Annotated in this window: 48 protein-coding genes and 1 pseudogene (2 of these 49 only partly in view); 25 read left to right on the top strand and 24 right to left on the bottom strand. The window is 65.7% G+C overall.

Features of this window, described 5'->3' with window-relative positions; genetic code table 11:
* A protein-coding gene (gene zapE / locus HB677_RS05440; RefSeq protein WP_213814670.1) for a cell division protein ZapE crosses the window boundary here: on the bottom strand, positions 1–170 show its beginning. The gene continues 856 nt to the left of window position 1, outside the view; the window shows 170 of its 1,026 coding nt (coding positions 1–170); its start codon is at positions 168–170; its stop codon lies beyond the left edge, outside the window.
* Positions 171–348: 178 nt separating this feature from the next.
* On the opposite strand from zapE, the gene HB677_RS05435 reads away from it, so the two are divergent.
* The 3 genes from HB677_RS05435 to HB677_RS05425 are packed head-to-tail and all read left to right on the top strand — an operon-like array spanning position 349 to position 2,437.
* Positions 349–1,251, top strand: a complete 903-nt coding sequence (locus HB677_RS05435; protein ID WP_213814669.1) for a sulfurtransferase — start codon at positions 349–351, stop codon at positions 1,249–1,251.
* A 29-nt stretch (positions 1,252–1,280) separates the two neighbouring features.
* A complete protein-coding gene (locus HB677_RS05430; RefSeq protein WP_213814668.1) occupies positions 1,281–1,718 on the top strand; it encodes a SufE family protein in 438 nt (145 codons plus the stop codon).
* Positions 1,715–2,437, top strand: a complete 723-nt coding sequence (locus HB677_RS05425; protein ID WP_213814667.1) for a dihydrofolate reductase family protein — start codon at positions 1,715–1,717, stop codon at positions 2,435–2,437. Before HB677_RS05430 ends, HB677_RS05425 begins: the two co-directional genes overlap by 4 nt.
* On the opposite strand, the gene HB677_RS05420 is transcribed toward HB677_RS05425, so the two are convergent.
* Positions 2,367–3,596: a S9 family peptidase gene (locus tag HB677_RS05420; RefSeq protein ID WP_213814666.1), complete on the bottom strand. Its 1,230-nt coding sequence runs from the start codon at positions 3,594–3,596 to the stop codon at positions 2,367–2,369. The genes HB677_RS05425 and HB677_RS05420 overlap by 71 nt on opposite strands.
* An 82-nt stretch (positions 3,597–3,678) precedes the next feature.
* Between HB677_RS05420 and HB677_RS05415 the strand changes: the two genes are divergently transcribed.
* The 4 genes from HB677_RS05415 (at position 3,679) to HB677_RS05400 (ending at position 8,915) form a co-directional block, all read left to right on the top strand.
* Positions 3,679–4,269, top strand: a complete 591-nt coding sequence (locus HB677_RS05415) for a DUF3000 domain-containing protein (RefSeq protein ID WP_213814665.1) — start codon at positions 3,679–3,681, stop codon at positions 4,267–4,269.
* A gap of 43 nt (positions 4,270–4,312) precedes the next feature.
* Complete coding sequence (locus HB677_RS05410) at positions 4,313–5,506, top strand: ribonuclease D (RefSeq protein WP_374193789.1); 1,194 nt, start codon at positions 4,313–4,315, stop codon at positions 5,504–5,506.
* Between the two features lie 74 nt (positions 5,507–5,580).
* The gene (locus HB677_RS05405) at positions 5,581–6,786 is read left to right on the top strand and encodes a thiolase family protein (RefSeq protein ID WP_213814663.1); all 1,206 of its coding nucleotides are present in this window, start codon (positions 5,581–5,583) and stop codon (positions 6,784–6,786) included.
* Positions 6,783–8,915 carry a 3-hydroxyacyl-CoA dehydrogenase NAD-binding domain-containing protein gene (locus HB677_RS05400; RefSeq protein WP_213814662.1) on the top strand — a complete coding sequence of 711 codons (2,133 nt, stop codon included), beginning with the start codon at positions 6,783–6,785 and terminating at the stop codon, positions 8,913–8,915. Before HB677_RS05405 ends, HB677_RS05400 begins: the two co-directional genes overlap by 4 nt.
* 150 nt (positions 8,916–9,065) lie before the next feature.
* Here the strand turns inward: HB677_RS05400 and HB677_RS05395 are convergent, their stop codons facing one another.
* The 7 genes from HB677_RS05395 to dut all read right to left on the bottom strand — a co-directional run bounded on the left by HB677_RS05395 (position 9,066) and on the right by dut (position 17,365).
* Positions 9,066–10,043, bottom strand: a complete 978-nt coding sequence (locus HB677_RS05395; protein ID WP_213814661.1) for an aldo/keto reductase — start codon at positions 10,041–10,043, stop codon at positions 9,066–9,068.
* Positions 10,040–10,279 carry a hypothetical protein gene (locus HB677_RS05390; RefSeq protein ID WP_213814660.1) on the bottom strand — a complete coding sequence of 80 codons (240 nt, stop codon included), beginning with the start codon at positions 10,277–10,279 and terminating at the stop codon, positions 10,040–10,042. The genes HB677_RS05395 and HB677_RS05390 overlap by 4 nt, the downstream gene beginning before the upstream one ends.
* A 111-nt stretch (positions 10,280–10,390) precedes the next feature.
* On the bottom strand, positions 10,391–12,358 hold the full coding sequence (dxs, locus tag HB677_RS05385) for a 1-deoxy-D-xylulose-5-phosphate synthase (protein ID WP_213814659.1): 1,968 nt from the start codon (positions 12,356–12,358) through the stop codon (positions 10,391–10,393).
* Positions 12,359–12,567: 209 nt separating this feature from the next.
* On the bottom strand, positions 12,568–15,387 hold the full coding sequence (locus HB677_RS05380; RefSeq protein WP_213814658.1) for an aconitate hydratase: 2,820 nt from the start codon (positions 15,385–15,387) through the stop codon (positions 12,568–12,570).
* A 176-nt stretch (positions 15,388–15,563) separates the two neighbouring features.
* Positions 15,564–16,277, bottom strand: coding sequence for a DUF3159 domain-containing protein (locus HB677_RS05375; protein WP_213814657.1), 714 nt, complete (start codon positions 16,275–16,277; stop codon positions 15,564–15,566).
* A gap of 3 nt (positions 16,278–16,280) precedes the next feature.
* Positions 16,281–16,910: a DUF3710 domain-containing protein gene (locus tag HB677_RS05370; RefSeq protein WP_307852489.1), complete on the bottom strand. Its 630-nt coding sequence runs from the start codon at positions 16,908–16,910 to the stop codon at positions 16,281–16,283.
* Positions 16,907–17,365, bottom strand: a complete 459-nt coding sequence (gene dut / locus HB677_RS05365) for a dUTP diphosphatase (RefSeq protein ID WP_213814656.1) — start codon at positions 17,363–17,365, stop codon at positions 16,907–16,909. Before dut ends, HB677_RS05370 begins: the two co-directional genes overlap by 4 nt.
* A gap of 38 nt (positions 17,366–17,403) precedes the next feature.
* Here dut and HB677_RS05360 point away from each other — a divergent pair, with 38 nt between their 5' ends.
* The gene (locus HB677_RS05360; RefSeq protein WP_213814655.1) at positions 17,404–17,850 is read left to right on the top strand and encodes a DUF3093 domain-containing protein; all 447 of its coding nucleotides are present in this window, start codon (positions 17,404–17,406) and stop codon (positions 17,848–17,850) included.
* A 121-nt stretch (positions 17,851–17,971) separates the two neighbouring features.
* Here HB677_RS05360 and HB677_RS05355 read toward each other — a convergent pair whose 3' ends face one another.
* Positions 17,972–18,265 carry a DUF4193 domain-containing protein gene (locus HB677_RS05355; RefSeq protein WP_213814654.1) on the bottom strand — a complete coding sequence of 98 codons (294 nt, stop codon included), beginning with the start codon at positions 18,263–18,265 and terminating at the stop codon, positions 17,972–17,974.
* A 204-nt stretch (positions 18,266–18,469) separates the two neighbouring features.
* Between HB677_RS05355 and sepH the strand changes: the two genes are divergently transcribed.
* The 4 genes and pseudogenes from sepH (at position 18,470) to HB677_RS18760 (ending at position 21,163) form a co-directional block, all read left to right on the top strand.
* A complete protein-coding gene (gene sepH, locus HB677_RS05350) occupies positions 18,470–19,534 on the top strand; it encodes a septation protein SepH (protein WP_213814653.1) in 1,065 nt (354 codons plus the stop codon).
* Between the two features lie 6 nt (positions 19,535–19,540).
* A complete protein-coding gene (locus HB677_RS18770) occupies positions 19,541–19,846 on the top strand; it encodes a DEAD/DEAH box helicase (RefSeq protein WP_307852488.1) in 306 nt (101 codons plus the stop codon).
* A gap of 18 nt (positions 19,847–19,864) precedes the next feature.
* A pseudogene (locus HB677_RS18765) lies at positions 19,865–20,557 on the top strand (RecQ family ATP-dependent DNA helicase); the annotation flags it as partial.
* Between the two features lie 33 nt (positions 20,558–20,590).
* Positions 20,591–21,163 carry a RecQ family zinc-binding domain-containing protein gene (locus HB677_RS18760; RefSeq protein WP_307852504.1) on the top strand — a complete coding sequence of 191 codons (573 nt, stop codon included), beginning with the start codon at positions 20,591–20,593 and terminating at the stop codon, positions 21,161–21,163.
* Between the two features lie 14 nt (positions 21,164–21,177).
* Here HB677_RS18760 and HB677_RS05340 read toward each other — a convergent pair whose 3' ends face one another.
* Positions 21,178–22,278 carry an alkaline phosphatase family protein gene (locus HB677_RS05340; protein WP_307852487.1) on the bottom strand — a complete coding sequence of 367 codons (1,101 nt, stop codon included), beginning with the start codon at positions 22,276–22,278 and terminating at the stop codon, positions 21,178–21,180.
* 54 nt (positions 22,279–22,332) lie between these two features.
* Here HB677_RS05340 and HB677_RS05335 point away from each other — a divergent pair, with 54 nt between their 5' ends.
* Together HB677_RS05335 and HB677_RS05330 are read left to right on the top strand one after the other, a co-directional pair.
* On the top strand, positions 22,333–24,843 hold the full coding sequence (locus HB677_RS05335; RefSeq protein WP_213814651.1) for a DNA topoisomerase (ATP-hydrolyzing) subunit A: 2,511 nt from the start codon (positions 22,333–22,335) through the stop codon (positions 24,841–24,843).
* Entirely contained in the window at positions 24,840–25,307 is a 468-nt protein-coding gene (locus HB677_RS05330) for a hypothetical protein (protein WP_213814650.1), read from the top strand. The genes HB677_RS05335 and HB677_RS05330 overlap by 4 nt, the downstream gene beginning before the upstream one ends.
* Before the next feature lie 34 nt (positions 25,308–25,341).
* On the opposite strand, the gene HB677_RS05325 is transcribed toward HB677_RS05330, so the two are convergent.
* A complete protein-coding gene (locus HB677_RS05325; RefSeq protein WP_213814649.1) occupies positions 25,342–27,423 on the bottom strand; it encodes a type IIA DNA topoisomerase subunit B in 2,082 nt (693 codons plus the stop codon).
* Between the two features lie 198 nt (positions 27,424–27,621).
* On the opposite strand from HB677_RS05325, the gene HB677_RS05320 reads away from it, so the two are divergent.
* Positions 27,622–27,849 (top strand): hypothetical protein, encoded by a 228-nt coding sequence (locus tag HB677_RS05320; protein WP_213814648.1) that lies wholly within the window; start codon positions 27,622–27,624, stop codon positions 27,847–27,849.
* Positions 27,850–27,883: 34 nt separating this feature from the next.
* On the opposite strand, the gene HB677_RS05315 is transcribed toward HB677_RS05320, so the two are convergent.
* The 5 genes from HB677_RS05315 to HB677_RS05295 form a co-directional block, all read right to left on the bottom strand.
* A complete protein-coding gene (locus HB677_RS05315) occupies positions 27,884–28,618 on the bottom strand; it encodes a type 1 glutamine amidotransferase (RefSeq protein ID WP_213814647.1) in 735 nt (244 codons plus the stop codon).
* Positions 28,615–29,877 carry a Mur ligase family protein gene (locus tag HB677_RS05310; RefSeq protein WP_213814646.1) on the bottom strand — a complete coding sequence of 421 codons (1,263 nt, stop codon included), beginning with the start codon at positions 29,875–29,877 and terminating at the stop codon, positions 28,615–28,617. Before HB677_RS05310 ends, HB677_RS05315 begins: the two co-directional genes overlap by 4 nt.
* 4 nt (positions 29,878–29,881) lie before the next feature.
* The gene (locus tag HB677_RS05305) at positions 29,882–31,390 is read right to left on the bottom strand and encodes an RNA polymerase sigma factor (protein ID WP_374193788.1); all 1,509 of its coding nucleotides are present in this window, start codon (positions 31,388–31,390) and stop codon (positions 29,882–29,884) included.
* Positions 31,391–31,432: 42 nt separating this feature from the next.
* Entirely contained in the window at positions 31,433–32,758 is a 1,326-nt protein-coding gene (locus tag HB677_RS05300) for a nitrate/nitrite transporter (RefSeq protein ID WP_213814644.1), read from the bottom strand.
* 86 nt (positions 32,759–32,844) lie between these two features.
* Entirely contained in the window at positions 32,845–33,765 is a 921-nt protein-coding gene (locus tag HB677_RS05295) for a proteasome assembly chaperone family protein (protein ID WP_213814643.1), read from the bottom strand.
* A 102-nt stretch (positions 33,766–33,867) separates the two neighbouring features.
* On the opposite strand from HB677_RS05295, the gene HB677_RS05290 reads away from it, so the two are divergent.
* The 3 genes from HB677_RS05290 (at position 33,868) to sucB (ending at position 38,376) form a co-directional block, all read left to right on the top strand.
* A complete protein-coding gene (locus HB677_RS05290; RefSeq protein ID WP_213814642.1) occupies positions 33,868–35,370 on the top strand; it encodes a leucyl aminopeptidase in 1,503 nt (500 codons plus the stop codon).
* A 91-nt stretch (positions 35,371–35,461) separates the two neighbouring features.
* Positions 35,462–36,835, top strand: a complete 1,374-nt coding sequence (gene lpdA / locus HB677_RS05285) for a dihydrolipoyl dehydrogenase (protein ID WP_213814641.1) — start codon at positions 35,462–35,464, stop codon at positions 36,833–36,835.
* Positions 36,836–36,903: 68 nt separating this feature from the next.
* Entirely contained in the window at positions 36,904–38,376 is a 1,473-nt protein-coding gene (gene sucB, locus HB677_RS05280) for a 2-oxoglutarate dehydrogenase, E2 component, dihydrolipoamide succinyltransferase (protein ID WP_213814640.1), read from the top strand.
* Here sucB and HB677_RS05275 read toward each other — a convergent pair.
* On the bottom strand, positions 38,373–39,986 hold the full coding sequence (locus HB677_RS05275) for a hypothetical protein (protein ID WP_213814639.1): 1,614 nt from the start codon (positions 39,984–39,986) through the stop codon (positions 38,373–38,375). The two genes, sucB and HB677_RS05275, sit on opposite strands and share 4 nt — an antisense overlap.
* A 133-nt stretch (positions 39,987–40,119) precedes the next feature.
* Here HB677_RS05275 and HB677_RS05270 point away from each other — a divergent pair, with 133 nt between their 5' ends.
* Positions 40,120–40,830, top strand: a complete 711-nt coding sequence (locus HB677_RS05270; protein WP_213814638.1) for a DUF4191 domain-containing protein — start codon at positions 40,120–40,122, stop codon at positions 40,828–40,830.
* A gap of 160 nt (positions 40,831–40,990) precedes the next feature.
* On the opposite strand, the gene HB677_RS05265 is transcribed toward HB677_RS05270, so the two are convergent.
* Positions 40,991–41,398 carry an RDD family protein gene (locus HB677_RS05265; RefSeq protein WP_213814637.1) on the bottom strand — a complete coding sequence of 136 codons (408 nt, stop codon included), beginning with the start codon at positions 41,396–41,398 and terminating at the stop codon, positions 40,991–40,993.
* A 138-nt stretch (positions 41,399–41,536) separates the two neighbouring features.
* Between HB677_RS05265 and glnA the strand changes: the two genes are divergently transcribed.
* Positions 41,537–42,961, top strand: coding sequence for a type I glutamate--ammonia ligase (glnA, locus tag HB677_RS05260; RefSeq protein WP_213814636.1), 1,425 nt, complete (start codon positions 41,537–41,539; stop codon positions 42,959–42,961).
* 600 nt (positions 42,962–43,561) lie between these two features.
* On the top strand, positions 43,562–43,993 hold the full coding sequence (locus tag HB677_RS05255) for a hypothetical protein (RefSeq protein WP_213814635.1): 432 nt from the start codon (positions 43,562–43,564) through the stop codon (positions 43,991–43,993).
* A gap of 354 nt (positions 43,994–44,347) precedes the next feature.
* Here the strand turns inward: HB677_RS05255 and HB677_RS05250 are convergent, their stop codons facing one another.
* From HB677_RS05250 to HB677_RS05230, 5 genes are all read right to left on the bottom strand, one after another.
* Positions 44,348–45,763, bottom strand: a complete 1,416-nt coding sequence (locus HB677_RS05250) for a UDP-glucose/GDP-mannose dehydrogenase family protein (RefSeq protein ID WP_213814634.1) — start codon at positions 45,761–45,763, stop codon at positions 44,348–44,350.
* 36 nt (positions 45,764–45,799) lie between these two features.
* A complete protein-coding gene (locus HB677_RS05245) occupies positions 45,800–47,344 on the bottom strand; it encodes a glycosyl hydrolase (RefSeq protein ID WP_213814633.1) in 1,545 nt (514 codons plus the stop codon).
* Entirely contained in the window at positions 47,337–48,881 is a 1,545-nt protein-coding gene (locus HB677_RS05240) for a glycosyltransferase family 2 protein (RefSeq protein WP_213814632.1), read from the bottom strand. The genes HB677_RS05245 and HB677_RS05240 overlap by 8 nt, the downstream gene beginning before the upstream one ends.
* A gap of 573 nt (positions 48,882–49,454) precedes the next feature.
* A complete protein-coding gene (locus HB677_RS05235) occupies positions 49,455–52,391 on the bottom strand; it encodes a bifunctional [glutamine synthetase] adenylyltransferase/[glutamine synthetase]-adenylyl-L-tyrosine phosphorylase (RefSeq protein ID WP_213814631.1) in 2,937 nt (978 codons plus the stop codon).
* 8 nt (positions 52,392–52,399) lie between these two features.
* Positions 52,400–53,737, bottom strand: coding sequence for a glutamine synthetase family protein (locus HB677_RS05230; protein WP_213814630.1), 1,338 nt, complete (start codon positions 53,735–53,737; stop codon positions 52,400–52,402).
* 61 nt (positions 53,738–53,798) lie between these two features.
* Between HB677_RS05230 and HB677_RS05225 the strand changes: the two genes are divergently transcribed.
* The 4 genes from HB677_RS05225 to panB form a co-directional block, all read left to right on the top strand.
* Positions 53,799–55,529 carry an NAD+ synthase gene (locus HB677_RS05225; RefSeq protein WP_213814629.1) on the top strand — a complete coding sequence of 577 codons (1,731 nt, stop codon included), beginning with the start codon at positions 53,799–53,801 and terminating at the stop codon, positions 55,527–55,529.
* Positions 55,530–55,608: 79 nt separating this feature from the next.
* Positions 55,609–56,181, top strand: coding sequence for a winged helix-turn-helix domain-containing protein (locus HB677_RS05220; protein WP_213814628.1), 573 nt, complete (start codon positions 55,609–55,611; stop codon positions 56,179–56,181).
* Positions 56,182–56,186: 5 nt separating this feature from the next.
* Positions 56,187–57,422, top strand: coding sequence for an MFS transporter (locus tag HB677_RS05215; RefSeq protein ID WP_213814627.1), 1,236 nt, complete (start codon positions 56,187–56,189; stop codon positions 57,420–57,422).
* Positions 57,423–57,432: 10 nt separating this feature from the next.
* Positions 57,433–57,671, top strand: partial view of a 3-methyl-2-oxobutanoate hydroxymethyltransferase gene (gene panB, locus HB677_RS05210; protein ID WP_213814626.1) — the beginning only. The gene runs 592 nt beyond the window's last position; the window shows 239 of its 831 coding nt (coding positions 1–239); it begins with the start codon at positions 57,433–57,435; its stop codon lies beyond the right edge, outside the window.

Genomic DNA, 57,671 nt, shown 5'->3' with positions numbered 1-57,671 from the left:
GCTGCGACCGCGGCCCCCTGCGAGGGATAGTCGCGGTCGGGACGGTAGGTGTCCAGACTCGCGGTCTCGAACTGGCGGGGAGGAACGAGATGCGCGACGATCTGCTCGCCCGACAGCGTCGGGTTCCGGTCGACGAGAGACGCGACAGCGGGGGTCGATTCAGTGGTCATCAGCGAGCCTGTCGATTGTGTCGAACTCTTACGGGTGACCGGCAGGGCACGGCTCAGTCTCGTAGATTTCAATGAACGGATCTGGCATAAAGCCTAGACCGATGGACTTGTCCCTAGAGCCGCAGCAATTTTCGTGCGGCGCGCGATACTCCCGATCCACGACAACGAAAGCACTCCCATGACTGTTGAGAACGATCCCTCCCCGCGTTTCGCCGGCTACGCCCACCCCGAGCGGTTGGTGTCGACCGAGTGGCTGCAGGCGCACCTTGGCACCGATGGACTAGTAGTTGTGGAATCGGACGAGGACGTCCTCCTCTACGAAACGGGCCACATCCCCGGCGCCGTGAAGATCGACTGGCACACCGACCTCAATGACCCGGTGGAGCGCGACTACATCAACGGTGAGCAGTTCGCCGCTCTCGTCGGCTCCAAGGGCATCACACGGGACACGACCGTCGTCATCTACGGCGACAAGAGCAACTGGTGGGCCTCCTACGCTCTGTGGGTCTTCACCCTCTTCGGGCACACTGACGTGCGCCTGCTCGACGGAGGCAGGGCGAAGTGGGAAGCGGAGGGCCGCGAGTACACGACCGACCGCGAGAGTGCACCCACCGTCGAGTACCCGGTCGTCGAGCGCAACGACGCTCCGATCCGTGCGTACCAGTCGGACGTGCTCGACCACTTCGGCAGCCCGCTGATCGACGTGCGATCCCCCGAGGAATTCAGTGGTGAGCGCACCACAGCCGCCGCGTATCCCGAGGAGGGCGCGCTGCGCGCCGGACACATCCCGAGCGCGAAGAACGTGCCGTGGGCGGAGGCGGCTGCCGACGACGGAACCTTCCGCCCCCTCGATGAACTCAACGCCGTGTACCGCGACGGCGCTGGCCTGACCGACGGTGATAGCGTGATTGCCTACTGCCGTATCGGCGAGCGTTCCAGCCACACGTGGTTTGTGCTGACGCATCTTCTCGGCTTTGAAGGAGTACGAAACTATGACGGTTCTTGGACCGAATGGGGCAGCGCTGTGCGTGTCCCGATCGTCAAGGGCTCGGAGCCGGGCGCCGTTCCTTCGCGCCGCTGACACCGGCCGCGCCGGGGAGGGGTTCGGCAATGTCTGAACCCCTCCCCGCCGCGCTGCAGCAGATCAAGGACGACTTCCGCGACCTCGAGGTGCGCGACAGGCTGCAGCTGCTCCTCGAGTTCTCGCAGGAACTGCCGGAACTTCCCGAACGCTACAGCGAGCACCCCGATCTGTTTGAACAGGTCGTTGAGTGCCAGTCCCCCGTCTTCATCTTTGTCGAGGTGGATGACTCGGACATCGTGCACCTCTACGCGACGGCTCCCCGCGAAGCCCCAACCACCCGTGGCTTTGCCTCGATCCTCGCCCAGGGTCTCGCCGGCCTCACGGTCGCCGAGGTACTGGCCGTCCCGGACGACTACCCGTCGGACCTGGGACTGACCGAGGCCGTCAGCCCGCTGCGTATCCGCGGAATGACGGCTCTGCTCGGTCGGGCAAAGCGGCAGATCCGAGAGAAAACGGCGGCGTGATCCTCACCAGGATCTTCCCGACGGGCGACGACCCAATCGACCTGGACGCGGACGAATCACAGTCCGCCCTGGTCGAGCTGTACCGAATCCCCCGGCCCGACTGGGTACGGCTGAACCTCATCGGGAGCGTCTCGGGCAGCGCCGGCGGAACCGACGGCACGAGCGAGACCCTCAGCAGTCCGATCGACCGGCGCATCCTCAAGATCATTCGCGACCACGGGGATGTTGTGCTCGTCGGCGCCGCGAGCGTGCGGGTCGAGGGCTACTACCTTCCCCGCACCGCCGCCCTCGCCGTCGTCACATCGTCCGGTGATCTGTCCGGACACCGGATCGTGACGACCGGCCAGCGCGGCGCGCTGCTCGTGCTGTGTCCGGGATCCGCGGCCGACACCGTGCGCCGCACCCTGGGCGACGCGGTCGCGGAAGTGTTCATCGTTCCCGACGTCGACGGCCGACTCGCCCCCGCCGACATCCTCAGCACCCTGCAGGGCGCCGGATACCGGTCAGTCGTGGCCGAGGGCGGCCCCAGCCTCGCCGGTCAGCTGATCGACGCGGGACTCGTCAACGAACTGTGCCTGTCGACAAGCCCGAACCTCGGCGGCACGGCCATCCCCCTCTTTGGAACGCAAGAGATGACGGAGAAGGCGCTTACTCTGTCGCAGCTGCTGGCCGACGACGCGAGCGGCCTGTACGCGCGCTGGACTGTGGCAAACGCCTGAGCCAGCCCTCCACGGCGGCGGTCCACCGCTCGGGGTCGTAGTTCCACAGCTTGATGTGCCGGGCGACGGTGAACTCGTGATATTCGACGACATCCGGACGCGCCTCGGCCAGCGCGCGCGACGCCGTGGCCGGAATGAACCCGTCATCGACGCTGTGCATGAGCAACACCGGAACCGTCAGTTCGCCCGACCGCGCAACGAGGTTAAGCCGCACCAGGTCGATGGGCTCCTGGAGCCCGGTGACGGCCCGACCCCAGGTACTGCTGATGATCGCCAGCGACAGTCGCTGCAACGGCTCGATGAGCTTCATGCTCGTGCCCTGGTAACGCAAGGCCGTGATCCAGTCGATCACCGGCGAATCGAGAACGAGTCCGCGAATCACGCCGGCATTTTCCGAGCGGATGGCTGTCTGCAGAACTGTCGCGCCACCCATCGAGTAGCCCAGCAGAACCACGTCGGTTGCGCCCTGGGCAATCGCGTAGCTGAGCGCGGCATCCACGTCCTGCCATTCGGTGTCCCCGAGCCCGTAGCGCCCGTCATCGCTCGACGGCGCGTCGCCGTCGTTACGGTACGAGACGAGAAGGATCGAGTAGCCCGCGCGTCGGAACACGTCGACCGCACGCAGGGTCTCGGCCCGCCGCACGCCCCGGCCGTGCACGCCGATCACCCAGCGCCCGGTGTCCTCGTCGGCCGGGATGAGCCACGCGGGGGCCGGTCCGACGGGAGTAGGAACGAGCACATTGCTGTACGGCACATCGAGTTCGCGGGGGCTGAGATAGAACCAGCCTCCGAAGCGACCCCGCCGCGCGACATCCAGTCGCCCAAAATCGACGGAGAGAAGCTCGCGCGTGACGGACACCGGTGTCGATGACAGGATCTCGCCCAGCTTGGCGTGACCGGAACTCGCGGTGAACCAGAAGCCATACCGCCCGGGCAGCCGGGTGTCGGCCGTGGACGAGAGCGTGATCGTGTCCTCGGTGACCGCGAGCACCCGCACGTCATCGGTGTGCCTGCCGGAGGGAACGACAATCAGCCTGGCGACGGCCACGGAGGTGACGGCGGCCGCCGCCGTGCCGAAGGCCACGAGGGCGCCCACCCCGATGGCGGAGGTACCGATGACACGACGCGCGGAGAAATGCCGGGGATGGCGGGGGTTCATCGTATGCACTCCAGATCACAGGGCTCCACATCAAACGGCGAGCCTCACGCCCCAAAATAGCAACAAAGCCTAATCTTCACTCGTGCCCGAGACACCAGCAGGACCACCGGCCGCCTTCGTGGCCGCCGTCGAAGCGGTCCGCCGCGCCGCGACACGTCCGGAGCTGACCGTCACCGAGATCAGCGCGCCCGAGAACCTCGCCCCCTACGCCCTCGCTCTGGCAGCGGATGTCACGCCCGCACGTCATGGCAACGACTCCCTGTTGGGAACGGGCCGGTTCATCCTGCTCCACGACCCGTCCGCGCCGGACGCCTGGGGCGGAACCTTCCGCATCGTCTGCTTCGCACAGGCACCGCTCGAGCCGGAGATCGGCATCGACCCGTTCCTCGCGGAGGTGACCTGGTCGTGGTTGGTGGACGCCCTCGATGCCCGCGGTGCCAAGTACACCTCCGCCAGCGGCACGGCGACGAAGATTCTCTCCACGGGATTCGGTGAGCTCGCCTCCCAGGGAGACGGCGCGCAGATCGAATTACGGGCCTCCTGGACCCCCACCGACGCCGAAGCCACCGCGCATGTGGAAGGCTGGACTGAATTGTTGTGCATGCTGGCCGGGTTACCTCCGGCCATTGAAGGAGTGAGCCTGTTGTCAGCGCACCGAGCCGGACGTGAATAGCCCCGACGTAGTACCACCGCCCGCGCCCGAACAGGCACCCCATGTGGCGGTGACGGTCATCGACACGCGCGAGGGGTACCTCGAAGCCGTGGAGGCGATCGCGGCCGGTCACGGTCCCATTGCCATCGACGCGGAACGCGCCTCAGGCTTCCGCTACTCGCAGCGCGCCTACCTCATCCAGATCTTCCGTCGCGGATCCGGCACCTTCCTCTTCGACCCGCCCGCGATCGGCTCCTTCTCCGAACTCAACGACGTGATTAAGGACGAGGAATGGCTGCTGCACGCCGCAAGCCAGGACCTCACCTGCCTGCGTGAGGTCGGTCTCGACCCGACACGCCTGTTCGATACAGAGCTGGGCGCCCGCATTGCGGGTCTCCCGCGCGTGGGACTCGGCACCGTCGTCGAGGAACTTCTCGGCATCCACCTCGCCAAGGAGCACTCCGCTGCCGACTGGTCCACCCGTCCGCTCCCCCAGGCCTGGCTCGTCTACGCCGCCCTCGACGTGGAACTTCTCGTCGACGTGCGGGACGTCATGGGAAAGATGCTGGATGACGCGGGCAAGGCCGACATCGCCGCGCAGGAGTTCTCCGCGGTGCTTGCCCGTGATCTCAAGCCCGTCCGCGAGCAGCCGTGGCGGCGCCTCAGCGGGTTGCACTCCATCCGTGGCATCCGGAACCTCGCCGTGGCGCGGGAACTGTGGGAAGCGCGGGACGCCTACGCCCGCGAGATCGACACCGCTCCCGGACGCCTCGTGCCCGACTCGGCGCTGGTTGCAGCTGCCCGGGTGCTCCCCGAGACGAAGCGCGACCTGTCGGCGCTCAAGGAATTCACCGGTCGCGCCAGTCGCTCGCAGATCGACCGATGGTGGGATGCCATCCAGGCGGGTCTGGCCACCTCCGACCTTCCCGTGCTGCGTCCCCCGGGCGAGAACATTCCGCCGCCCCGCGCGTGGTCGGACAAGAACCCCGAGGCCGACAAGCGTCTGAAGGCCGCACGCGCCGCCGTCACCGAGGTCTCGACCGAGCTGAACATCCCCGTCGAAAACCTGTTGACGCCCGAGCTGCTGCGCCGGGTCAGCTGGAATCCGCCGGCCAGCACCGACGCGACGTCCATCGAATCGGCGCTTCTCGACATGGGTGCACGGCAGTGGCAGGTTGACGCAACCGCACAGGCAATCAGTCAGGCCTTTGTGGAGGCTATCCAAACGACCGAAGCACCTGCGGAAGCAGATTCGTAGAAACAAGCAACGGATACTGAGGTAACTTTCGGTCAGCCTAGGATTCAACGCAGTACCTATGTGTTGGAGGCAAAGTGGCCGAGAAAACTGAAGTCGTGTTCGTGGATGGGGTCCGTACCCCGTTCGGTCGGGCAGGCGAAAAGGGAATGTTCTGGGATACCAGGGCTGACGACCTCGTCGTGAAAGCCATGATCGGGCTCCTCGAGAGAAACCCGTCGCTTCCCAAGGACCGGATCGACGAAGTGGCAATTGCCGCGACGACGCAGACCGGTGACCAGGGCCTGACGCTTGGGCGTACGGCAGCCCTCCTGGCCGGCCTTCCGAAGTCGGTTCCCGGTTACGCGATCGACCGCATGTGCGCGGGCGCCATGACCGCGGTAACGGCGATCGCGGGCGGCATCGCGTTTGGTGCGTATGACATCGGCATCGCCGGCGGTGTCGAGCATATGGGACGGCACCCCATGGGGTTTGGGGCAGACCCCAACCCCCGCTTCCTCGCCGAGAAGCTCGTCAGCGGTGAGGCCCTAAACATGGGCAACACCGCCGAGCGGATCCACGACCGTTTTCCCGGCCTCACCAAGGAGCGATCCGACCGCTACGCGATGCGCAGCCAGCAGAAGACCGCCGCTGCCTACGACGCGGGCAAGCTCCAGCCCGACCTCATCCCCATTGCCACTCGCTCGGGCGCGGGCTGGGGGCTCGCCACGCGAGACGAGGCACTGCGTCCCGAGACCACCATGGAAGGACTCGCGGGCCTCAAGACGCCGTTCCGCCCGCACGGTCGGGTGACCGCGGGCAACTCCTCTGGCCTCAACGACGGCGCGACCGCGAGCATCATCGCCAGCGCCGACGCCGCCAAGGAATTCGGTCTCCCGGTGAAAATGCGCATGGTCAGCTTCGCGTTCGCCGGCGTCGAACCCGAAATCATGGGCATCGGGCCGGTGCCGTCGACCGAAAAGGCGCTCCGCAAGGCGGGGCTGTCGATCACCGACATCGGACTGTTCGAACTCAACGAGGCATTCGCCGTCCAAGTGCTGTCGCTGCTTGACCACTTCGGTATCGATGACGAGGATCCCCGCGTGAACCCGTGGGGCGGCGCCATCGCGATCGGTCACCCGCTCGCGTCATCCGGTGTCCGTCTCATGATCCAGCTAGCCCGCCAGTTCGAGGAGCACCCCGAGGTGCGGTTCGGCCTGACGGCCATGTGTGTTGGTCTCGGGCAGGGCGGCTCCGTCATCTGGGAGAACCCGCACTTCACGGGGAAGAAGGGCAAGAAATGACCGACGTAACCACCCAGTTTGATGAGCTGCAGGCGCTGTCGACCGATGAGGTCATCACCCATTCGTACGTTCGGGATGTCCCGTTGTCGGGTGGCCGCAGCCTTGCTCTCATCACCCTCGACAACGACCGCGATCACACCCGACCCTCGACACTCGGGCCGGCAACGATGCTCGAGCTCGGCGGAGTGCTCGACGCGCAACGCGACCGCGCCGCGCGCGGGGAGATCGCGGCCGTCGCCATTACGGGCAAGCCGTTCATTCTTGCCGCCGGCGCCGACCTGTCCGAGGTCAGTGACATTCCGAGCCGCGCCGTTGCCAAGCAGATGGCCCAGCTGGGTCACCACGTGCTCGGCAAGCTCTCGGACCTGGGCGTGCCGTCGTTCGTGTTCATCAACGGCCTCGCGCTCGGCGGCGGCGTCGAAATCGGTCTCAACGCCGACTACCGCACGATCGACAGCTCGATCGCGGCCCTCGCCCTTCCCGAGGTGTTCCTCGGGATCATTCCCGGCTGGGGTGGCGCCTGGCTACTGCCCAACCTCATCGGCATCGAGAACGCCCTCAAGGTCGTCATCGAGAACCCGTTGAAGAACAACCGCACGCTCAAGGGACAGGAAGCGTTCGACCTCGGCATCGCGGACGCCATCTTCTCCCCCGCGAACTTCCTCGAGGATTCCATTGCCTGGACCGACGGCGTGCTCACCGGGGCAATCCAGGTCGACCGCCCGAACGTGCCCGGCAAGCTGGAGCGCGCGTTCAAGTGGGATGTCGCCATCAACATCGCCCGCAAGTCGCTCGAGAGCAAGATCGGTACGGTGGCGAAGTCCCCCTACCGCGCACTCGAGCTGCTCAAGGCCGCGAAAAACACCGATCGCGCCACCGGCTTCGCCGCCGAAGACGATGCTCTCGCCGACCTGATCTCCGGCGACCAGTTCAAGGCGAGCATCTACGCCTTCAACCTCGTGCAGAAGCGCGCGAAGCGGCCAGCGGGAGCCCCGGATAAGGATCTCGCCCACAAGGTCACCAAAGTCGGCGTGATCGGCGCCGGACTGATGGCCAGCCAGTTCGCCCTGCTCTTCGTGCGCCGGCTGCAGGTGCCCGTTGTTATCACCGACCTCGACCAGGAGCGCGTGGACAAGGGCGTCGCGTACATTCACAACGAAATCGATGCCCTGCTGCAGAAGGGGCGCATCTCCCCCGACGAGTCGAACCGGCTCACGGCGCTGGTCAGCGGTACCACGAACAAGGCGGACTTCGCCGACTGTGACTGGGTGATTGAGGCGGTCTTCGAAGAACTCGGAGTGAAGCAGGACGTCTTCGCCGATGTCGAGCAGTACATCTCCCCGGAGGCAGTCCTGGCCACCAACACGTCATCGCTGTCGGTCGAACAGATTGGCGCGCGGCTGAGTCATCCCGAACGCCTCGTGGGGTTCCACTTCTTCAATCCCGTCGCGGTGATGCCGCTGATCGAGGTGGTGCGCACGCCGCTCACCAACGACGCAACGCTCTCGACCGCGATGGTCACGGCCGCGAAGCTCTACAAGAACGCGGTCATTACCCGCGACACCCCTGGGTTCGTGGTGAACCGCATCCTGGCGAAGGTGCTCGGTGAGTCGATGCACGCGGTGGATACGGGAACGCCGTTCGCGGTGGTGGATGCCTCGATCCAGCCGTTCGGGCTGCCGATGACGCCATTCGAGCTGCTCGAACTCGTCGGTCTCAAGGTGGGAGCCCACGTGCTCGACACCCACCACTCGGCATTCCCGGAGCGGTTCTTCGACAGCGCTAACCTGCACAAGCTGGCCGAGCTCGGTCACATCTTCGAGCGGGACTCCAAGGGCAAGGTGAAGGGCTACGACAAGCAGGCCGTTGCCATCGTCGCCGGTGGGACATCCCCGCAGACCAGCGAGCAGCTGCTGCGCCGGATCGAGGATGGCCTCGCCGACGAAGTGCACCGCATGCTCGAGGACGGCGTCGTCTCGGCACCCGAGGACATCGACCTCTGCCTCATCCTCGGCGCGGGCTACCCGTTCCAGATGGGCGGGCTCACTCCCTACCTCGACCGGGTGGGGGCCTCCGAGCGGGTCTTCGGCGGCACGTTCCACACCCCGCCGATCCGCGGCGTGGAGTAGCCACCAGAGATACCCGGGTGGCGAGAGAAACAGACGAGCGGCGGAAGTCATGACTCCCGCCGCTCGCATTCTTCTCCCGCCGAACCGTGCGATAACTCCCGCCGCCCCGAACTTGCGGGTGCGGCCGGTCGCGCGGCCGTGGCGGGGCGGCTATCGGCCCAGCGGGCTCATGTCGGCGTAGCGGTCGCCCACGGGAGCGGATACCGCGTCGAGGGTCGCAAGCTGCTCGGCGGAGAGCTCGATGGCGTCGGCCGCCACGTTCTCCTCCAGGTACTTAATCTGCTTGGTGCCGGGGATGGGAGCGATGTCGTCGCCCTGCGCCAGCAGCCATGCGAGGGCGACCTGGCCGGGCTTTGCGCCGAGCTCGGCGGCGACTGCATCCACCTGCTCCACGATGCTGATGTTCGCCTCGAGGTTGTCTCCCTCGAACCGCGGGTTGTTGCGGCGGAAGTCATCGGCATCCAGCTGGTCGAGCGACCTGATCGTCCCGGTAAGGAAACCGCGGCCCAGCGGCGAGTACGGCACGAGGCCGATGCCGAGCTCGCGGACGACCGGCAGGATGTCGGTGGCGATGTCACGGGACCACAGGGAATACTCCGACTGCAGCGCCGTCACCGGGTGAACGGCGTTGGCGCGACGCAACGTCTCGGGTCCGGCCTCGGACAGCCCGTAGTTGCGGATCTTCCCCTCGGCGATGAGCTCGGCAAGCGCACCGACGGTCTCCTCGATGGGCGTTCCCGGGTCCATGCGATGCTGGTAGTACAGGTCGATGTAGTCGGTTCCGAGGCGTGCAAGGGAGCCTTCGACCGACAGGCGCACGTTCTCGGCGCTGCCGTCGAGTCCGCGACTTCCATCGCCGCGGTGCAGGAGAGTGCCGAACTTGGTCGCGATGACGACCTCATCGCGACGGCCGGCGAAAGCACGTCCCAGCAGTTCCTCATTCAGGTACGGGCCATACATCTCCGCGGTATCGAAGAACGTGACCCCGAGGTCCATCGCACGGTGGATCGTGGCGATCGACCCCGTGTCATCCGTTCCCGCGCCGGTGTAGAACGCAGACATTCCCATGCAGCCGAGCCCGAGGCGGGACACCTCAAGCTTGTTGGTTCCCAGTGTGATCTTCTTCATGAACGGGTGATCCTTTCTTCGTACACCGCGATCTTCGTATCGATCGCGGCAAGACTGGTGGTGATGTCAGCGAGCAGACGGATGACCCGGAGCCGAGTCTCCCGCAGCAGCCGCGACCGCGCGCCCTCGGCCGCGTCGCCGTGACGGGCGAGCCCGCAATCGCGGCGGGTATGGGCCGACAGACCGGAGAGCTCGGTCACCTCACAGAGGGTGAGTTCCGGCTGCGTAATCGTCACTTTCTCAGCGTAGAACTTCGCGCGCGACAGACGTCACTCCCGGAGCATCCTGCCAGCGTTGTGCCTGTGGTTGAGGTTTGTGATCCGGCCGCACCAAATCGGCGGGGTGACCTACTCGTCGCGCTCGGTGGCGACGGAGTCGGTGCCGGCGCGCTCGTCCGCATCGCGGCCGTCGGCCGGAAGCGGACGGGCAACCGGAATCTTGCTGCCCAGCACCTGCGCGACGAGGTCACGGGCGATCTTTTGCGGGGTGAGCCCGACGGTCTCGAGGATCTGGTCGCGGGTGGCGTGATCGAGGAACTCGTCGGGAAGCCCGAGTTCGGTGACGGCGGTGTCGACCCCGGCCTCGCGCAGGTCCTGGCGGATGCGGGTACCGATGCCACCGACACGAATGCCGTCCTCGATGGATACGACGATGCGGTGGTCGCGTGCGAAGTCCACGACGCTTGCCGGCACGGGGACGACCCAGCGCGGATCGATAACCGTTGCGCCGATGCCCTGCGCCGCGAGACGCTCGGCTACCTGCAGCCCGAGAGAGGCCATCGGGCCCACCGTCACGATGAGCACGTCCTTGTGGGCCGCCTCCCGCAGGACGTCGACGCCATCGGAGGTCCGGCGTTCTGCCTCAAACTCGTTGCCGACGCTGCCCTTGGAGAAGCGCACGACGGTCGGGGCGTCCTCGACGACGACGGCCTCACGGAGTTCCTCGCGCAGGCGCGTTGCGTCGCGGGGGGCGGCGATGTGGATGTGCGGGATAACCTGCAGAATCGCGAGATCCCACATGCCGTGGTGGCTGGGGCCGTCGGGTCCTGTGACACCGGCACGGTCCAGCACGAAGGTCACGCCTGCCTTGTGCAGGGCGACATCCATCAGCACCTGGTCGAAGGCGCGGTTGATAAACGTCGCGTACAACGCCACGACCGGGTGCAGGCCGCCGAAGGCGAGGCCGGCCGCCGAGGTGGCCGCGTGCTGCTCGGCGATTCCCACGTCGAACACCCGCTGCGGGTATCGCTCGGCGAACTTGTGCAGACCGGTCGGCCGCAGCATGGCCGCCGTGATTCCGACGATGCGCGGGTTGGTGTCGGCGATGGACACGATCTCGTCGGCAAACACCGACGTCCACGACGGAGCGGAGGATGTTCCGACGGGCTCGCCGGTCTCCGGATCGATCTGGCCGACCGCGTGGAACTGGTCCGCTATGTCCGCGACGGCGGGCTCGTAGCCCTTGCCCTTCTGGGTGATCGCGTGAACGATCACGGGGGCGCCGTAGTTCTTTGCCTGCTCCAGCGCCTCGCGCATGGCATTCAGGTCGTGCCCGTGAATCGGGCCGATGTATTTGATGTCGAGGTTGGAGTACAGCGCCTCGTTGTTGGTGAAGCGGGAGAGGAAGCCGTGTGTGCCACCGCGGATGCCACGGTAGAGGGCGCGTCCCGGTCCGCCGAAGACGTTGAACAGCCGCTGGCTCGACTCATAAAGGTTGCGATAGGACCGACGCGTGCGCACATCGTTGAGGAACCGAGCCATGCCACCGATGGTCGGCGCGTAGGAACGACCGTTGTCGTTGACGACGATGATGAGCTTCCGTGCGTTGTCGTCACTGATGTTGTTGAGGGCTTCCCAGGTCATGCCACCGGTGAGGGCGCCATCGCCCACCACGGCGACGACGTGCCTGTCGTCCTGGCCGGTCATTGCGAACGCCCGCGAGATGCCATCGGCCCACGACAGCGAACTGGATGCGTGCGAGCTCTCGACGATGTCATGAATGGATTCGCTGCGCTGCGGATACCCGGCGAGTCCACCGCGCTGGCGCAGGTGAGAGAAGTCCTGGCGTCCCGTCAGCAACTTGTGCACATAGCTCTGGTGGCCGGTATCGAAGATCACGGCGTCGTGCGGTGAATCAAAGACCCGGTGGATGGCCAACGTCAGCTCGACAACACCAAGGTTGGGGCCGAGGTGACCGCCGGTCTTGGACACTTCCCTCACCAGGAACGCGCGAATCTCCGCTGCGAGCTGCTCCAGCTGGGCCGGCGAAAGGGCGTCCAGGTCACGCGGCCCGGAGATCGTCTCGAGAATTGTCACGCGGTCACCATCCGAAAACGAACTTGCGGGCACTGGACGAACATCCTGAAAGTCTACGCGAGGCCCACCGCGTCACCTTCGATAGTGCTTCGGAGCGCCGGGTGTGTTCGGTGGGAATTAAACGCAAAGACCCGGGCGAGTGGATGCCACACGCCCGGGTCTTCCCTGAGTCGATCAGTTGTCGCCCGCCCACGGGCGGATAACCACCGTTACACCAGCGACCGCAGTACGTACTGCAGGATGCCGCCGTTGCGGTAATAGTCAGCCTCGCCCGGGGTGTCGATGCGAAGGACCGCGTCGAACTCGATCGTCTCCTTGCCCGCCGGGGAGTTCTCCGTGGGGGCGGCGACCACGTGCAGCGTCTCCGGGGTGACGCCGTCGTTGAGCTCCTCGACACCGGTGATGGTGACTGACTCGGTACCGTCGAGGCCGAGGGACGCCCAGCTCTCGCCGGCGGGGAACTGCAGCGGCAGCACGCCCATTCCGATGAGGTTGGAGCGGTGAATGCGCTCGAAGCTCTCGACGATAACGGCCTTGACTCCGAGGAGGCTCGTGCCCTTCGCGGCCCAGTCACGGGATGACCCGGAACCGTACTCCTTGCCACCGAAGATGACGAGGGGAATGCCCGCTGCCTGGTAGTTCTGGCTGGCGTCGTAGATGAACGACTGCGGACCCTCGGGCTGCGTGAAGTCGCGGGTGTAGCCACCCTCGACGCCGTCCAGCAACTGGTTCTTGAGGCGGATGTTCGCGAAGGTTCCGCGAATCATGACCTCATGGTTACCGCGACGCGAACCGTAGGAGTTGTAGTCCTTGCGCTCGACACCGTGCTCGTCGAGGTAGCGTCCGGCCGGGCTGTCGCCCTTGATGTTTCCCGCGGGGCTGATGTGGTCCGTGGTCACGGAGTCACCCAGTTTGGCGAGTACACGGGCGCCGGTGAAGTTGACGACAGGGGTGGTCTCGATCGTCATGCCGTCGAAGTACGGGGGCTTGCGCACGTACGTGGACTCCTCGTCCCATTCGAACGTGGCGCCGGTCGGGGTGGGAAGCGAACGCCAGCGCTCGTCACCGTCGAAGACACCCGAGTACTCGTGGGTGAACATGTCGGTGTTGATGGACGTGTCGATCGTGGACTGAACTTCCGCGGCATCCGGCCAAATATCCTTGAGGTAGACATCCTCGCCGTCGCTGCCGACGCCCAGTGCGTCCTTTTCGAAGTCGAAGTTCATCGATCCGGCAAGGGCGTACGCGATGACCAGGGGCGGAGACGCGAGGTAGTTCATCTTGACGTCGGGGTTGATGCGACCCTCGAAGTTGCGGTTACCGGAGAGCACGGCGGTAACGGCGAGGTCATTGTCGTTGACCGCTGCGGAGATCTCGTCGAGGAGAGGACCGGAGTTACCGATGCAGGTGGTGCAGCCGTAGCCGACGGTGTAGAAGCCGAGGTCCTCGAGGTAGCCGGTCAGGCCAGCCTTCGCGTAGTAGTCGGTGACGACCTTCGACCCGGGAGCCAATGTGGTCTTGACCCAGGGCTTCGACTTGAGGCCCTTCATGCTGGCGTTGCGGGCGAGAAGGCCCGCAGCGAGCATCACGGACGGGTTGGAGGTGTTCGTGCACGAGGTGATCGCCGCGATGGCCACCGCTCCGTGGTCGAGCACAAAACCCTCACCGTTCTCGAGCACGACCTCGGTCGGGTTCGACAGTGCGCCGGGTGCGTGACTGGTGTGACGGTGGGGCGCCTGCGCGTGAGCCGTCTCCTCGTCCTGGGAGGTGAACCCAATCGGGTCGGACGCCGGGAAGGTTCCCTCCACCGCGTCGTCCACCATCGAGTGGCTGACCGAGGCATACGCATCGAGGTCGATCTCGAACTGGCTCTTCGCGCGGCTGAGCTCGACCCGGTCCTGCGGACGCTTCGGGCCGGCGATCGACGGCACGACGGTGCCGAGGTCGAGCTCGAGGTACTCGCTGAAGACGGGCTCGACGGCCGGGTCGTACCACAGCGTCTGCAGCTTGGCGTACGCCTCGACCAGGGCGACCTGCTCTTCGCTGCGACCCGTGAGGCGCAGGTAGTCGAGCGTGACGTCGTCGATGGGGAACATGGCGGCGGTCGAGCCGAACTCGGGGCTCATGTTGCCGATGGTTGCGCGGTTGGCCAGGGGCACCGACGCGACGCCTTCGCCGTAGAACTCGACGAACTTGCCGACGACGCCATGCTTGCGCAGCTGCTGCGTGATCGTGAGCACAACGTCGGTCGCGGTCACGCCCGTGGGAATGGTGCCGGACAGCTTGAAACCGACGACCTTGGGGATCAGCATGGACACGGGCTGGCCGAGCATGGCCGCCTCTGCCTCGATGCCGCCGACGCCCCAACCCAGAACACCCAGGCCGTTGACCATGGTGGTGTGGGAGTCGGTGCCGACGCAGGTGTCGGGGTAGGCCTGCAGAACGCCGCCCACCTCACGGGTGTAGGTGACCCGCGCCAAGTATTCAATGTTGACCTGGTGCACGATTCCGGTTCCCGGCGGCACCACCTTGAAGTCTTCGAATGCCGTCTGGCCCCAGCGGAGGAACTGGTAGCGCTCACCATTGCGCTCGTACTCGATCTCGACGTTGCGCTCGAGGGCGTCCTCGGAGCCGAAGAGGTCGGCGATGACCGAGTGGTCGATGACCATTTCCGCCGGTGACAGCGGGTTGATCTTGGTAGGGTCGCCGCCGAGCGCGGCAACTGCCTCCCGCATGGTGGCGAGGTCGACGATGCACGGAACTCCGGTGAAGTCCTGCATCACGACCCGGGCGGGCGTGAACTGGATCTCGGTGTCGGGCTCGGAGGTGGGCACCCACGACGCGAGCGCTTCGATCTGCGCCTTCGTGACGTTCTTGCCGTCCTCGGTGCGCAGCAGGTTCTCCAGGAGAACCTTGAGGCTGAAGGGCAGCTTGTCGTAGCCCGCAACCTTGTCTAGACGGAAGACCTCATAGTCGGTCGAACCGACTTTCAGAGTGTCCCTGGATCCAAAGCTATCTACTGCAGCCACTGTCGTCTCCCTTGCTGACCTAGCTCAATACTCGCCGCCAGCCGGACCATCTGCCAGCAAGGCAAGCCTAAGCCTGTGCCGGGCACCGCGAGAGGCGAGAGTGCGTCTGACGGAACCCGAAAAGTATCTTGATGTCGAGATAAATATACCACGGAGCGGATGCCCCGGCGCCGCCGTTATTCCGCGGACACGTCGGGTTTCGTCGTGACCGCCCGCACCAGCAGCCAGGTAACCCAGAGTGCGGCGATGTACAGCGGAATGCCGGTGAGGAGTTTGGTGGCCGCGAGCAGGTCCGCGCGGTGGGCGAGATACAGCGGCACCTGGACGGCAACCCGGATGACCGAGGGCAGCACCCACACCCAGGTGGCGATGGTGAAGGCGCGACGCTTAGCCGGATCGGCCCGCCAGTTGAGCTCGCCCAGCAGCAGACCTACCACCACACCAACGAGCGGCCATTTCACGGCGATGCTGATGATCAGGACGAGCAACACGATCACGTTGATGATGATGCCCGGCAAGAAGTTGTTCTCTGCCCTGTTGGTGGCGAGCGCAAGGAAAGCGGTGAGCGCGATCCCGATCGCACCGGAGACCGCGGGGGTGACGGGCGACCGGGTGATTGCCCGCACGATCACCAGGATGACCGCGATTACCACCGGGACGATGACGGACAGAGGCAGGTTCTTGGTGAACGTGTAGAGCAAGAGGAAGGCAAACCCGGGGGCCACCGACTCGACGATGCCTCGGACACCGCCAATGGCGCCCAGCATCGCACCGGCGGTCGGCGTCTCCCCCGGCTCGATCTTGCCGAAAGACGACTGGCGCGCGGCGGCCGAGAGTGATTCCGAGAAGGTCGGCGTGCGAGGCTCCTGCGGTTCGACGGGATCGGACATGGACTAGATAACCGTGGGGTCCAGCGGGTCTGCCCCGGGGTTGGCGGGCATGTGCAGCGGAATCAGGTCTCGCGGGGGCATCGGAGTGGTGCCACGCACAACCACGACACTGCGGAAGAGGTCCTCGATCTTGGCAGCGGCGTCGGCGTCGACGACGCCCTCGCCCGAGATGACACCGCGGAGGAACCAGCGGGGGCCGTCGACACCGACGAAGCGGGCGAGGCGCGCGCCGGCCTGGCCGCCCGTGCTCGCCGGAATTTCGGCGAGGATCTCGGGTCCAAAGGGGCCGACCGTGAGCTTCGTGGTACCGCCCTGCTTGTGAATCTGGTCCACGATCTGCTCGCGGATCTCATGCCAGAGACCACTCGACCGCGGGGCCGCGAACGGCTGAACCTGCAGGGTCGATCCGGCGAAGTCGAGACCGACCGCGACGACGCGCTGGCTCCCCTCTTCCACCTCGAGACGCAGGTGAAGGTCGGCGCGCGGCAGAATCTTCACGCCCCCCAGGTCAACGTAGGGACGAACAGCATTTGCTTCGCTGTCATCAAAGGGCCCGGCAGTCTCGCGATCCGCGGGACCCGACTTGCCCTGGTCGACCGCGCCGTCGATCGGTCCGTTGGCTGTGTCGCTCACGAGAGTTCTCCTGACTTGGGTGCGTTATATCCGGTGGAACCAAAGCCGGATTCTCCGCGCTGGCTGCCGGGCAGCGTATCAACGGGGATGAACCGGGCTCGGGTTACCGGCATAACAATGAGTTGTGCGATGCGATCGCCGACCGCCACAGAATAGGGCATCGATGCGTCTGTATTGAGGAGGGTGACGCGAATTTCACCGCGGTAGCCGGCATCCACTGTTCCGGGGCTATTGACGATGGTGATGCCGTGCTTTGCTGCCAATCCGCTGCGAGGCACGACGAAAGCCGCGTATCCATCGGGCAGCGCGATTGCCACACCGGTGCCGACGGTTACCCGCTGGCCGGGCGCCAATTCGGCGCTCTCGGCTGCACGAAGGTCGGCCCCCGCATCCCCCGGATGCGAATACCCCGGTTCGTATCCCGATGAAATCAATACCTCGACGCTATGTGCCACGTGTCGAGGCTAGTCCAGAAGTCTGATCGAATAGAGCCATGACGACTTACCGTGAACGCCTTCTGCCCGGGCCATGGCAGTACATCGCCTCCGCACTGATCATCCCCGCGGCCCTGCTGGTGTTTCTGCCGATCAATGCCGAGGTGGGAGTGTGGGCGGCCGCCATCCTGTTCGCTGCGTCCGTGCTCGTGTTGACCTTCACCTCCCCGGTGATTGAGGTGAGCGAGTCCGCCCTGATCGCCGGGCGTGCACGGCTGCCGATCGAGAACGTCGGGGCAATGAACGGTTTCACCAAGTCGGAGGCGACGCTCGAACGCGGCCAGCGTCTCGACGCCCGCGCGTGGCTTGTCATCCGCGGCTGGGTCGACCCCGTTGTGAAGGTCGAAATCCGTGACGAACGTGATCCCGCTCCGTACTGGCTGGTGTCAACCCGCCAGCCGGAGGCCCTCATGCGTGCTATCGATCAGGCGCGCGCCCGTCTCTGAGTGACGACGCTTGCCCGTTAACGCACAAAGCGCGCCGTGCTCACCGGGATTCCTGGTGAACGGCGCGTTTCGGGCGGAACGATGCCGACGGTGTCGGCGGTGCCCCGGAGGGTGCTGAAGCTTACGCTCCGCACTCAATGCAAATCGGACCCAGCTTGGTGTCGTGGTCCAGCTGCGAGCGGTGCTTCACGAGGAAACAGCTCACGCAGGTGAATTCATCTGCCTGGGGAGGCAGTACCACGACGTCGAGGTCGAGGTCTGACAGATCCTGTCCAGCGAGTTCGAAACTGCCGGGGTTGTCAGCGTCATCGACATCGACACTGCCCGACATCTTGTCCGGGACGCGTTCCTTCAGAGCCTCGATTGACTCGGTGTCATCGTCGGTCTTACGGGGTGCGTCGTAATCGGTTGCCATGCCCATCCACTTCTTATATAAGCCTTGAGTAAACCAAATCGGCGGCCATAGTTTGCATGAATACAAACCGAATAGCAAACCGCGAGATCGAGCTACTCATCTTGCTGGTGAAGTAACTTTCGGCACGCCCGTTCTATTCCCGCAATCCGCGAGTGTTCCGTGTCATCCTTGGCGGGAATCGCGACAGCCGGAGGGCTTTTAAGCATGCAAGACCTACGTGTAATCGGAGTTGAGAACGGCGCACTGCTCGTCGCCTCGGACGACGGAACCCGCTTCCGTATCCCCATCGACGAAGTGCTGCAGTCCAAACTGCGCCAGGCGGTGCCCGAACCGGGTGCCGGCCGCAAACTCGCACCCCGCGAGATCCAGGCACACATCCGCGGTGGCATGTCCGCCCAGGACGTGTCCTCGATCACCGGTGTGCCACTGGAGTACATCCAGAAATTCGAAGGCCCCGTCATGGCCGAGCGCGAGTTCGTGGTGGAGACGGCGCTCAGCGTCGCCGTACACACCGCCCTCGAGACCGACCCCATGGCACAGGGCTCGACCTTTGGCTCCGTAATCCGGGAACGGCTCTACGACCTCGGCGCCACTGGCGAACGATGGGCGAGCTGGAAAGAGACCGGGGTTGGCTGGGTCGTGAAGCTGTCCTTCACCGCCGACAGCATCGACCACGATGCCCGCTGGACCTTCGACCCGAAGAAGCTCGCGCTGTCTCCCCAGAACGGCGAGGCGGTGACGCTCTCCCAGCAGGGCGAGGCTGCCGGCGCGCTCATTCCCCGTCTCCGTGCCGTGGGCAACGACGAGTCCGACACCGGAGCCAGCCGCTTCGACAGCGGTGCCTTCGACCTGAGTGAGGCCGACAACTCCGAGCCGCGCCACGCCACGCAGCCCACCGGCGCCGTCGTGACCCCCGCCCGGCGCGAAGAAACTCCCGTCGATCACAACCAGACATCGGATCTTCTTGAGGCCCTGCGTCGTCGCAGGGGTGAGCGTGAGGCCGCGAGCTTCGAGGAGGAGCCGCCCGCTCCCACCTCGGGTGTGCCGTCGCCCATGCACCCCTCCACCGGGAGCATCCGCATTGTCGACATCCCGCTCGACCACTTTGACGATGAGGAAGAGGAGCCGGGGCGATCGACAGCTCCGCAACCCTTCCTTCCCTCGGGTGGTCCCCAGCAGGGAAACAAGGCAAACCGCAAGGGACGCCAGTCGATGCCCAGCTGGGACGAGATCGTCTTTGGTGCGCGCACGGACGACGACCTCGCCTGATCGGGCGTGACAGCAGCGATCGACCGGGTCGCCCTCGAGCTCTTTGGCTGGGGCGACCTGCGCACCGGACAGATCGAGGCGATCCGCAGCACGATCGGCGGAACTGACACCCTCGGAGTCATGCCCACCGGGTATGGCAAGTCGGCGATCTACCAGGTAGCCGGCGCCATGACCGGCGGCATCACGGTGGTTGTCTCCCCCTTGATCGCGCTCGAGGCCGATCAGATCAGCACGCTCGCCCAGCACCCGAATGCCCCGCGGGCCGTCGCGGTGAATTCCGCCCAGGGTGCGCGCGCCAACGCTGCGGCCTGACTCGCTGTCACGGACGGCACCGCGAAATACCTGCTGCTCTCTCCTGAACAGCTGGCACGCGCCGACGTGCTCGACCGACTCGCCGCCATTGGGGTCGGCCTGTTCGTCGTCGATGAAGCTCACTCGGTCGCCGCCTGGGGACACGATTTCCGGCCGGACTACCTGCGACTGGCGGACGCGATCGAGACACTCGGCCACCCGACGGTACTTGCCCTGACCGCAACGGGCTCACCACCCGTGCGCGACGAGATCGTGCGGCGGCTCGGAATGCGCGAGCCGCGGGTTCTCACCTTCGGCTTTGACCGTCCCAACCTCCGACTGGAGGTTGTGCGTCACGAGAACCCCCACGAAAAGCACGCGGCGGTGCTTGCGCAGGTGATCGCCACGGCAAAACCCGGACTCGTGTACGTGGCGACGCACCGTGACACCGAGGAGTTCACGGCGGAACTCACCGCGCGCGGCTTCCACGGCGTCGGGTACCACGCCGGACTGAGCACGGGCCTGCGCGCCGCCGCACAAGCCGACTTCCACAGCGGCGTCGCCGAGGTGGTGGTGGCCACCAGTGCGTTCGGTATGGGCATCGACAAACCCTATGTGCGGTTTGTCGTGCACGCCTCAATCCCTGACTCTCTCGACAGCTACTACCAGGAGGTCGGCCGCGCCGGCCGTGACGGGGAGCCGGCAACGGTAACCCTCAACTACCGCCCCGAGGACCTCGGACTGCTCAGCTTCTTCGCCGGCGGTGTGCCCCGGTCTGACGACCTCGCCCGGGTATTCACGGCACTGGTCGATGCCGGCGGACCAACACGGGTGGCCGACATCGCCCGGGCCGTTGCTCTTTCGGAGCAGGGAACCGCAAGACTCGTCAACCTCCTGGAGGAGGCGGGAGTCGTCGTCCACGACCATCTCGGGGTGACAGCCGACCCGGCGATCACCGCGGAGGACGCCGCGCTCCGCGGCGTCGCGGCAGGGCGCCAGCGCGAAAGGATTGAACACTCGCGAATCGCGATGATGCGCGCATACGCCGAAACGCGGCGGTGCAGGCGTCAGTTGCTGCTCGGGTACTTCGGCGAGGAACTGCCGGCACCCTGCGGAAACTGCGACACCTGTTCCTCTGGTTCCGCTTACGCACCCGAGTTCGCGGTACGCCAGGTGTCGGCCTTCCCCGAGGGAGCGACCGTGGTGCACGCCGCGTGGGGAACCGGCATCGTCATGAGCGAAGAAGGCGACAGCCTGACTGTCTTCTTCGACCGTGAGGGATACAAGGTGCTATCGCTGTCCGTCATCGGGCAACGCCACCTGCTCGCGCTCGCCTGAGGGCAGCCGGCACGTCAGGCGCGGGCGAACGCCCCGAACCGCAGGAGGGGAACGCGTACCTCTGCCGGTGAGAACGATCCGTGTTGGCCGATCATGGCCTGCCCGTGCGTGTCCCGGCTGCGTCCGTCGTAGTAAGCGATGTTCTTGCGGGCCGCGATCAGGAGATCACCAATGCGGGGTGCCACGTCGGGCGACACCTCGCCGAACCAGTTGGCGGCAATGGCCTCGGCACGGGTGGCGACCCACGCGCGGCTCCCCTCGGCGTCACGCCAGCGTTCGATGAGCGCGTCGCGCGCGTCATCCGCCAGTCCCGGCTCGAAGTGAAGCTGGAGGCACCGCGGGTCGCCGGCGACAAACCGCACCCCGTCGAGCAGTGCCGGTTCGGCGTCGATGAGCACGTGCGCGTGGTGCGGCACATCGACGACACCGTGATCCGCCGTGAGCAGGAGCCCGTCCGTCGGGGTCAGTGACGGCAGGAAGGCGCGCACCGCAGAGTCGAGTTCCTCGAGCTTGCGGATCCACACGTCCGACTCCCAGCCGTTCGCGTGGGCGGCGACGTCAAGTTCGGGAACGTAGACGTAGAGGATGCCGGGCTCCCCCACCTCGCGCAGCCACCCGGCCGCGCGCTGCATGCGCTCGGCGATGGATCCCGCATCGAGGTACTCGGCACCGCGCAGCACGGCACCGCTGAACCCCGAGTCGCGGTAGCGCAGCGGCCCGACGGCAGCGGCCCGGTAGCCCTGGGCCACGGCCGTCTCGAAGAGGGTGGGCACACGCTGCCAGGTGGCGGGGTCGAGCCTGTCGTCCCAGCCGGAGAGCTGGTTGACGACGCGGTCATTCGCCGGATCCAGCACCGTGTAGCCGACGAGACCGTGCTGCCCCGGGGCAACCCCGGTGGTCAGGGTGGCGAGGGCTGCGGCCGTCGTCGTCGGAAATCCCGAGTCGATGACGGATGACCCGGTGAGGGCTCCGAACAGGGTGCGGGCATGTCCCGACCGGGCCTTGAGCGCCTCGACTCCCAGCCCATCGACCAGCAGGACCACGGCCCTGGTGACGGGTGGGAGGTTCAGTCGATTGGATGACCCATCCAAGGCGGACAGGGAACTTGTCAACACATCGGCGAGGGTGATCCGGTCTGTTTTCGGCGCCGGTAGCATGGTGGCAATCCTATGACTACTCCCGAATCTCCCACCGCAGCCGCGGGCGAACGCATCGAAGATGTCGATCTCTCCGCCGAAATGCAGGGCTCGTTCCTCGAATATGCCTACTCCGTCATTTACTCGCGCGCTCTTCCGGACGCGCGGGACGGACTGAAGCCGGTACAGCGCCGCATTCTCTACCAGATGACCGAAATGGGACTGCGTCCCGACCGCGGTCACGTCAAGTCGGCCCGCGTCGTCGGCGACGTCATGGGAAAGCTCCACCCGCACGGCGACGCGTCCATCTACGACGCCATGGTGCGGCTCACGCAGGACTTCATCCTTCGCGTTCCGCTCATCGACGGCCACGGCAACTTCGGGTCCCTCGACGACGGTCCCGCCGCCCCCCGGTACACGGAGGCGCGCCTGGAAGCGGCCGCCCTTGCGATGACGGATGGCCTCGACGAAGACGTCGTGGACTTCGTTCCCAACTACGACAACCAGCTCACGCAGCCGGAGGTGCTCCCGGCGGCGTTCCCCAACCTGTTGGTCAATGGCGCGAGCGGCATCGCCGTCGGCATGGCCACGAACATGGCGCCACACAACCTCGTCGAGGTCGTCGGTGCCGCCCGTCACCTGCTGCACAACCCCGATGCATCCCTTGACGACCTCATGGCCTTCGTGCCCGGACCCGACCTGCCCACGGGCGGAACGATCATCGGTCTGGCCGGCATCAGGGATGCCTACGCCACCGGCCGCGGTGCCTTCAAGACCCGTGCCAAGGTCGCCGTCGAGTCGATTTCCGCCCGCAAGACCGGGCTTGTCGTCACGGAACTGCCATACATGGTCGGTGCCGAGAAGGTCATCGAGAAGATCAAGGACGGCGTCAACTCGAAGAAGCTCGTGGGCATCTCCGATGTGACCGACCTCACCGACCGCCGGCACGGCCTGCGCCTCGTCATCGGCATCAAGACCGGCTTCAGCCCCGACGCCGTGCTCGAGCAGCTCTACCGCTACACCCCGCTCGAAGACAGCTTCAACATCAACAACGTCGCGCTCGTTGGGGGCGGTCCGCGCACCCTCGGGCTGCGCGACCTGCTGCAGGTCTACGTCGACCACCGGCTGTCGGTCGTGCGCAGGCGCAGCCAGTTCCGCCTCGACCGCCGCCGGGAGCGCCTGCACCTCGTTGAGGGCCTCCTGGTCGCCATTGTCGATATCGACGAGGTCATCCAGGTCATCCGCACAAGCGACGACAGCGAGGAGGCGCGCACCCGCCTCATCGACGTCTTCGATCTCAGCCAGATTCAGGCCGAGTACATCCTCGAACTGCGCCTGCGCCGCCTCACCCGCTTCAGCCGCATCGAGCTGGAGGCAGAGCGTGACAAGCTCCGCGAGGAGATCGCCGAACTCGAGGCAATCCTGGCCGACCCCAAGCGCATTCGCCAGCTGGTCTCCGACGAGCTCGAGAACGTCGCCGAGAAGTTCGGCACCCCCCGCCGCACCCTCCTGACAGAGGCGCGCCCGTCCATCGCGACCGCGAGCAGCCGCAAGAACGCGCCCATCCTCGAGATCGCCGATACCGCCTGCCGCGTGTATCTCTCGACCACGGGCCGCGCCATCCGCGTCGACCTGGCTCCCCCGGCGGAGACGGAACCCACCCTGCTGGATGGTCTGGAGGGGGATGTCGCGGCGCCCGCGGCCGGCACGGGATCCGCCATCACCCGCCGACGCACGAAGCACGACGCCATCCGGTCGTCCGTCGTCACGACCAGCCGCACGGAGATCGGGGCGGTCACGTCCCTCGGTCGCCTCATCCGCTTCTCCCCCGTCGACCTGCCGAGCGTGCCAGAGAACTCAATCCAGCTCGGCGCCGGAGTCAAGATCACCGACTACATCGCGCTGGGAAACGCGAAGGAGCGCGTGGTGGGACTGGTCTCACTGACATCCACCGTTCCCATCGCCATCGGAACGAAGCAGGGCGTCGTCAAGCGCGTCACCGCGGGCAACTACCCGAACAAGCCCGACTTCGAGGTCATCGCGCTGAAGCCGGGTGACCAGGTTGTCGGTGTCGACCAGGCACCCGACGGAGCCGAGTTCGTCTTCGTCACCTCCGACGCGCGACTGCTGCGCTTCTCGGCCGGTACAGTGCGCCCGCAGGGGACGTCCGCTGGCGGTATGGCCGGCATCAACCTCGGCACCTCAGGAGAGGTCATCTTCTTCGGCGCCATCAACCCCATGGAGAATGTCGTGGTCGCTACCGTGTCCGGTTCAACCGAAACCATCCCGGGAACCGACTCCGGCCGGGCGAAGCTCTCCGAGGTGTTCGAGTTCCCCGCCAAGGGTCGCGCGACCGGCGGAGTGCGGGCCCACGCGTTCCTCAAGGGCGAAGACAGGCTGACCGTGGCGTGGGCGGGCACCGCTCCCGCACACGCGCTTGGGTCGGACGGCGCTGTGCGCAAGCTTCCGGACTCCGGATCGAAGCGGGATGCCTCGGGCACGCCGCTTGAGGGAATCGTTGCGACGATCGGGGCGAGCCTGTGAGCGCGTTCGGAACCGTCCGGGGAGAAAACGGCAGCCCGCTGAGGGTCCACTCCCGCGTGGTGGCAGTCGTGCGCCGGGATGACGATCTCCTCGTCACCGGAGGACACGACAACTCCATCAACGAGGATTACTTCCGCCCGATCGGCGGCGAGGTCGCGACCGGTGAGAATGCCGAATTGAGCCTGCGCCGGGTCATCCGCTCGCTGCTGGGTTCGGAAATCTCCGACATCGACCTGCTTGGCGAGATCGAAAGCACGCAGACAAGCTTCACGGAGGCCGTGCGCGAGGTGACGTTCGTGTACGAGTGCACGCTCGACCGCGAGCAGCTCTACTCCACGACCGAGATCGCGCTGAAGAACACCGACCGTGGCGCGACTGCCTCCTGGCAGCCGATAGCGCTGTTCGCCCAGGACGAGGCGCTGCTCTATCCGGACGGAATGCTCGAGCTGCTCGAAGACGAGTAGCCGTAGCGTTGCCCGTGCGGGCAACGCCGCCGTGCTACATGTCGATGCGGGCCCGGTCGAATCCGTCGCCGGCGATGATGAACTCCTTGCGGGGAGCAACATCGTTGCCCATGAGCAGCTCAAACACGCGCGCGGCGTCTTCCGCGTCGTCGACGCGCACGCGGCGCAGGGTGCGGTAGCGGCGGTCCATGGTGGTGGACGACAGCTGGTCCGCGTCCATCTCGCCGAGGCCCTTGTAGCGCTGGATCGGGTCCTGGTAGCGCTTGTTCTGTTTCTTGAGTCCGGCGAGCACGCCCTCCAGCTCCTTTTCGGAGTAGGTGTAGATCGTCTCGTTCGGCTTGGAACCCGGGTTCATGACGATCACGCGGTGCAGTGGCGGAACCGCGGCGAAGACGCGCCCCTCCTCGATCATGGGTCGCATGTAGCGGAAGAAGAGGGTGAGCAGGAGGGTGCGGATGTGCGCGCCGTCGACATCCGCGTCGCTCATGATGATGACCTTGCCGTAGCGCGCCTGCGTGATGTCGAACGACCGGCCAGAGCCGGCGCCAATCACCTGGATGATCGACGCGCACTCGGCGTTGCTCAGCATGTCACTGACCGAGGCCTTCTGCACGTTGAGGATCTTGCCGCGGATCGGAAGCAGCGCCTGGTACTCGCTGTCGCGCGCGAGTTTGGCCGTGCCGAGGGCGGAGTCGCCCTCGACGATCATCAGCTCGCTGTTGAGCACGTCGCTCGAGCGGCAGTCCACGAGCTTCGCCGGCAGCGAGGAGCTCTCGAGCGCGTTCTTGCGGCGCTGGGTCTCCTTGTGCGTGCGGGCGGAGATGCGCGACTTCATTTCGGCGACGATCTTGTCGAGCAACAGGGCCGACTGCGCCTTGTCATCGCGCTTGGGAGAGGCGAATCGTTCCGCCATGGTCTTGGCGATGACGGATGCCACGATCGCACGCACCGCGGGAGTGCCGAGGATTTCCTTGGTCTGCCCCTCGAACTGCGGCTCCGGCAGCCGCACCGTCAGCACCGCGGTCATGCCGGCGAGGATGTCGTCCTTGTCGAGCTTGTCGTTGCCGACCTTGAGGCGCCGGGCGTTCTTCTCGACCTCGGCGCGGAGGAACTTCATGAGGCCCTGTTCGAAACCGGCCTGGTGCGTGCCGCCCTTGGGCGTGGCGATGATGTTGACGAAGCTCTTGAGCACGGTCTCGTAGCCGGTTCCCCAGCGCAGCGCGATGTCGACCTCGCAGTCGCGGGTCAGTTCGGTCGGCACCATCGCCCCCGTGGGTTGCAGCACGGGAACCGTTTCGGTGAACGTGCCGGACCCCTGCATGCGCCACGTCTCGGTGAGTGGTGCGTCGGGACTCAGGTAGTCAACGAACTCGGAGATGCCGCCGGCAAAGCTGAAGGTCTCGCTCGTCGGTGTCTCGCCGCGGTTGTCGGCGATGTCAATCGACAGGCCGGGCACGAGGAATGCGGTCTGGCGTGCGCGGGAGAACAGCTCTTCCGTCTGGAAGTCAGCTCCCTTGGTGAAGATCTGGCGATCGGCCCAGTAACGGATGCGGGTACCGGTCTTGCCCTTGGCAACCTTGCCCACCACACGAAGCTCGCTGCCGGAAACGAACGGGGCGAACGGGGCATCCGGAGTCTTCTCGCCGCCCTTGTCGTCGAAATTGCCGGGCTCGCCGCGGTGGAAGGACATCGCGTAGGTCTTGCCGTCGCGGTCAACCTCGACGTCGAGGCGTTCGGACAAAGCGTTGACAACGGATGCACCGACCCCGTGTAATCCACCGGACGCGGCGTACGAGCCGGAGCCGAACTTGCCACCGGCGTGCAGCTTGGTGAAAACGACCTCGACGCCGGACAGACCCGTCTTCGGCTCGATGTCCACGGGGATGCCGCGGGCGCGGTCGTGCACCTCGACCGAGTCATCCGCGTGCAGAATCACGCTGATCTGCGAGCCGTGGCCGCCGAGGGCCTCATCGACCGAGTTGTCGATGATCTCCCACAGGCAGTGCATGAGTCCGCGCGCGTCGGTCGAACCGATGTACATGCCCGGGCGTTTGCGAACGGCCTCGAGGCCTTCGAGCACGGACAGGTGTCGAGCGGAGTAGTCGGAACTCGCCACGAAAACTCCTTAGAAACGTCAGATGGTGCAACCTTGCAAGAATACCGGTCACCCTCCGACACCCGTTGCAGCAACACCCAGGCCTATTCCCGCCGTACGCGTTCAGCGAAATACCCGGCAAATGTCGCACGGGCGAAACACGACCGTGCTTGTATATACACACGGGAATCACACCATCCGAGCCCGAAGGAGCAGCCCATGTCTCAGATCACCACCGAAGATAACATCGAGCTTGACGCTCACCAGTTGAGCGCGCTCGATCGCTGCGACAGCTGCGGAGCCCAGGCATACGTGCGAGTCACTATGTCCACCGGTCAGCTTTTCTTCTGCGCACACCACGGCGCACAGTTCAAGGAAAAGCTCTCCGCCACCGCTCTTGAGTGGCACGACGAGTCCAGCCGTCTGCTGGAGAACGTCAACAACTAAATCGTCGGCGACGGATTCTCAGCGAATCCGATCGTTATTCAGACTCAAGCTCGAGCCGCGTCGCAATCACATTGCGCGCGGCTCGAGCTATGTCGTCCACACGTCCGCTCATGACTGTGCGCGCGTCGTATTCCTCAATGACCTGGCCGAGCAGGTGGTCGGCGAGCGACGGGTTCTTGGCAAGCACGGGTCCGTGCAGGTGCGTTCCGATCACGGAACCCTGAATGAGGCCCTCGGATGTCCCGGTGGCGCCGTTACCGCGTCCGTAGACGACGGTTCCGAGCGGAGTGCTGCCGGAGGCCAGCTCCCAATTGCGGGCGTGGTTCTCAAACCCGATCAGTCGGCCGAATGCGGATGACACCACCAGGTCATTACTCACCCGGGCAGAGGCCGCGACGGCACGACCGTCCACCAACCCGAGGGCGGCTATGGTTCCCGCCGCTCCCCCGAGCTCGATGCTCGCGCCCAGGATTTCCCAGCCGGTTCCGATCGCGAGCACGGGAACACCGGAGGCGATCCAGCCCGCCAGCAACTCGCGGTGGGGCCGCAGCTCGGCGATTGCCGATGGAAGCGCGGCATCCGTGGTCGAGCCGATTACGACGATGCCGGGAGCGGCGGCCGGTACAGGCTCCCCGGGCTGCCAGCGCACGACATCGACGGAGTGACCCGACCACCGCGCGCGCTGCGCGAGCACCGCGGCATTTTCGGAGTCGCCATTGACGTTGAACGCCGACGGGAACACCGTCAGCACTGTCAGCGCGGAACTCATACGAGGCCGAGATGGGCGCGCGTGCGGCGCATGGAGTCTGCGGTGAAGATCACTGTCTTGATTCCCGTCTGGGGTTCCGGCAGGGCGAGGAAGGCATCGAGTGCCGTGGCGAGGTCGGGCGTGATCGAACCGATCTGAACGCCCTGGTAGGACAGCTGGAGGGCGATCTCGTGCGCCTTGGACCCGGTCACGGCCACGACGCTGCCGAGCGGCGACGAATCGACCGGCCAGAAGTAGGACGGGTCGCGCACGTCGGAACCGACGGCGACGAGCACCTGGTCGAGACCGCGCTGCAGGCTGTCCACGTTGAGCTGGAAGCTCGCGGGGTTCTGCACGAGCACAAACTCAATCTTCTTACCGCGGACCGTCACTATCTCGCCGCGCCCGAACACGGGAGCGACGGCGCTCAGCGTCGCTGTGGCGAGGGCGGGATCAAAGTCGGAGCCCAGCACCGACGCGGCAGCGCTGAGCGCCCCAGCGGCATCTACGGCGTAGTGGGTGCCGCGTGCGGGGAGGGAGATGGGCCACTCGGTGCCGGCGAGTGTCACGGTGGCGTGACGTCCGTCCACGTGCGTAATGACCGTGCCGGCGTCGGAGGACAGGCGTTCGGTTGCCTCGCGGGTGTAGCCGAGTCCCCGGGGGTTGTTGGCAAGCACCTCTGCGCTCACGCCGTAGCGAACGAGCTCCGCGGTGGAATCCACGTCACAGGCAAGTTCCAGCAGCATCGCGTCATCCGCATTGATAATGAGTTCTTTGCTCGCCCGTTGCGCAATTCGTTTCAGCATGGCGGCGACCTTCTCCGAGTCGTGGAACCGGTCGATCTGGTCCGTCATCACGTTGGTCAGGAGAACGACCGTGGGATTGAGCGAGGGCGCGATCTGGGCGCCGTGGCCCTCGTCCATTTCGAGGACGGCGATCTCGGCATCGATACGGCCGGCCAGGTTGACGCGCTCCAGCAGCGCGCTGGTGAGTCCCTGCGCGATGTTGGCGGTCGACGGATTGGTGAAGATGGACTTGCCGTGGGCCTCGAGGATCGCGACGAGCATCTTGGTGCTCGTTGACTTGCCACTCGACCCGGAGACAATCACGAATCCCCCGGCAAAGCCGTCGAGCACGCTCGCCAGGAAGCCCGGCGCGATGCGATTGACGACGAGCCCGGGCACGGCAGAGCCGCCCCCACGCTTGCGCATGCGGGCGGCTATCCGAACGAGACGTCCGGCGATGATGGCCGGTGCGTACCGCACCGGCGCAGCAGTCACGTGTTTACTCGAGGTAGTCGCGCAGCGACTGTGACCGGGACGGGTGACGAAGCTTCGCCATGGTCTTCGACTCGATCTGGCGGATGCGCTCGCGCGTCACGCCGAAGGTGTCTCCGATCTGGTCGAGCGTCTTCGGCATGCCGTCGCCGAGGCCAAAGCGCATGCGGATCACTCCTGCTTCGCGCTCGGACAGGGAGTCGAGCAGGCTCTCGAGCTGCTTCTGCAGCATCGTGAACCCGACGGCGTCGGCGGGAACGACGGCCTCGGTGTCCTCGATGAGGTCACCGAATTCACTGTCGCCGTCTTCACCGAGCGGGGTGTGCAGGGAGATGGGCTCGCGGCCGTACTTCTGTACCTCGATGACCTTCTCGGGGGTCATGTCGAGCTCGCGGCTCAGTTCCTCGGGGGTGGGTTCGCGACCAAGGTCCTGCAGCATCTGGCGCTGAACGCGGGCGAGCTTGTTGATGACCTCGACCATGTGCACGGGGATGCGGATGGTACGGGCCTGGTCCGCCATCGCACGGGTGATCGCCTGACGGATCCACCAGGTGGCGTACGTCGAGAACTTGAAGCCCTTGGTGTAGTCGAACTTCTCGACCGCGCGAATGAGGCCGAGGTTGCCCTCCTGGATCAGGTCAAGGAACTGCATGCCGCGACCGGTGTACCGCTTGGCGAGCGAGACGACGAGTCGGAGGTTGGCGCCGAGAAGGTGGCTCTTGGCACGCTGGCCGTCCTTGGAAACCCACTGCAGTTCGCGTCCGAGTGGCGTCTTCTTCTCGACATCGCTCATCTCGGACAGCTTGTCCTCAGCGAACAGGCCCGCCTCGATACGCATTGCGAGTTCGACCTCTTCGGCCGCGTTCAGCAGGGCGACCTTTCCGATCTGCTTCAGGTAGTCCTTGACCGGGTCGGCGGTCGCACCGGTGATGGCGGACGAGTACACGGGGACCTCGTCCTCGTCGTCGACCATCGACAGCACGAGGGCGCCGCTGGGCAGAACCTCGTCCGTCTTCTTCTTGTCGTCGTCGTCGTCCGTATCGGTCGCGCCTTCTTTTGCGACCTCTTCGGTGTCGGCCTCGACGTCAACGATCACCACTTCTGGTTCGTCGTCTTCGCCATCGGCGTCGGGACCGTCGGCCTCATCGGTGCCGGTTGCCTTTGTTGCACGCTTCTTTGCCGGGGCCTTGGCGGGAGCCTTGGTTCCGGCGGCCTCTGCGGCTTCGGCGGCCGCAGCCTTCGCGAGGGCAGCCTTCGTCGGGGCCTTGGCCTTTGTCGCGGTCGTCTTTGTAGCTGTCTTGGCGGCGGCCTTCACAGGCGCCACAACCGTCGGGTCGACGTTGACCTCGTCAGTGGTAGTGGGCGCTTCAGCCGTTGCAGTCTTGGTTCGGGTTGCCATTCGAACACCTTTCCGGGGTTTTTGGGCAGTACTAAGACCCATGTCAAGTCGTGGGCGACAGCACGACAAACGTGCTGCTTTCCTGGTACGACGTGACCGGGTCTCGATGTTAATTATTGCACGGTTTGACGGTTATCCTCGCCACCAGCGCCGGATGCGCTAGCGATGCCTCTTGCGCCACGCCCGCATTAATGCAACCCAAACAGGGGCTACCTGTATTCCCTCTTGCTCGTGTAAACGCTGACGGGTTTGTTTTCGCGCGCGCAGCAACATGATCACGCCGCCACCGACGACCACGTACTGCACGAGAAACGCGATGCGGAACGAGTCGAGCGAGTAGAGCGTCGACGGATCTCCCGAGCCTCCGTGAGCGGTGTCAAGCGCATCGAGCACAACACCGATGATGAACATCATGATGAAGGAGGCGAGGAACCCACCCACATTCACGATGCCGGTGGCAGAGCCAAGATTGCGCATGGGGTTGAAGGTCCGTGCAAAGTCGAAGCCGATCACGGATCCCGGGCCGCCCACGGCAATCACCACGAGCAGAAGAATCACCGTCCAGAACGGCGGTTGGCCCGGCCACGCCAAAACGATCGTCCAGGCGATTGCCATCGCAACGACGACACCGAGCACCACGTTGCTCCGGCGCATCGGATAGCGGGCAGTAATCAGACCGAGGATGGGCCCCATCACGCCACCGCTGATAACGATGAGCGTGAGCAACAGCGACGCGGTCGCGGGACCGTACCCGAGCCCCACCGAGAGGAACGGGAAGCCCCACAACAGGCTGAACACGTTGCCGGACGACTGCGTGACGAAGTGCGACCAGAAGCCGAGGCGGGTTCCTGGCCGCGACAGGCTCTCCTTCAGTTGCGTCATCACCCTTATCGGTCCGACGGGAATCGATCCCGTGTGCACCGGAGTTCCGTTGCGAACGAAGATGGCCACGAGGATGAACGCCAGCAGCGACGCCGATGCGGCCGAGAGGAATGCGGGTTCCCACCCCGCCTGGTGGAGGAGGATCGACAGCGGTATTGCCGACAAGATCTGTCCGGTTTGCCCGATGGTGCCGACCCACTGGGAGACGATCGGCAGCTTTCGTCCGGAGAACCAGTTGTTGAGCAACCGCAGTACGGAAATGAAGGTCATGGCGTCGCCTGCACCAACGAGGATGCGCCCGGCGATCGCGATGCCGATCCCCGGGGCGAGCGCGAGGGTCGTCTGACCGACGACCATGAGCGCGGCGCCCGAGAGGATCAGCACGCGCGGGCCAACCCGGTCCAGCAGCAGCCCGACGGGAATTTGCAGGCCCGCGTAGACGATCAGTTGGACGACGGCAAGGCTTGACAGCATGGCCGCGGAGATGGAGAACCGGTCCGTGGCATCCACACCTGCCACACCAAGGGATGTGCGTTGCAGGATGGCGATCGCGTACGCGCCACACGCGACGGCAAAAATTATCCAGGACCGTCGCGAATTCACGTTTCAACTCTAGCGACGGCCGAGAGCCACCCCTTCGCGGTCGCCGTCACCGCTGTCTGACCAGCGGGACGGCCGACGTGGGTTCGTTAGGACGACGAGGAGTCGTCGTCCCGGCGGAACGCGAGGAAGTTCTCCAACTCGGCGGCGATGGCGTCGGCCGTGGGAAGTTCACCGTCGACATCGGTCAGCGGGGAGCGCATCGGGTTGTCGAGCATGTAGCTGTCGTGACGCTCCTCGAGCGTGCCGACGAGACGGGCAAGCTCGGGATTGCTTTCGACCTGGTCATCGATCTTCGATACGAATTCGCGTCCGTCTTCCCGGAGGCGATCGGTCGGGAAGATGAGCCCGGTCGCGGCACTGACGCTTTCCAGCGCGGTCACGGCGGCCGACGGGAATTCGGTGTCCGCGAGGTAGTGAGGAATGAGGAGAACAAATCCCGCGACGGGGTGCGCCAGTTCCTGGAGCCGGTACTCGAGCAGGTGCAACGCGGTCGCCGGCACCTGGGTGGTGGGGCGCCAGATGGACATGGTCTCGATCAGTTCGCTGCGGTTGCCGCTCACCGTGACGCCAAGCGGGCGCGTGTGCGGCACCGGCATGGGGATGGCGTGAACCCAGGTGGTCGTCTTGACCTGGAACTTCTCGATGAGGCCAAGGACGGCAGCGGTGAAACGCTCCCACTGGAAGTCGGGCTCGTACCCGGTAAGAAGCAGGAACGGCTGTCCGAGCTCGTCGTTGGCCAGGTACAGGTTCAGCTGTGCAGGACGGTAATCGGTGAGGTGATCACCGTCGAAGTGGATGATGGGGCGGCGCGCACGGTAGTCCAGCAGGGAGTCGTCATCGAACTCGACAATCGTCTCGTTGTCGAGAGTCTCGAGCAGATATTCGCTGAGCTGGGAGACGGCGCCGCCGGCGTCGGTGAAACCGGTAAGGGCCGCCACCAGGGGCAGTCCCGCCGGGACCTCTGAGACGTCTGTCTGAAGGTCGTATAAGCCTGCTGGGTCTCGCATGCGTCAACTCTAATCGCGTGCACCCGCCCGACGCCGGTCTGCGCGCGCCTTCCAGCAATGCCCACAGCGAACACGCCGGGATCACCTCGGTACCATTGCGGAATGACAGTTGCACACCTTTCCATCACGTCCGAATCCCCCCTCGATATCGAGACTGATGTTCTGGTGGTGGGTGTGCAGAAGACCGATGGCGGTCCCGTTCTGCTCCACGCGGGGATCGACGACGACGCGCTGACCAGCCTCGCGTCCGACCTTGGCACCATCGGCGTCAGCGGATCTGTTGACGAACTGCGCCGCCTGCCGTGGTCCGGTGTTGCCGGCTGCATCGTGCTCATCGGCCTCGGGTCATCCGCAACCGTCAGCGACCTGCGCTACGCAGCCGGGTCCGTCGCGCGCCAGCTGCGCGGCGTCGACTCCATCCTTTTCGCTCTCCCCGTTGAAACAGCGGATGACACTCTCGCCGTTCTCGAGGGTGCGGCCATCGGCGCCTACTCCTACACCGACTACCGCTCGAGCACCCTCGCCTCGACCAAGGCTCCCGCCGCGCACATCACCGTCGTCTCCCCCGTCGCCACCGGTGGTGAGGACATCATTGCCCGCGCCACGAGCATTGCCGAGGCAATGAACACCGTGCGCGATCTGGTGAACGCTCCCCCGCTCGACCTCTACCCGGAGACCTTCGCCGACGCCGCCGTCGAGTTGTCCGCCGGACTCCCCGTCGAGGTGACTGTCCTCGATGAGGCAGCACTCGCCGAGGGCGGCTTCGGCGGCATCCTCGGGGTGGGCCAGGGGTCTACTCGCGGGCCGCGCCTTGTCAAGGTGAGCTACTCGCCCGCCGGTGCATCCCGTCATCTTGCCCTCGTCGGCAAGGGCATCACGTTTGACTCCGGCGGACTTTCGCTGAAGCCGCCGACGGGCATGATCGGCATGAAGTACGACATGACCGGTGCTGCGACCGTGCTCGCGGTCACGCTCGCTGCCGCACGCCTCGACCTGGGCGTGCGCGTCACCGCCTGGCTCTGCCTGGCCGAGAACCTGCCCTCGGGATCGGCCATCCGCCCGAATGACGTGCTGCGCATCCGTGGAGGCAAGACCGTCGAGGTGCTGAACACCGACGCGGAGGGTCGCCTGGTGTTGGCAGACGGACTCGTCGCTGCCGGCGAGGAGGAGCCGGACGCGATCATTGACGTCGCGACGCTGACCGGCGCGGCAGTCACGGCGCTCGGCAACCGCTACACCGGCGCCATGGGCGACGAAACCCTCGTTGCCCAGGTCGTTGCCGCCGCCACCCGCGTGGGCGAGCCGCTCTGGCCGATGCCCATCGCGTCCGAGCTGCGCCCGCTGCTGAATTCGGACATCGCCGACATCGCCAACATCAAGCCGGGCAACACCGCCGGCGGGATGATGATCGCCGCGGCGTTCCTTCAGGACTTCATCGGCTCGACCGGTGACGGTGACTCCAAGAAGACGATCCCGTGGGCCCACCTCGACATCGCCGGCCCCGCGAACAACGGCGGCGGCGGATACGGCTTTGTGGGCAAGGGTCCGACCGGAGTGACGGTACGTGCGTTGATCGCACTGGCCGAGGAAATTTCGGTCGCGTAGTAAGGTTTTATGGCGAGCAAGTCTCGCCCTCCGACCGCTGACAGATCCCGTTGGCTGGTCGCACAATCCTGATGCACAAGGGAGTTGCTGGGTGTCGGAACAGAATTTTGACCTGGTAGTACTTGGCGCAGGCAGCGGTGGATATGCCGCCGCTCTGCGGGCAAGCCAGTTGGGCCTCACGGTAGGCCTCATCGAAAAGGGCAAGGTCGGTGGCACCTGCCTCCACGTCGGGTGTATCCCGACGAAGGCCCTGCTGCACTCGGCGGAGGTCGCTGACGTGACCCGCGAGTCGTCCAAGTACGGGGTCACCGCCTCGTTCGAGGGCATCGACATGGCTGCCGTCACCACGTACCGCGAGGGAATCGTCTCGAGCAAGTACAAGGGACTCCAGGGACTCATCAAGGCCCGTGGCATCACGACGATCGAGGGTGCTGGTCGACTGACCTCCCCCACGACCGTTCAGGTCGGCGACATCACGGTGACCGGCAAGAACGTGATCCTCGCGACGGGTTCCTACTCCCGCTCGCTTCCCGGCCTCGAAATCGGCGGCCGCGTCATCACCTCCGAGCAGGCGCTCGAACTCGACTTCATCCCGAAGAAGGTCGCCGTTCTCGGTGGCGGTGTCATCGGTGTCGAGTTCTCCAGCGTCTGGAAGTCGTGGGGGGCGGATGTCTCGATCATCGAGGCTCTTCCACACCTCGTGCCCAACGAGGACGAGGCGATCAGCAAGCAGTTCGAGCGTGCGTTCCGCAAGCGCGGCATTAACTTCTCACTCGGCGTGCGCTTCCAGAGCGTGACGCAGGACGAGAACGGCGTCGTTGTGACGCTGGAGAACGGCGAGACCATCGAGGCCGAGCTGCTGCTCGTCGCCGTCGGTCGTGGACCGTCGACCGCAAACCTCGGCTTCGAAGAAGTCGGTGTCACCATGGACCGCGGCTTCGTCATCACCAACGACCGTCTCGAGACGAGCATCCCCGGCCTCTACGCTGTCGGCGACATCGTTCCCGGACTGCAGCTTGCTCACCGCGGATTCCAGCAGGGAATCTTCGTCGCCGAAGAGCTCGCCGGACTCAAGCCCGTCATCATCGAAGACGTGAACATCCCCAAGGTCACCTACAGCGACCCCGAGGTTGCCTCGGTCGGTCTCTCGGAGGCCAAGGCCGCCGAGCGCTACGGTGCCGACTCGATCACGTCGTACGACTACAACCTCGCCGGCAATGGCAAGAGCCACATCATCGGAACCTCGGGAATCGTCAAGGTCGTCCGAGTCAACGATGGTCCCATCGTCGGAGTTCACATGATCGGCGCCCGCGTCGGTGAGCTCATCGGTGAGGCGCAGCTTGCCGTCAACTGGGAGGCGTACCCCGAAGACATCGCTCCGTTGATTCACGCGCACCCCACCCAGAACGAAGCTCTCGGAGAGGCATTCCTCGCACTCGCGGGTAAGCCACTCCACGCAATGTAACTAACGCGCTTCGCGCACAGCCAGAACTAAGCTAGACAGGCAGAACCTGTGAATAAGGAGCAACACTGATGAGCGAATCCGTCAACCTTCCGGCACTCGGAGAGAGTGTCACCGAGGGTACGGTTACCCGCTGGTTGAAGAACGTGGGAGATCGGGTCGAGGTTGACGAGCCTCTGCTCGAAGTATCGACCGACAAGGTCGATACAGAGATCCCCTCGCCTATCGCCGGCGTGATCGAAGCGATCCTGGTCGCCGAGGATGAGACCGTCGAGGTGGGCACTCCTCTCGTGACGATCGGTGACGGAAGCGGAAGCGGCGACGCTCCGGCTCCCGCCGCCGACGAGGCTCCGGCGGAGACGCCCGCCAACGAGACTCCCAACGAGCCCGTCGCCGAAGTTCCGTCGACCGAGGCACCCGAGCCGGAGGAAGCAGCACCCGCCGCTCCCGCCGCACCGGAGCCCGCTCCCGTCGACCCCGCTCCGGCAGCAGCTCCCGCACCGGTTGCAGCAGCGCCCGTTGCCGCCGCCCCTGCACCCGTCGCAGCGCCCGAGCCCGCCGCAGCACCGGCGCCCGTTGCAGCAGCACCGGCTCCGGCTCCGGCTGCGCCCGTTGCCGAGGCACCCGCCGATGACTCCAACGCTGGCTACGTGACGCCGATTGTGCGCAAGCTTGCGCACGACAGTGGCATCGACCTGGCGACCGTCACCGGCACCGGCGTTGGTGGACGCATCCGCAAGCAGGACGTTCTCGCCGCCATTCCGGCTCCGGCGCCCGAGGCTGCCGCCGAGGTATCCGCGGCTCCCGCCGCCGAGCTCGAGGTCTCCGCTCTCCGCGGAACCACCGTCCCGATGTCCCGCTTGCGTAAGGTCGTCGCCGAGCGCGCCGTCATCTCCATGCAGACCTCGGCCCAGCTGACGTCGGTCATTGAAGTGGATGTCACGCTTGTCGCCGCATTCCGCGACAAGGTGAAGAACCAGTTCCTCGAGAAGACGGGCAACAAGCTCTCCTTCCTTCCGTTCTTTGCCCTCGCCGCGGTCGAAGCGCTGAAGACCTACCCGATCATCAACGCGACCATCGATGGCGACACCATCGTGTACCCGGACCACGAGAACCTGAGCATCGCCGTGGACACCGAGCGTGGCCTGCTGACTCCCGTCGTTCGCAACGCGAGTGACCTCGACCTTGCCGGCCTCGCCGCGCAGATCGCGGATCTCGCCGCCCGCACCCGCGCCAACAAGCTGAAGCCCGACGAGCTCGCCGGGGGTACCTTCACCCTGACGAACACCGGCTCACGCGGCGCGCTGTTCGACACCCCGATCGTCTTCCTTCCGCAGGTCGCGATCCTCGGCACCGGAATCGTTGCCAAGAAGCCCGTCGTCATCAGCGCGGGTGGCTCGGACGCCATCGCGATCCGCTCCACGGTGTACCTGGCCCTGTCGTACGATCACCGCATCGTCGACGGTGCCGACGCCGCCGGATTCCTCGTCGCGGTCAAGAAGCGTCTCGAAGCGGGCGACTTCGCTCGTAACCTCGGCATCTAGGGCGTTACCCACTCCCTGAAGCGCCAGCCGGCGTCCGTCCTGATCATGAGGACGGACGCCGGCTGTGTGCTTTTCCCGCCAGGCCCCAGTGCCACCAGGGCTGAATCCCCCAACCTCTCGACGAGCACGGGCTTCGGAGCCGCCGGCAGCACGCCGGGAGGGACTTCACCGCCGGCGAGGATCTGCCTGATCGCGGCGCGGTCGTCACCGAGTGCGCTTGAGCCCGCGTGGTCGGCGTCGTCGAGGCAGAGCACGGATAGGTCGTGAAAGCAGCGCTCCCGCGCGGCCAGCAACACCGGCAGGGCCAGGAGCGGATCTGGGCCCGCCACGGCGTCCTCGTCGCCGTCGGACGGTGACGGCGGCGCGCCCGTGGAGGCCGGCGCGCCCGTGGAGGCCGGCGCGCCCGTGGACGCCGGCGCGCCCGTGGACGGAGCCACCGGCCGAGCTGTCGACCCCGGCTGCACCGCCGGGCTGGGCGGCGCCGGCGACGAGGACGGAATCGTGGCAGGTGGCGGCGCCCGGGTTAAGTCGCCGTACGGGCCCCGACCGGCCGTCGGCGCACCCGCCGGGATGAACATCACGGCCGCGGTGAGCGCGATCAGGACACCCCCGAAGATTGCCCAGACGGGTCGGCGAACGCGGCGCAGTGACGCGAGAGCGCGGGCGCGCGTGGTGGCGATGGCCGATGCCACCGCTGACAGTGGCACAGCGGGCAGAGGGACGCCCGACGGTGACCGTGCGAATACGCGGCCTGCAGGAGCATCCGCCCGAGCATCCGCCCGCGCCGGACTCAATCCTGCGAAGACGGCGGCACCCACGCGGGACGGCACTTCTGGGCGCTCCCCGCGGGCGAATTCGACAGGCTGCGCCGGGGCGAGGGCGAACAGTCGCTCTTCGAGCGCGGCGGCAAAGAGCGGATCGGCGGCAGCACCATTCGAAGTCCAGGCGAGAAGCCTCTGCACACCCGCGTTCGCATCCAGCTCCCGCACTCGACACAACACGAGCTCGGTGAGGTGCGCGAGACGCTGATGATCGGCAGCAATCTCGGAGAGAGATTCGCGATACGCAGGCGACGATCCGGCGGGAAAGACCACCGCGTGGCCAAAGCCCACCACGATGGGCTCGCCGGCGGCGCCGAAGTGCACGGTAGTGGCGCTGACCCGCGAGTGCGCGACACCGGCCGCGTGGAGTCCGCGGATGCACTGTGCCAGCGGGGCGAGAATGGTGACGGCTTCGCCCGCCTCCAACGACACCCGGTCGTGCAGGAGCTGCGCGACGCTCCCGCGGGGAGCCCGGGAGAGAACGAGTGTCGGGGGCGCCGCCGCAGTGGTCGCGAGATCCAGCAGCCGTACACAGTGCTGCGAGGCTGGGGCCGGAATCATCGAGGCCGCTTCGAGCGCGCGGATCTCGTTCGCAACGCTGTCTGCCGAAGCCGCGGTGAAGACCTTGATCGCGACAGGTGTCGGTGCCTCCGGCTGTGGCGAATCCTCATCCGACGGTGTCGGCCGCTCCCCCGGCGTGCCCAGGTAGACGGTGGCGCGGGAGCCAACGCCGAGCGTGCGGATGACGCGATACCCGGCGAGCATCGGGGGGATGTCGGCAGTGGGCATAGGAAAATCATCGGCGCAGGGACATCCGCTTTCCGGTCCCTCACAGCATCTGTGGGAACCGCCCGCGATCCGGCCACAGTGGAGGAGTCGGTGGCATGCCACGCGGGGTCCGCGGTGGCCGTATCCTTATCGCATGGCACGCACCAAAAAAGACCCCAATAAAGAGCCCGGCCGCATCAAACAGATGTACGACGTGTTCAACATGACACGTCGCTACGACTCGATGGCGGTGTGGTACCTGCTGCTCGGATTCCTCCTGCCGATCATCGTGGCAGTCGGACTCGGCGTTCTGCTGTCCAGCGACAGCGTTGTCGGACTCATCCTGTACATCGTCGCCGGTGTGCTCGGTGGCGTACTGGCATTCCTCATCATTCTCGGCCGTCGCGCTGAGAAGGCTGCCTACTCGCAGATCGCCGGCCAGCCCGGCGCCGTCGGTGCGGTGCTGAAGAGTTCGCTGCGCCGTGGATGGCAGGCAAGCGAGATGCCCATCAACGTCAGCCCCCGCACCCAGGACGCGATCTACCGCGCCGTTGGTCGGGGTGGAGTCGCACTCATCGGCGAGGGGCCCCAGTCGCGCACCCAGCGCATGCTGGAGGAGGAGCGCCGCAACATCACGCGCATCCTTCCGAACGTGCCCGTGAGCTTCCTCTACGTCGGTCCCGACGCGGAGTCCGTGCCGCTGCACAAGCTCGCCGGTCGTCTGCGCAAGATCAAGCCGGTTCTGCGCAAGCAGGAGATCATCGCCGTGAGCAACCGCCTCAGCTCGCTGAGCAAGGGCAAGGGCGGCCTGCCCATTCCTAAGGGCGTCGACCCGTTCAAGGCCCGCGCGCCCCGTCCCCGCTAGTTCTCTGCGGCGCACGACTGCTGTCGAAACCTGCGCGCCACGCTTCATCCGAATCCCCGGTCGATCCTCGGCCGGGGATTCGTGCGTTGCCCGCGACGGGACTCCGCGCCGCCTTTCGGTCGGGCTCGCGGCCGGGGCGTCCGGGAGATGCTGCCAACCCCTAGCGAAGAACGAGGGCCGTGCTGAGCAGACGGTCGTGCATACCGCGCTGGTCGCGGTCCCAAATGACGGCCGGGATGACGATGGCGATCAGGATGGCGCGGACGAACGGTCGCCAGACACCCACGTATCCCCCGCCCTCGATACGGACCACACGCAGCCCGAGCAGGAGATGACCGATGCTGCCACTCAGCGTCAGGACGAATACCACCTGGATCACCACGAAGACGAGCAGCGTGGCGAAGGGGTCGTAATGGAAGAACGCGGTCGAAATGAGCACGCTCAGCGCCCAGTCGATGGCAAGCGCGAGAATTCTTCGCCCAATTCTGGCAATCGACCGGGAACCGGTCATCGGAAGGCCGAGCCGTTTTCCGGGCCAGACAGTGGGAACGGGGCGCGATTCGGGCATTGGGCCAGTGTAGCGATGTAGCTACCCGTAACATGCCGGAAACAATGGCGTCACCCTCGCGAAACTCCTTACCCGTAGCCTCGACTACTGAGGCTGCGCTCGCAGCCCCTCAGTACCAAGCTCATTGGAGTCCATTCCATGTTCAGTGATTCTTCCGAGGTGCTCAAGTTCATCAAGGACACCGACGTTAAGTTCCTTGATATTCGCTTCACCGACCTTCCCGGTGTACAGCAGCACTTCAACATCCCTGCATCCACGGTCGACGAAGACTTCTTCGCCGTTGGCCAGTTGTTCGACGGCTCTTCGATCCGTGGGTTCGCTTCGATCCACGAGTCGGACATGCAGCTCATCCCGGACGTGACGACGGCGTATGTTGACCCGTTCCGCACCGAGCGCACACTCATCATGATCTTCGACATCTACAACCCGCGCAACGGCGAGATTTACGCCCGCGACCCGCGCCAGGTTGCCAAGAAGGCGGAGAAGTACCTCGCGTCCACCGGCATCGCCGACACCGCGTACTTCGCCCCCGAGGCCGAGTTCTACATCTTCGACGACGTGCGCTACGAAGTGAAGCAGAACACCAGCTTCTACTCCGTCGACTCCGATGAGGGAGCCTGGAACTCGGGCCGCGTCGAAGAAGGCGGAAACCTCGGCAACAAGACGCCGTTCAAGGGTGGCTACTTCCCCGTGAGCCCCGTCGACAAGCAGGCTGACCTGCGCGACGACATGAGCCTCAAGCTCATCGAAGCCGGCCTGATCCTCGAGCGTGCCCACCACGAAGTGGGAACGGGTGGCCAGGCGGAGATCAACTACCGCTTCGACACCATGGTCCACGCGGCGGACGACCTGCTCAAGTTCAAGTACATCATCAAGAACACCGCCGAGCAGTGGGGCAAGACGGCAACGTTCATGCCCAAGCCGCTCTTCGGCGACAACGGTTCCGGTATGCACACTCACCAGTCGCTCTGGAACGGCAGCACCCCGCTGTTCTACGACGAAAGCGGATACGGCGGACTGTCCGACCTCGCCCGCTGGTACATCGGTGGTCTGCTCAAGCACGCGCCGGCGATCCTCGCGTTCACCAACCCGACGCTGAACTCCTACCGTCGTCTCATCCCCGGGTTCGAAGCCCCGGTCAACCTGGTCTACTCGGCCGGTAACCGTTCGGCCTCGATCCGCATTCCGATCACGGGTACCAACCCGAAGGCAAAGCGTATTGAGTTCCGCGCCCCCGACGCCTCTGGTAACCCGTACCTCGCGTTCGCTGCCCAGATGATGGCCGGCCTCGACGGAATCAAGAACAAGATCGAGCCGCACGAGCCGGTCGACAAGGACCTGTACGAGCTTCCTCCCGAGGAAGCCAAGAACATCCCTCAGGTTCCCGGCTCGCTCGAGGAGGCCCTCCAGGCTCTCGAAGCCGACCACGAGTTCCTCACCGCTGGCGGTGTCTTCACCGAAGACCTCATCCAGACGTGGGTCGCCTACAAGCGCGAGAAGGAAATCATCCCGGCCGCACAGCGCCCGACCCCGTTCGAGTACGAGCTGTACTTCGGGGTATAGCCCACTAGCCCTGATCACGGGGATCTAGCGGCTTTGGTCCGCAACGAGTCCGCACGAGCAGCCAAGGAATTGGCAGTTCGTGCGGACTCGTCTTTGTCTGGACATAAATGGCTTCAGGCATCCAGCGTCGTCATAGCGGATACATGACGAATCCACGCCTTTTCGACCCGAACGGTTCTAGGGTGGAGCACATGGATCCAATATCCGCGCTGGCTTTGAACGTCGTTGTTATCGCCATAGCCCTCTACGCCCTGTATTTCGTCATTCGCTCAGCCGTTCGGGACGGGATTCGCCTGTCCAGAACTTCTGACGCGGCCGATACATCAGCATCCAGGAAGTCCATGGATCACGCCGATCGTCCCAACTGAGGTGTCACTCGCGTGACGGCTGCGACGCTCGCAGACTATAGAATCCGTGCACGCCGACAGACATCGACCGCCGGTGAACGCGAACTGCACTTTGGGTCTCAGCACCGCACCGCTCGATAGAAGGGCCGAACTCCCGTGGGAGTGCGGCCCGTTTTCGTTGTCGCACCTATGCGGGAGATGAGATTTAGTCGATACTGGACGTCAGACCACCCGAGCTGTAACGGAGACGGTCATGTCTGTCGATCCACGAGTCGCCCGGCGAGGTGTTGCTCTCCTCTGTGTCACCATCCTGACGGCGGGACTCGTTGCCGGCGCGAACGCGGCGGCCGCGGCGACAGAGAATGCGCCGGGCGGGACCGCTCCAATTCCACGTCTGGTCGCTGCTCCAGTTGCCGTGCGGGCCCTCGCTCCCCCGCCTCCGGCCCGAGCGGAAGACACCGGTACCTCGTTTGGCCCGATCGAGCCGTTCAACGCGGCCGAGCCGTACCTCAACACCCGCGCCGAGATCACGGCCGGTGCTGTCTCGGTCTCTGTTAACGATCCGTCCCTGGACGGCTCGCGACTCTCCGAGCACCAGATCGCGACCATCGTCTCGATTGCCGCCCCACGACGTACCGCGCCGTTGGCGCTATCGACCCCGCCAGCGCATCTGATCCACGGATAAGACCGGATCGCCCGGTATGGGCCGTGACCGTCCATTCCCCCACGAGGTCAGAATCGACGCTCTACGGGACAACGGACACGCTCGTGCCTGTGTACTCGATCCTGTACGACGGACCAACGGGAGAAGTCATCACCCTTGCATTTGGTGTTGACTACCAACGCCTCGGTCTCCCATCGGCGTAGGAGAGCGACCGCCGCGCGCCTGCTGAGACAACACAAGGGCCGCCTCCCCCGTATGAGAGGGGATGCGGCCCTTGCCGTTATCCGGACGGTACGTGCCTTGCAATCACGAACCGCTGCTGTGACCACCCGCGCGGAGGGCTATCCTCCCCGCGCGACGGATGGCGGCCCAGCGCTAGGCTGCCGGTACCAACTCGCCCACGACCGACGACGTTCCGAGCACGGATGCTCCGGAGTCGGCGGCTACGCCTGCGGGGCGTCCGAGGGAGCGCAGGGTCCATCCCGCGCCCGTCCAGGAGGCCGCGTCGAGGCAGTTGCGGGCGTCGATGATTGCCGGGTTGGCGGCAAGCGCAAACAGCGCGGCGGGGTCGCTGTTCACGAACTCCGGCCATTCCGTCAGCACGAGAACGGCGTCGGAGCCGGTGACGGCCTCCTCCATCGTCTCGGCGTAGCTCAGCGTCGGGAAGCTGCGCTTGGCAGTCTCGTTCGCCTCCGGGTCGAACACGATGACCTGGGCACCACGGAGGTGCAGCGCCGCGGCGACGTTCAACGCCGGCGAGTCGCGTACGTCGTCGGTGTCCGGCTTGAATGCGGCTCCGAGTACCCCGATGCGTCGATTGAGTACCGATCCACCGACGGCCTCCAGGGTGAGGTCAATGACCCGCTGGCGCTGGCTCATGTTGATCTCGTCGACCTGCTGAAGCAGGGACGCCGCGGAGTAGGCCCCGAGCTCGGATGAGCGGTGCATGAGTGCGCGGATGTCCTTGGGAAGGCAGCCTCCACCAAAGCCGAGTCCGGCGTTGAGGAACTGGCGTCCGATCCGCACGTCGTGGCCGAGCGCGTCGGCGAGCACCTTCACGTCCGCTCCCGCTGCCTCACAGATCTCCGCGATCGCGTTGATGAACGAGATCTTTGTCGCGAGGAAGGCGTTGGCGCTGACCTTGACAAGCTCTGCCGTCGGTAGGTCGCACACGATCATCGGGGTGCCCGTGGCCAGGGGCATCGCGTAGACCTCACGCATCAGCGCTTCGGCCTTGGGCGACGCTCCACCGATCACGAGGCGGTCCGGGGTCAGGGTGTCGGCGACGGCCTTGCCCTCGCGCAGGAACTCCGGGTTCCAGATCAGCTCTGCGGTCAGTCCTTCCGGGATGTTCTCCCGAACGATGCTGCGCAGCTTGGCTCCTGTGCCGACCGGAACTGTCGACTTTCCCACGATCAGACCGTCGTGCGACAGGTTCTTGACGACCGCGAGGGTTGCCGCCTCCACGTATGCCGTGTTGGCCGCGTTGCTCCCCCGCTGCTGCGGCGTACCGACGCAGATGAAGTGAACGTCGGACATCGCGGTGGCTTCGGCGATGTCGGTGGTGAAACGCAGGCGGCCGGACGAGACGTGCTTGATCAGCAGCTCGGGGAGGCCGGGTTCGAAGAACGGCACCTGGCCAGCGGCCAGGGCCGCGACCTTGGCCGGGTCGGTGTCAACACCGATGACTTCGAATCCCATTTCTGCCATTGCGGCAGCATGGGTGGCTCCGAGGTATCCGGTGCCGATGACGCTAATGCGCGGCTGGGTGGACTGCTTCTTGTTAGACATGTGCTTTCTTCCGTTCATGGTTGTCATGCTGCTGAGTTATGGCTTGGCAATGGGTGTGAGGTCGTACCCGTTGCCCGGTGTGGTGATCCCCGCGACGAACGCTGCGAGGGTGTCCGACCTGGAGTCGATCCGCCAGTCGTTTGTGGCCCGTACACCTTCGACGTAACTGGTGACGGCGAGGTTGAACCAGGAGAAGCCGATGATGTCGCTGTTCTCCGGCTTTGCCAGCCCGTCGAACAAGCTCGTGATCCACTTGGCCTTGTGTCCTCCGGTCTCGGATGCACCGATCTCCGCGAGGAAGATGGGCTTTTTCGTCAGTGCCCGCAGCTGCGTGAGACTCGACCCGAAGGTGAAGTCAAACGTGTAGGGGTTATCCACGTACGGCGGACGCAGGTAGCCGGACAGCCCGACCCAGTCGACGTAGTCGTCTCCGGGGTACAGCGAGGCGAGGTACTCGGCCGTCTTGTGCGTCTTGGGCAGGTTGTTCACGATGTTGGGAGCCCAAATCCACGCGACGAGCTTGTTGGCACCCTCCTGCTCGAAGATGTCGTGGACGTACTTCCAGACCTTCACGTAATCGCCCGGGTTGTTACCGTTCAGCGACTTGCCGGAGCCGTCCGACTCGGCCCACGGGTACCAGATGCCGTTCATTTCGTGATCAAACCGGATGCCCATGGGCAGTCCCGTAGCCACGATGTCCTTGGCGTACTGGTGCAGGTAGGTGTCGAAGGCACCCGACAGGATCGTCGGCAGCTCGTATCCCGGTTCCACGATCTTGTCGTTGCCCGAACCGATCGGGCGCGACTCCCACGTGAGTACCGGCATGGTGTCGCGCTTCCACGCGGCCTGGACCGCCGCGGGGCGGAACGCCTCGTCCCATCCACCGAAGTACCCGACCACGTTCGGCGTCTCGCCGACCTTGGTCGCGGTGTCGTCGAAGGTCGCGAAGTTGAACGGCGCCTGCTGGGTGTACATACCGAACAGCTTCGACGTGGGGTTGATCAGGCTCGCCAGGCTCGGCGCGGTGATCGGTGTGGACGTAGCCGGAGGCTTGGGAGTCGAGGTCGGCTTGCCCGTGGGCTTGGTGGTCGGCTTGCTGGTTGGCTTCGTCGTCGGCTTGGACGTCGTCACCGGGGCCGGCTGGGATTGGGGGGCGGATGACCCGTTGTCGCCCGATCCCTTACTGGCGAGTTCCGCGGCCGTCTTGTCCCGCGCACTGGCTGCGGCATCTGCCGCACCCTGGGCTGCGGCTACCTGATCACGGAGGTCCTGGATGGTCGCATCGGCCGAGGCCGACTTGCCCGTGGCATCCTTCAGCGCAGCTTCACGGTTGGCGAGCTTCGTCTCCAGTGCCTTGACGTCTGCTTCGAGGTTCGCCTTCTTGGCTTCGAGGTGGTTTTCCAGCGCCGTCTTCTGGGAGGCCGACGTCAGTTGTGCCGCGGGAGCCAGGGGGCTGCCGGGAGAGTTCCAGACGTAGAAGCTGGCGAGGGCGAGGCACAGGCCGATGGCCGTTGCTCCGATCGCTGTCCTACGGGCGTTCGCCGCTGTGGGCGCCCACCATGTGCGATTTGGCTTAGACAATGAACAATGCCTCCACGATGAAGATGGCGATACCGATGGCGTAGGGCCAGGCTGCCTTGGGGTTGAGTCGGCGACGTGTCGCCGTGGGCTGCGGGACCGCGATGGTCGCGTGTGCTGCCCGGGAACGGGTGTCTACGAGTACAGCGCTGTGCTGCTCGGAGGTGGACGGTTCGCCGAAGAGGGTCTCGAGCTCGGAAACGCTGTCCGCGCTCCAGCTCTCGCGGGGCTCCGCGGTCGCGGACAGCGGGACGGGATTGTCGAGGCCCTGCATGACCGCGTCATTGCTCGCACCACCGGCGTACGCACCCGCACGGGTACCCCAGCCACTGGCGTGGCCCATTCGGAAGAATCCGATCAGACGGATCGGCATCAGGAACGCGGTCGAGACGAGGATGAAGATCGGCAGGCGGAAGAAGTCAGACGGCTTCTCCGAGAGGTGCCGCATCTGACGGATGGCCATGCTCAGCACCGACGAGAGGACCATGAGCCCGATCACGACGATCAAACCGCTCGAGACGCCGTACTCCTTGAGGATTCCCTCGTAGAAGTTGTAGCCCTGACCGCTGAATGCGCGGTAGATCCATCCGGCGATGACGCCGGCGAGGATGAACGGAAGCACGATGTCCATCACGAAGAAGAACGCGAGCAGCGGCGCGTGGCCGAGCATCCAGGGAAGCATGCGCAGCGTGTTGTACTGGCTGCCGCGTGCCCACCGGAGCTGCTGCTTGTAGAGCTTCTTGACCTTGAGCGGGGCATCCGTGTACACGAGGCTTGTGTGCTGGTAGACGGTGCGGTAGCCCTCTTTGAGGGTGAGGTTGGTCAGCGTGCGGTCGTCGGACACCTCGAGGAACACGCCCATGAATTTCTCGGTCATGAACTTCTCCATGACACGCACCATGATCGAGCGGCGGAAGGCGATCGTGCGGCCCGGAAGGCACCCAACCTGGCCGACGACGCTCTGCATGGGCATCGAGTACAGGGCACGGGAGTTCTCGAGCCAATCGGCCCATCGCGTGATCCAGCTGCGCTCGGGTTCGAGGATGCGCTGACGGGTGGTCACTCCACCGACGCGCTCATCCGCGAAGGGCTTGACCAGTTCGGACAGCGTGTTCTCTGTCCACACGGTGTCCGAGTCGACCAGCACGGTGATGTCACCGGTCGAGAGTTCGGTTCCGATCATCACGGCATTGCGCTTACCCGGGATGGGGGTGTGAACCCAGCGGGCCAGAGGAGCGAACTCCTCGGTGATGCGCTCAAGCAGCGGGTTGGGCTTCCCGTTGATGACCACGATGATTTCGCCCGGCTTCTGTTCGACCATGCGTGCAAGAACATCGCGGAACAGGTCTTCCGGTTCGTCCAGCACGGGAACGATGACGCTCGTCGTGCCGGTGAACTCGCCGGTGAAGGGGCGGTAGCGGTTGGACACCACTACCTTGATGATCCACATGACCCAGATGAGGGCCGAGTAGAACGCGAACAGGTAGAGCTCTTCATGACCTTCGGCCATGTGACGAATCTGGAGGATGAAAATAAACAAGGTTGTCCCCTCGCGGATTGAAAGGTGGTGAGATCCGCGGCGCTGGGGATTTCGATGGATAGCTTCGGGGTGCTTGATTATGGGCACGTCTGAATCAGGCCCGCAACCAGCACAAAACGGGCTCGGGCGTGTCGAAATCGGCGTCTGGACAACGCGCGTCCCGCAAAATGACGACACGTGTCGGGACCCCAAAATCATCACAATTGGTGTCCACCCTTGTGCGGACGAGCGGATGACACGGCGTCAGCAAAATCGCTGCTCATGGCCCCCTTTTGGGGTAGACGCACCGGTCTGTACCACCCGGATGGGGGACAGTTTTTCCGCTGGCACGCGAGAAAAACATAGCCAAGTCGGGGTACAAACAGCCCTCAAACGGGGGACAGAAAAACGGGGTGTAAAAAAGATTCCTCAGGCAGAGAGTTAACGCTGCCGAAACCTTACGGGTGTCGTTTGGACACGAACGGGTCGAATTCGGCGGCCGGAGAAGTCCCGTCAGCGGGCCCCATCAGCGGGTGCCGTCAGCGGGTCTCTTCCATGGCACCAGGAGGGGCGCGCGGGCGGAGGTGGGCCGAATCAGCCCGTGGGTGTCGGACCCTTGGCTACGCCGTAGAAGCGGCGCTCGAACACCTGGCGGGCATGGCGGGTGATGCGGAGGTAATCCTCCTCCAGTGCCGTCGCGGACCCGGGTGGGTACTCGAGCAGCCGGGCGACGCCCTCCAGCTGCTGTCGGTCGGTGGGCAGAACGTCCGCCGTTTTCGAGGTCCACAGGGTCATGGCCGAGCGGGCACGAGACGCGATGATCCACGCATCGTGCAGCCGGGCGGCGTCCGGACCATCGATGAGGCCAGCGTCGGTTGCGGCAGAGAGAGCGCGCAACGTTGACGGCGTCCGGAGCCCCGGCACCGTCGCCGCGTGCTGGAGCTGCAACAGCTGGACAAACCATTCGACGTCGCTGAGCGATCCGCGCCCCAGTTTCAGGTGTCGCGACGGATCAGCACCCTGTGGCAGACGCTCTGACTCCACGCGCGCTTTGATTCGCTTCACTTCGCGCACGTTCTGCTCGCTGATGTGGTCGGGATAGCGCACCTCATCGGCGAGGGCCTCGAAGTCACGCAGGAGCGCGTCATCCCCCACCGCGCCCCGCGCGCGCAGCAGGGCCTGCGCCTCCCAGGTGAGCGACCAGCGCGCGTAATAGGCGCGGTAGCTGTCGAGGGACCGCACGGTCGCGCCGTTGCGGCCCTCCGGACGCAGCCCAATGTCGAGGTCAAGCGGCAGGCGCAGGTCTTCGGTGAGCCGGACGATGGTGTGGATGATTCGCTCCGACGTCGCCTGCGCCTCGGCCCCGGGTACATCGAGCGCGCGGTACACGTACATGATGTCGGCGTCGGACCCGAACCCGAGTTCCTCGCCGCCATAGCGACCCATGGCGATGATTCCGAACTCGATGCCGTCGGGCGTTGGCCTGGCCAACGACACGACGCCCGTGAGGATGGCGGTGTTGATGTCGCTCAGTCCCACGCCCAGCTCTTCGATCGTGATGAAGCCCAGGATGCCGGCGATAGCCAGCCGCAGCACCTCACGGCGGCGTGCCGTGCGTAACGCCAGCGCCGCGGCATCCACATCATCCCTGTGGCGGGCGATCGTCGCACGCGTTTCGTCGAGGAGTTCAGCGAGCGGTCGCGGGCGAAGCTCTTCCTCGTTCTCGAGCCACGCGGCGCCCTCGGGAATACGTTCGAGCAGATCGCCGACGAACTTCGAACTGGCGAGCACGTGGGTCAGCCGCTGGGCGGCTCCCGACGAGTCGCGCAGCATGCGGAGGAACCAGTACGCCTCGCCGAGGTGGTCGCTCAGCAGGCGGAACGCGAGCAGTCCGTGGTCGGGGTCTGCCCCTTCGGAGAACCACTGCAGCATCACCGGCAGCAGCGTGCGCTGGATCGTCGCGCGACGCGAAACCCCGCCGGTGAGAGCGGCGATGTGGTGCAGGGCGCCTCGGGGGTCGCGGAAGCCGATCGCGGCAAGCCGGGCGGCCGCCTGATCGCTGGACAGCGTGAGCTCGTCTCCCGGCAGCGACGCGACGGCGGACAGCAGCGGGCGGTAGAAGAGACGCTCGTGGAGCGAGCGCACCGCCTGCTTGGTGCGTTGCCAGCTTGCGGTGAAGTCGGACCCGTTCGCGTACAGCCCCGTCGACCGCGCGAGCACGCGCACCGCCTCGGGGTCCCGCGGCATCATGTGCGTGCGGATGAGCCGGGTCAGCTGCAGGCGGTGCTCGATGAGGCGGAGGAAGCGGTAGTCACGGGAGAATTCGGCGGCCTCGACCCGCCCGATGTAGCCCTGGGCCGCCAGCGCCACGAGGGCAGGCAGGGTCGCCGCCTGCCGCACCTGGTCGTCGTGCTGTCCATGCACGAGCTGGAGCAGCTGGATGGTGAACTCGATGTCCCGCAGCCCGCCGGGTCCCAGCTTCACCTGGATGTCGCGGTCTTCGGGTGGGATGTTCTCGGTGACGCGCTCCCGCATCTTCTGCACCGATTCGACGAAGCCGGCGCGGGATGCGCTCGTCCACACGAGCGGGGAGACACCTGCCACGTAGCGCTCCCCGAGTTCCAGGTCGCCGGCGAGCGGTCGCGCCTTCAACAGCGCCTGAAACTCCCACCCGCGTGCCCACCGGTCGTAGTAGGCGAGGTGGGACTCCAGGGTGCGCACGAGAGCGCCGTCCTTGCCCTCGGGACGCAGGTTGGCGTCGACCTCCCACAGGGCAGGCTCGACCGTCAGCTCCTGAATGCCCCGCGCCGTCTGCATGGCAAGCCGGGTGGCGATTTCCATCGCGCGGTCGGTGCTGAGTCCATCGGCCGCCTCACCCACGAAAATCACGTCCACGTCGCTGACGTAGTTCAGTTCGCGGGCGCCGGCCTTGCCCATTCCGATGATCGACAGGCGCGTTCGCGCGACATCGTCGGCGGGGAACCGCACGCACCGGCGGGCGACGTCCAGCGAGGCATCCAGAGCGGCACCGGCGAGGTCGGACAGCATGGCGGTGACGGATGACACGGCCATGAGCGGGTCCGTGTTCTCCAGGTCCCACGCGGCGATGCGCGCGAGGTGACGCCGGTACCGCACCCGCAGCGCGACGAACGCCTCGTCATCCCGTAACCCCTGGACCGACTCCACCAGGTCCGCCCGGAAGTCGTCCGGCGAGGGAAGCGGCCAGAGCGGGGTGCCAAGGGCCGCCAGTTCCTCAGGATGACGATGAAAGAAGTCGCCGAGCCCTTCGGATGCCCCAAGCAGGCGAATCAGTCGCGCCGATGTCGCTTCGTTGCGCAGCACCGCGCCCACCTCGGACGGCGCGCTCTCCCGCAGGCGGGTGAGCAGGCGCAGCGCCTGGTCGGGGTCCGCCGCGTTCGCGAAGTGGGCGACCAACTCGGCGGGGATGTCATCAAGCAACTCCCGCGTCGACCCCAGCTCGGTGAACCCGAGCCGGGCCAACTCAGTCAGCGTCGTCTGATTGCGGTACATGGTGCCAGCTAGAGGATCTCTAGGTTGCTCTCCAGCTCGTACGGCGTGACCTGGGCGCGGTAGTCCTTCCAGTCACGGCGCTTGTTGGACAGCACGTAGTTGAAGACCTGCTCGCCCAGCGTCTCCGCGACGAGCTCGGAGTCCTCCATCAGCGAGAGTGCGTGGTCGAGGCTCGCGGGAAGCTGGCTGTAGCCGAGCGCGCGGCGCTCCGCGTCACTGAGCGACCAAACGTTATCCTCGGCCTCGGGCGGCAGCTCGTACTCCTCCTCGATTCCCTTGAGGCCGGCGGCCAGCAGGAGCGAGTAGGCGAGGTACGGGTTGGCGGCGGAGTCGATCGCGCGGTACTCAACGCGAGCACTCTGACCCTTGTTGGGCTTGTACAGCGGTACACGCACGAGAGCCGACCGGTTGTTGTGTCCCCAGGTCACGAAGCTCGGAGCCTCGTCGCCACCCCAGAGGCGCTTGTAGGAGTTGACGAACTGGTTGGTCACCGCGGTGATTTCAGGTGCGTGACGCAGCAGGCCCGCGGCGAACTGGCGGCCAATCTTGGAGAGCTGGTACTGCCCGGCCGGGTCGAAGAATGCGTTCGCGTCGCCCTCAAAGAGAGAGAGGTGCGTGTGCATGCCGGATCCGGGATGACCCGACAGCGGCTTCGGCATGAAAGTCGCATACACGCCCTGCTCGATGGCCACCTCCTTGATCACGGTGCGGAACGTCATGATGTTGTCCGCGGTGGTCAGGGCGTCGGCGTAGCGGAGGTCAATCTCGTTCTGCCCGGGACCGGCTTCGTGGTGACTGAACTCCACCGAGATGCCGAGGTCCTCGAGCATGCGCACCGAACGGCGACGGAAGTCGTGGGCGGTGCCACCGGGAACGTTGTCGAAGTAGCCGGCGGAGTCAACGGGCTCGGGGCCGCCGTTCTTGAACTTGCTCGACTTCAGCAGGTAGAACTCGACCTCGGGGTGCGTGTAGAACGTGAAGCCGCGGTCGGCGGCACGGGCAAGGGCACGCTTGAGCACATTGCGGGGGTCCGCCACGGCGGGCTGGCCGTCGGGGGTGGTGATGTCGCAGAACATGCGGGCGGTCGGATCGATCTCGCCGCGCCACGGAAGAATCTGGAACGTGGTGGGGTCCGGGTGCGCCAGGACGTCGGCCTCGTACGACCGGGTCAGACCCTGGATCGCGGAACCGTCGAAGCCGAGACCCTCGGCGAAAGCGCCCTCCACCTCGGCCGGCGCGATCGCGACCGACTTCAGGGTGCCGACAACATCGGTGAACCAGAGGCGAATGAACTTAATGCCTCGCTCTTCAATGGTGCGAAGAACGAAGTCACGCTGCTTGTCCATCAAGCTCCTCTAGGACTGGAAGAAAACGGGGCCTTCCCCGCGCGCTATTAGGCTACTGGCTATGCCCCGTCTTCGCTTGGCGCTCGCCCAGACCAACCCCGTAGTCGGCGATCTGGTAGGTAATTCCGCCCAGATTCTCGATGCCGCCCGGCGCGCCGCTGAGCGCGGCGCCGATCTGTTGGCGGTCGGTGAGATGGCCATCAGCGGGTACCCGATCGAGGACCTCGCCTCGAGACCCAGTTTTCTTGCGCAGTCGCGTGAGGCCGTGGCATCCCTCGCCAAATCCCTGCAGGACGAGGGTCTCGGCGAACTCGTCGTGATCGTCGGACACCCGGATGGACCGTTCGAGCCGCGGCTGCTCGGCACGAGCAATGCGCCCACCGCCATCGCCCAAAACTGTGCGAGCGTGCTTCACCACGGCCACGTCAAAGCCCGCTACGCCAAGCATCACCTTCCGAACTACTCCGTCTTCGACGAGTACCGCATCTTCATTCCGGGCGACGAACTGCTCGTGTTGCGCCTCAAGGGCGTCGACGTGGCAATCCTCGTCTGCGAGGACCTGTGGCGTGACGGCGGTCCGGTTGGACGGGTGCTGCAGGCCGACGCCGGAGTGCTCGTCGTCATCAACGCCTCGCCCTTCGAACGTGACAAGGATGAGGTGCGCCTCCCCCTCGTCACCCGCAGGGCGACCGAGACCGACACGATCGTTGCCTACGTCAACATCGTCGGCGGCCAGGACGACCTCGTCTTCGACGGAGACAGCGTTGTGGTGGATGGCTCGGGCACGATCCTTGCCCGCGCGCCGCAGTTTGTGGAGCACCTGCTTGTTCTCGATGTCGACGCGGAACCGGCGACGGACGTGCAGCTGCCGGACGCCGTAGCCCGGGTGACTCTCGACGGAGTGCCCCACGACCTCCCCGGCCTCGAGCCTGACATCGCGGTGCTGCCCGACGACCGGGAGCAGCTCTGGAACGCGCTCGTGCTCGGACTGCGCGATTACGTGCAGAAGAACGGCTTCCCCTCGGTGATTCTTGGGGTGTCCGGCGGCATTGACTCCGCCGTGTGTGCCGCCATCGCGGCAGATGCCATCGGTGCCGACCGCGTGTGGGGCGTGAGCATGCCCAGCCGCTACAGCTCGGAACACTCCCGGTCGGACGCCGACGTTCTCGCGGACAACATCGGGTTCCACTACTCCACCGAAGCGATCGCCGACCTCGTGCTGCCGGTCGAGACCCAGCTGAAGCTCACCGGGACCGCCGCAGAGAACGTGCAGGCGCGCATCCGCGGCATCATCCTCATGGGGCTGTCGAACATGGACAACCACCTGGTGCTCACCACCGGCAACAAGACCGAGCTGTCGGTGGGCTACTCCACCATTTACGGCGACTCGGCGGGTGGATTTGCCCCGATCAAGGACGTACCAAAGCTGCTGGTCTGGGAACTCGCGCGGTGGCGCAACGAGTACGCCGCCTCGCGCGGCGAGGTCGGCCCCATCCCGGTGAACTCGATCGAGAAGCCCCCGAGTGCTGAGCTGCGCGAGGACCAGACCGACCAGGACACCCTGCCGCCCTACGAGGTACTGGATGCCCTGCTGGACGCGTATGTCACGCGCGCGCTTGGGCGCGAGGATGTCATCGCTCTCGGCTTCGACGAGGACACCGTCGACTTCATCACGAAGCTCGTCGACCGCTCCGAGTGGAAGCGTCGTCAGGGAGCTATCGGACCCAAGATCAGCGGAATGGCGTTCGGCCGCGACCGCCGGCTGCCGATCACGTACCGTCCGACCCGTTAGACACCGGGCGGCGACTCACCCGCACACACGATCCACAAGAACTCTTGTGCAATGACTCTTGTCGTTATACGGTCGGGTTATGGCCGAGTTCCGCAGCACCAATTCCTCCACCGACGTTAAGCGCATGCGCGTGCTCGCGCATCCCCAGCGGTTGCGGTTGCTCGGCGAGCTGCGGGTGCGCGGCCCCCAGACGGTCGGTCTGCTGAGCGAGATAGTGGATAACGCGCCGGGATCGGTCAGCTACCACCTGGGCAAGCTCGCCGAATTCGGTTTCGTGGTCGAGGCACCGGAGTTGGCCCGGGACAAGCGGGAACGATGGTGGCGCGCCGCCCACGACGTCACGCACATCGACGCGGCCGACAGCACAAGCACCCCCGACGTCGCACTCGCCCAGACCGCGCTTCGCCTGACGATCTATGACTCGTACCACCGCGCGATGATCGCCGCGCTCGAACGGGAAGCCACCCTCAGCGACGAGTGGATCGGCGCAACCTCCACCGACGACATCGTGACGTTCCTCACGGCGGACGACGTGCGCCAGATGACCGCCGAGGTGCACGCACTGATGCAGCGGTGGTCGGACCGCAGTGCGCCCGAGGCAGACGGGGCCGAGGCGGTGGTGCTTCTCGCGAGCAGCTTCCGGCGGGGGTGATTCCGGTGCAGCAGACCCGTGCACGAGGTCCCCGCCTCCCCCTGGCGGGGCTGCTCAGCGCGCAGGGAATGTCGATGGCCGGCAATGCGATCACGGCGGTGGCGATTCCGCTCTACGTGCTGCTGGACACGGGGTCCGCGGGGCTTGCGGGAATCGCCGGAGCGTTCGCGACGGCGCCCCAGATCATCGGCGGAGCCTTCGGCGGTGTTCTTGTGGACCGCATCGGTTACCGCGTGTCGGCGATCACCGCCGATATCGCCAGCGGCCTAACGGTGCTTGCCATCCCGATTCTTGCCTCCACCGTCGGACTGCCGTTCCCCGCCCTGCTCGCCCTCGTCTTCCTCAGCGGGCTGCTGGATGTGCCGGGCGACACGGCGAAGGAGGTGTTGCTGCCCGAGATGGCCGAGATCGGGGGCACTCCCCTGGCGCGTGCGGCCGGAATCCAGGGAGCGGTGCAGCGCGGTGCCCAGCTGGTTGGGGCCGCGACCGCCGCGGCGCTCATCGCTGGTCTGGGATCGCTCGGGGCGCTCTACGTGGACGCGGCGACTTTCGGGGCATCCGCTGTCCTCATGCTCCTCACCGTCCCCCGCCCGTCCCGGCCCGCCACGATTGCCCACACCGAACGCAAGTCCGGGTACTGGGCCGACTTTGCGGAGGGGCTCCGGAGCGTCTGGAAGACTCCCGTGATCCGGTCGGTCGTGCTCCTCGTCGTCGTCACGAACGGATTGGATGCCGCGATGATGCTGGTTCTGCGTCCGGTGTACGCCACCTCAATCAGCGAGCATGGGGCGATCCTGGGCGTGCTGTCGGGAACGTTTGCGGCCGGCGCGCTGACCGGTGCCGCCCTGTTTGGCGTGTTTGGGCACCGCCTGCCCCGCCGGTGGACGTTCGCCGTCTGCTTCCTGCTCGCCGGGGCTCCGCCCGCGTTCGCCATGGCCACGGGCGCACCGCTGTTCGTCGTCCTGGGCGTGATCGCCCTGTCGGGACTGGCGGCGGGACCCATCAACCCGATTCTTACCACCGTGCTCTACGAGCACATCGGGGTGGGAAAGCGGGCGCGGGTGCTCGGTGTCATCTCGACCGCGGTCGCCGCCGCCATGCCGATCGGCAGCCTCCTGGGCGGTGCCAGCGTTGCCGTGCTTGGCCTGTCCGTAGCGCTCGCGAGCGTTGGCACGATCTACCTGCTGGCGACGCTCACACCGTTTGTCGGGCGATCATGGTCGGCCATGGACCCGCACTAGGGTGGGAGCCATGGCAGAGCAGTCGGCCGCCCCCGCGGCGCCCAAGAAAGTCCGTACCCGTCACTTCCAGAACGCAAAGCGTGACGGCATCAAGATCACGGGGCTGACGTGCTACGACGCACTGACCGCCAAGGTGTTCGACGACGCCGGCATCGACTTCATGCTCGTGGGCGATTCCGCGGGCAACACCGTCTTCGGGTATGAGACCACGCTGCCCGTCACCGTCGACGAGCTGATCCCGCTCACGCG

The sequence above is a fragment of the Glaciihabitans sp. dw_435 genome (assembly GCF_018449675.1).
Taxonomy (GTDB): domain Bacteria; phylum Actinomycetota; class Actinomycetes; order Actinomycetales; family Microbacteriaceae; genus Glaciihabitans.
This window is presented reverse-complemented; position numbering and strand designations above follow the sequence as displayed.

Bases quoted from the DNA above. Each gene is read 5' to 3' on its own strand.
- HB677_RS05435 (WP_213814669.1), top strand. From the start codon at position 349: ATGACTGTTGAGAACGATCCCTCCCCGCGTTTCGCCGGCTACGCCCAC.
- HB677_RS05430 (WP_213814668.1), top strand. From the start codon at position 1,281: ATGTCTGAACCCCTCCCCGCCGCGCTGCAGCAGATCAAGGACGACTTC.
- HB677_RS05420 (WP_213814666.1), bottom strand. From the start codon at position 3,596: ATGAACCCCCGCCATCCCCGGCATTTCTCCGCGCGTCGTGTCATCGGT.
- HB677_RS05400 (WP_213814662.1), top strand. From the start codon at position 6,783: ATGACCGACGTAACCACCCAGTTTGATGAGCTGCAGGCGCTGTCGACC.
- HB677_RS05395 (WP_213814661.1), bottom strand. From the start codon at position 10,043: ATGAAGAAGATCACACTGGGAACCAACAAGCTTGAGGTGTCCCGCCTC.
- HB677_RS05375 (WP_213814657.1), bottom strand. From the start codon at position 16,277: ATGTCCGATCCCGTCGAACCGCAGGAGCCTCGCACGCCGACCTTCTCG.
- HB677_RS05360 (WP_213814655.1), top strand. From the start codon at position 17,404: ATGACGACTTACCGTGAACGCCTTCTGCCCGGGCCATGGCAGTACATC.
- HB677_RS05355 (WP_213814654.1), bottom strand. From the start codon at position 18,265: ATGGCAACCGATTACGACGCACCCCGTAAGACCGACGATGACACCGAG.
- sepH (WP_213814653.1), top strand. From the start codon at position 18,470: ATGCAAGACCTACGTGTAATCGGAGTTGAGAACGGCGCACTGCTCGTC.
- HB677_RS05335 (WP_213814651.1), top strand. From the start codon at position 22,333: ATGACTACTCCCGAATCTCCCACCGCAGCCGCGGGCGAACGCATCGAA.
- HB677_RS05320 (WP_213814648.1), top strand. From the start codon at position 27,622: ATGTCTCAGATCACCACCGAAGATAACATCGAGCTTGACGCTCACCAG.
- HB677_RS05315 (WP_213814647.1), bottom strand. From the start codon at position 28,618: ATGAGTTCCGCGCTGACAGTGCTGACGGTGTTCCCGTCGGCGTTCAAC.
- HB677_RS05295 (WP_213814643.1), bottom strand. From the start codon at position 33,765: ATGCGAGACCCAGCAGGCTTATACGACCTTCAGACAGACGTCTCAGAG.
- HB677_RS05290 (WP_213814642.1), top strand. From the start codon at position 33,868: ATGACAGTTGCACACCTTTCCATCACGTCCGAATCCCCCCTCGATATC.
- sucB (WP_213814640.1), top strand. From the start codon at position 36,904: ATGAGCGAATCCGTCAACCTTCCGGCACTCGGAGAGAGTGTCACCGAG.
- HB677_RS05275 (WP_213814639.1), bottom strand. From the start codon at position 39,986: ATGCCCACTGCCGACATCCCCCCGATGCTCGCCGGGTATCGCGTCATC.
- HB677_RS05270 (WP_213814638.1), top strand. From the start codon at position 40,120: ATGGCACGCACCAAAAAAGACCCCAATAAAGAGCCCGGCCGCATCAAA.
- HB677_RS05265 (WP_213814637.1), bottom strand. From the start codon at position 41,398: ATGCCCGAATCGCGCCCCGTTCCCACTGTCTGGCCCGGAAAACGGCTC.
- glnA (WP_213814636.1), top strand. From the start codon at position 41,537: ATGTTCAGTGATTCTTCCGAGGTGCTCAAGTTCATCAAGGACACCGAC.
- HB677_RS05255 (WP_213814635.1), top strand. From the start codon at position 43,562: ATGTCTGTCGATCCACGAGTCGCCCGGCGAGGTGTTGCTCTCCTCTGT.
- HB677_RS05250 (WP_213814634.1), bottom strand. From the start codon at position 45,763: ATGTCTAACAAGAAGCAGTCCACCCAGCCGCGCATTAGCGTCATCGGC.
- HB677_RS05235 (WP_213814631.1), bottom strand. From the start codon at position 52,391: ATGTACCGCAATCAGACGACGCTGACTGAGTTGGCCCGGCTCGGGTTC.
- HB677_RS05230 (WP_213814630.1), bottom strand. From the start codon at position 53,737: ATGGACAAGCAGCGTGACTTCGTTCTTCGCACCATTGAAGAGCGAGGC.
- HB677_RS05225 (WP_213814629.1), top strand. From the start codon at position 53,799: ATGCCCCGTCTTCGCTTGGCGCTCGCCCAGACCAACCCCGTAGTCGGC.
- HB677_RS05220 (WP_213814628.1), top strand. From the start codon at position 55,609: ATGGCCGAGTTCCGCAGCACCAATTCCTCCACCGACGTTAAGCGCATG.